Genomic DNA, 56,525 nt, shown 5'->3' with positions numbered 1-56,525 from the left:
GCCTCGGTGGGCTTCATTGCACTGTTCGGTATAGCGCTGGAGAACGGCATGGTGCTGGTCTCCTATCTGAACCAGCTGGTGCGTGAGGGAATGAGCGTGGATGAGGCCTCTATTCAGGGCGCCTGCCTGCGGGTACGGCCGGTGCTTATGACGGCACTGACCACCTCACTGGGACTGCTTCCGCTGTTGGTTGCGACTGGCACCGGCAGTGGGGTGCAGAGGCCATTGGCTACGGTAGTCGTGGGTGGCCTGTTTACATCCACAATTCTGACCCTGGTGGTGATACCGGCGCTTTACCGTTGGTTTGCGGCGAAGGCGGGCGATTGAGCCGCTCATCCTTTTGCAAAATAGGCCAATGTGGTGAGAACTGTTGGGCATTTAACCGCAATTAACAATGCTAGACTCGCCAAGCCTGTTAAGGATCGTCGGGTTTCCGCAAAAATGCAGTTGCGGAGCAAGACAATAATTCAGAAAAACGGACTATGAGGAAGATCCCATGAAGAAACTGATCTGCAGTGTTTTTATCCTGTTCTGCATGTTCTCTGTAACGGCTCAGGCGGAGAGTCGGGAAATCGCGGGCGTTGAGATTCCGGACACCATTACGGTTGACGGCAATGAGCTCAAGTTCAATGGCGGTGGCATCCGCTCCAAGTGGTTCATGAGCCTGTACGTGGGCAGCCTCTACCTGCCGGAAGAAACGGATAACCCCGATGAGGTTATCGGTGGTGAGCAGCCGATGGCGATCACACTGGATATCGTTTCCGGCATGATCACCAGTGAGCGCATGACCGACGCTACCATTGAAGGCTTCGAGAACGCCACGTCCGGCAACATGGAGCCGATCCAGGAAGACGTTGATGCCTTCATGAAGAACTTCGAGAAGGAAATCAAGGAAGGCGATCACTTCCGGATTGCATACCTTCCTGAAGAAGGCGTGGTTGTCTACAGGAACGGTGAGAAGACTGGCACCGTCAAGGGTGGCATGGACTTCAAACAGGCCCTGTTTGCGATCTGGCTTGGCGATTCCCCGGCCCAGGAAAGCGTGAAGCAGGCGATGCTCGGCAAGGAGTGATTGCCGGGAATCGTTGAGCCATCGGCGTTCCGGTCAATGAACGGAGCGCCTGGCTGATTTACTTTGCCCCGAAACGCGGCGCCCGGAGAAACCCGGCGCCGCGTTTTCGTTTCATTAAAGGGTGCAGGAACTGATTACGGGAGATCCTTCTCCTTGAACTCGCACAGGTCCTCGATGACGCAGCTGCCGCAACGCGGTTTCCTGGCCACGCAGGTATAGCGCCCGTGCAGGATCAGCCAGTGGTGGGCATCCTTCAGATAGGCCCTCGGCACCCGCTTCATCAGCTTGTCCTCAACCTCGCGCACGGTCTTGCCTGGCGCAATGCCAGTGCGGTTGGCGACCCGGAAGATATGGGTATCCACGGCCATGGTCGGCTGGTCAAAGGCGGTGTTGAGGACGACGTTGGCGGTCTTTCGGCCCACACCCGGCAGTGCTTCAAGGTCCTTGCGGTTGTCCGGGACCTGTGAGTTGTGCCGCTCCACCAGCCCTTGGCAGGCCTTGATGATGTTGCCGGCCTTGCTGTTGTAGAGGCCGATGGTCTTGATGTACTCCTTCAGACCCTCTTCGCCCAGTTCCAGAATGGCTTCCGGGGTGTTGGCGACCGGGAAGAGTTTGGCCGTGGCTTTGTTAACGCCGACGTCAGTAGCCTGGGCCGAGAGTATGACCGCGACCAGGAGCTCGAACGGGGTGTTGTAGTTCAGCTCCGTGGTCGGTTCCGGATTGGCTTCCTTGAGGCGCGCGAAGATTTCCGCGCGTTTGGCGTCGTTCATGAAAAATACCCTGTTACTCGAACGCGTTTGCTGCCGGGGTCCACGGTTTCCGGCTGTGTGGAACGGTGTTTCTCAACCTGGCTGTCGATCCGATTCTTGAGGGCGATCAGCAGACCGAGGCCGATGAAGGCGCCAGGGGGCAGGACGGCAATCAGCGCGTCCCGGTAGTTGGGGAAGACGGTGACTTCCCAGCTGGCGGCTGTTGATCCCAGTAGGAGGTCCATGCCGGCGAAGAGTGTTCCATGGCCAATCAGTTCCCGCATGGCTCCGAGCGCCAGCAGTACGCCGAGGAAACCCAGCCCTGTCATCAGGCCATCCAGGGCTGCGGGGAGGATGGGGTTTTTGCTGGCGAAGGCTTCGGCGCGGCCCAGGATGGCGCAGTTGGTGACGATCAGAGGGATGAAGATGCCAAGGATCTGGTACAGCTCGTAGGCGTAGGCCTTCATCAGCAGTTCGGTGCAGGTGACGAAGGAGGCGATGATCATCACGAAGGCGGGCAGGCGCACGGACTCGGTGACGAAATTGCGGATTAGTGAGACGGCGATGTTTGAGCCGGTGACGACCAGCAGGGTGGCCAGACCGAGGCCGAGGGCGTTGACGACTGTGCTGGTTACTGCCAACAGGGGGCACAGGCCCAGTAACTGGACCAGGGCTGGGTTGTTGGTCCAGAGGCCGTTTTGGATGATGTCTTTTGTCTGGGGCTCGGTCATGAATGCCTGCTTTCATTGTGCCGGGGGTGTGAGCGGGGAACCCTGTTCAGGACACGCTGTGAATACGTCCATGTACGCTCCCTTCGGCCATCCATGGCCTCAGAGGGTCCTGAACAGGGTTCCCCGCTCACACCCCTTCGAACATCAGGGGTTATTCAGCCTTGGGGGCTGTCTCATTCAGAAATTTATCCTGGTTATCCTCGAAGAAAACCAGCCCCCGGAATACAGCCCGAACAACCGCTCGACTGGTGATGGTAGCGCCGCTGAGGGCGTCGAAGCGACCGCCGTCGGGGGCTACATGCCACTCATCAGGAGGGGGATTGTCCAGTGAGTGGCCTTTGAAATCCAGTATCCAGTCGCTCTTGGAGGTTTCAATGGCGTCGCCCAGGCCCGGGGTCTCCGCGTGTTGGGTGACGCGCACACCGGTCAGTTTACCCTCCGGGGTGATGCCAAGGATCAGGTCAATATCTCCTGAATAACCGTCGGGAGCGGTTACGGGGAGGATGACGCCCGTAACCCGATCATCCTTTAGCGCAAGGAACGCTTCGTCGCCTGCCTCGGTTCCGAGCTCCTCATTATCCGGTAACTCAATGGTATTCGTGCCCAGGGTATTGGTGTAGTTGTCTTCCGGGATGACCTCCCGCAGTGCCTTGTATCGGGCTTCCGATTCCTGCTCTTCGATCCGCTCTTGGGTCAGGACCTGGGTAACACCGATGGCGCCGGCCGTGATGGCGGCAAAGAGGCCGAGGCCGATGGCGTTGTTGAGCATGGCGCGGGCGAGGGCGTTCATGAGGGGAGCCCCCGTTCCGGTTTGCGGTGGCCGTAAGTTCGCGGGCGGGTGTAGTAGTCGATGAAGGGGACGGCGAAGTTCATCAGTAGGACCGCGAAGGCTACGGCGTCGGGGTAGCTGCCCCAGGCGCGGATGATGTAGAGGAGGATGCCGATGCCGGCGCCGTACCAGAGTTTGCCCTTGTTGGAGGTGGCGGCGGAGACGGGGTCGGTGGCGATGAAGAAGGCGCAGAGCATGGTGGCGCCGGCGAACAGGTGCATCTGGACGGGGACGGATTGGTCCGGGTCGTAGCCGAAGAGCAGGGTCATGAGGGTCAGGGCGCCGAGGAAGCTGGCCGGGATGTGCCAGGTGATGATCTTCAGGCGGATCAGGAAAAGGCCGCCGGCGAGGAAGGCCAGGTTGACCCATTCCCAGCCCCGGGCGATGCCGTCGCCGAAGATGGGGTCGGCGGTGACGGTGCTGGCCAGTCGCGAGCCGATTTCGTGTTTGTAAACATCCAATGGGGTGGCGCCGGTGATGCCATCGATGGTCGCGGGTTCGGCGAGGCTGGCGATGATCGCCAGGGTATCCAGTAGTCCCGGGGCCTCATCCAGCAGCGCCAGTGGCTGGGCCCAGTTTGTTGTCATGGCTTCCGGGAAGCTGATCAGCACGAGCGCGTAGCCGACCATCGCGGGGTTGAAGAGGTTGGAGCCGAGTCCACCGTAGAGTTGCTTGGCCAGGAGAATGGCGCTGGCGGCGGCAATCAGGGATATCCACCAGGGCAGCAGCGGGGGCAGGGCCAGGCCCAGGAGCACGCCAGTCAGGGCGGCGCTGCCGTCGCTGAGAAAGAAGGTTACGGGGCGCTTGCGAAGGGCCAGGATCAGGGCTTCGGTTCCCATGGCCACCAGGGTGCACCACACCACGTTGATCAGGTTGCCCCAGCCGAAGAAGAGCGTCAGTGCCAGCAGGCCGGGGAGGGTGGCGGCGATGACCCATTGCATGATGCGTCCGGTGGTCAGCATGGGCTACTCCGTTGACGACTCATGGGCATTGGCGAGCGCCTGTTCCGCGCTGTCCAGCCGCTTCTGGTGCTTGTTCAGCGCCCGTTCCAGTTTGGTCACGGCCTCGGGTGCCGTCTCCCGGGCTTCTTCGAGCTTCGCCCGGGCCTCATCCACCTTTTCGCGGGCGTCATCACGGCGCCGGGTCAGGGTTTCCAGGTCGGGCCCACTGCTTGCCGCACTTTCGGGCGTGGCGCCGGAGGCCTTATGCTTGCGGGCTTCCATTCGCGCCTGGCGGCGTTCCTCCTTTTCCGCCTTCTCTTTCTCAAGTCGGGCCTGGCGCTGCTCGAACCGCAGCCGGGCGCGGTCGGCCTCTTCCTGTTCACGTCGCTGCTCCCGGATGGCCCCCTTGGCGTGCTGGTAGTACTGGACCAGCGGGATGCTGCTGGGGCAGACCCAGGAGCAGGCACCGCATTCGATGCAGTCGAAGAGGTTGAAGTCTTCCGCCTTGTCGTATTCCCCGGAGCGGGCGAACCAGTAGAGCTGCTGGGGGAGAAGCTCCATGGGGCAGGCCTGTTCGCACAGGCCGCAGCGGATACAGGGTTGCGGGATGGGCGAATCCGGGAACTCGTCGGCCGTTCCCGCGATCAGGCAGTTGGTGCCCTTGACCACGGGGGCGGTGATCGAGGGCAGGTCGAATCCCATCATGGGGCCGCCCATGATCAGTCGCTTCAGATTGTCCTCGTGCAGCCCCGCCTCGTTCAGGAGGTGGATGATCGGTGTCCCGATGCGGGCTTCCACATTGCCTGGGCGTTCCAGGGCCTTGCCGGTCAGGGTGGTGATGCGCGATATAACCGGCTCCCCGAAGCGCAGTGCCCGGTAGATGGATTCGGCGGTGGCGATGTTCTGGCAGAGCACGCCGATGTCGGCCGGGATGCCGTCGTGGGGGACTTCCTGGCCTGTCAGCAACTGGATCAGCTGCTTCTCGCCACCGGACGGGTAGCGGGTGCGGACCACCACAACCTCAATCCCGGTTCCGTTCGTCGCCTCCTGCAGCGCCTTGATGGCCTCGGGCTTGTTGTCCTCGATGCCAATCAGGCATTCCTCGGCGCCCAGCAGTGAGCTGATGATCCGGGCCCCGGCAATAATGGCCTCCGGGCGTTCACGCATCAGGCTCTGGTCGGCAGTGATGTAGGGTTCGCATTCGGCGCCGTTGAGGATCAGGGTGCGGATCCGGGCGCCATCGCCCGCCACCAGCTTGGCGTCCGTGGGAAAGCCCGCACCCCCGAGCCCGGCAATGCCGGCGGCGTGAATCCGGCTGAGCTGTTCTTCAACCGGCAGTTCCGCGTAATCCGGGCAGTCGGCCAGCTCCGTCCATTGGTCCCGCCCGTCCGGCTCGATCCGAACGCACCAGTCCTCCAGTCCGGAAGGGTGGGGCACCTGGCGGGCCTCGATGGCGGTGACGGTGCCCGAGGTGGGCGCGTGAACCGGCACACCGGCGCCCCGGTCCGAGTCCGCCAGCCGCTGCCCCTTGAGTACGGTGTCTCCCGGCTGGACGCAGGCCCGGGCGTGTTCGCCGATATGCTGGAGCAACGGGACGGCGAAGTGGTCCGGCAGTGACGGCTGTCGGATGGGGCTCTGCAGGGATTGCGTCTTGTTGTCGGGAAGCTCGATGCCACCGGGGAAATCGAAAGGTCGACCCATCTCAGGCGCCGGCCTCCGCCGTTGCTGGTTGCCGGTCGGTGGCGATGACCGGCTCCGGATGGGTGAACGGTCGATCGGCGGGGGCGTTCGGGTACCATTCCCGAATGTCCTTGCTCACGGTAACCATATCGATGCAGTCCACGGGGCAGGGATCGATGCAGAGGTCGCACCCCGTGCACTCGCTCTCGATCACGGTATGCATGAGCTGCGCGGCCCCCACAATGGCATCCACCGGGCAGGCCTGGATGCACTTGGTACAGCCGATGCACTCGTCCTCGCGGATAACGGCAACCCGTTTCTCCTGCTCAACGCCGTGCTCCGCGTCCAGGGGCTCCGGCTCCACATCCAGCAGATTGGCCAGGCTCTGGATGGTGGCCTCACCGCCGGGCGGACACTTGTTGATTTTATCACCCTCGACAATCGCCTCCGCGTAGGGCTTGCACCCGGGGTAGCCGCACTGCCCGCACTGGGTCTGGGGCAGAAGCGAATCCACCTGTTCCACCAACGGATTGCCCTGAACCCGGAAACGCACGGACGCATACCCGAGCACGGCCCCGAAGAGCCCCGCAAGGGTAAGCAATGTTCCGACGGCAATGGCCAGGTTCATCCACATGGTGTTGCAGTCTCTTGGTCTTGGCCGCTCAAAGTGTAACCAGCCCGGTGAACCCCATGAAAGCCAGCGACATCAGCCCGGCGGTGATCATGCCGATGGCCGCGCCCTGGAAGGGTTGTGGCACGTCCGCCGCCGCGATCCGCTCCCGCATGGCGGAAAACAGGATCAGCACCAGCGAGAAACCGGCCGCGGCGCCGAACCCATAGAGAATGGATTCGATGAAGCTGTTCTGGCGCTGGATATTGAGCAGCGCCACACCGAGCACGGCGCAGTTGGTGGTGATCAGCGGCAGAAAGATGCCCAGTACCCGGTGAAGCAGCGGGCTGGTGTGGCGGACGACGATTTCGGTGAATTGTACCACTACGGCGATGACGAGGATAAAACTGATGGTCCGAAGGAATTCCACCTCCAGCGGTACCAGCAGGTATTCATGGACGAGGTAGCTGACGACGGAGGCCAGAGTGAGAACGAAGGTGGTGGCCATGGACATGCCCATGGCCGTCTCCAGCTTGTTGGAGACACCCATGAAAGGACACAGCCCCAGGAACTGGACCAGCACGAAGTTGTTGACCAGCACGGTGCTGACCAGTATCAGCAGGTATTCGGTCATGGTTTCTTTGTCCTGAGAGTTCTGTGCCGGGCGGGTGGTTGGTGCGTCTTTCCGGGAACCGCTATGAATACATCCATGTACGCTACCCTCCGCCATCCATGGCTCCGGAGTTTCCCGGAAAGACGCACCAACCACCCGCCCCAGAGCTTTGCGGGAGATTCGGCTTCTCTCCGTTGAATTGTACTTATTTAGAGTGATATCCAGAAGTGCAGTGAGGCGGGCCAGCAAGAGAGGCATTCGGCTGGACAAGACGAGTTTGAATGGAGTACTCTGTACATACAAACGTCAATACAGGGATGTGTATGCGCTTTGAATGGGACGAAGCTAAAAATGCGGCCAACATCCGCAAGCACGGCATCGATTTTGTTGATGCGCAGGACATTTTCAATCATCCCATGCTGGCACTGCCTGATGACTGCCATGACTACGGCGAGGAACGGTGGGTGGCGATTGGCTGGATACGGGCCCTGATCGGCGTGGTGGTCTATACCGAGCGCCAGGGTGACGTCATCCGCATTATCTCGGCCCGAAAAGCGACTAAACGCGAGGTGCGCCGCTATGAGCAACGAGTCAAAAACTGACTGGAACCGGTTGGCGGAGACGGAAGACCGCGACATTGATACCAGTGATATACCGGAACTGGACGATAGCTTTTTCCGCGATGCCGAACTGAAAGTACCCGCCAAACGCGCGGTGACACTGCGCCTGGACGAAGACGTGCTGAGTTGGTTCAAGGCACAGGGGAAGGGTTATCAAACACGAATCAACCAGCTGCTGCGCCGCTATATGGAGAATCAGCAGTCCCGGCGCTAGGGTCGCGAGGGCCCCGCTGCGGGCCGCTTGATGTCTGGGGAGGAGAGGTGCCGGGCGGCCTTGTCGGGAAGCTCCGGAGCCATGGATGGCGGAGGGCAGCCTACACGGACGTACTTGTGGCGGTTCCCGACAAGGCCGCCCGGCACCTCTCCTCCCCCCCCCTAAATCAACCGACTACATAATCCGAAGGCCAGGCGTAGCACCAGAATCAGGAGCCAGGAGCCAGATGTCAGAACCACCGGGGCCGGCAGCCAAGACCATCCCCTCAGAAGTCCCGAATTTCATCTTTCGGGGCTTCAGGTTGGCCACCATCACCGTCAGCCGCCCAATCAGATCCTCCGGCGCATAAGCCGACTTGATGCCCGCAAACACCTGCCGCTGCTCCCCAATATCCAGGGTCAGCTTCAGCAGCTTGTCGGCCCCCTCCACATGCTCCGCATTCTCGATCCGCGCCACGCGCAGATCCACCTTGGCAAAGTCATCGAATTCAATCTGCGGGGCAATCGGGTCCACGTTGCTCTCCTGGGTCTTGGTTCCCGCCGGCTTCTGGTCCTCGGCCACGGCCTCCTTAGAGGCCTCGAGCATGGCGTCGATCTGTTTGCGGTCGATGCGCTTCATCAGCGGTTTGAACTTGTTGATGCCGTGATCGAGCAGGTGATCATCCAGCTTCTGCCAGTCCAGCGTTGTATTGAGGAAGGCCGCTGAATTCTCGGCAGTCTCCGGCAGAACCGGCGCCAGATAGGTCATCAGGATGCGGAACATGTTGAGCGCATTGGTGCTGATCGCCTGGACCTGGTCGCGGGTGCTCTCGTCCTTGATCAGGACCCAGGGCTTCTCCTCGTCCACGTACTGGTTGGCCTTGTCCGCCAGCTCCATGATGCGTTTCATGGCGCGGCCGAATTCGCGCTCCTCGTAGTAACCGGCAATCTCCTCGCCGGCCTCCACGAATTCGCGCAGGCGTTCGGGTTCGGTGATCTCGCCACCCAGCTTGCCGTCGAACTGCTTGGTGATGAAGCCGGCGCTGCGGCTGGCGATGTTGACTACCTTGCCCACGAGGTCCGAGTTCACCTTCTGGATGAAGTCGTCCAGGTTCAGGTCCATGTCGTCCACGCCCGAGGTGAGCTTGGCCGCGAAGTAGTAGCGCAGGTACTCCGGGTGCAGGTGCTTGAGATAGGTGTTGGCCATGATGAAGGTGCCGCGCGACTTGGACATCTTCTGGCCATTGACGGTGACAAAGCCGTGGCAGTTGATGGCCGTTGGCGTGCGGAAGCCTGCGGTCTTGAGCATGGCCGGCCAGAAGAGGGCGTGGAAGTTGATGATGTCCTTGCCGATGAAGTGGTAGACCTCGGCCTTGGAATCCGCCTTCCAGTAATGGTCGAAGTCCAGATCACTGCGCTGGCTGCACAGGTTTTTGAAGCTGGCGAGGTAGCCTACGGGAGCGTCAAGCCAGACGTAGAAATACTTGCCCGGCGCGTCCGGGATCTCAAAGCCAAAATAGGGCGCGTCGCGGCTGATGTCCCAGTCCTGGAGGCCGGCTTCCAGCCATTCGGCCAGCTTGTTGGCCATCTGCGGCTGCAGTGTGCCGCTGCGCGTCCACTCGTGAAGAAAGTCGGCCATGTCCGGAAGCGTGAAGAAATAATGCTCGGAATCACGCTCCTCGGGGGTCGCGCCAGAGTGGACGGACTGTGGCTCGATCAGCTCCATGGGCGTATAGGTGGCGCCACAGGCCTCGCAGTTGTCGCCGTACTGGTCGGGTGTCTTGCACTTCGGACAGGTGCCCTTGATGAAGCGGTCCGCCAGGAACATGCCCTTTTCCGGGTCATAGGCCTGGGTGATTGTGCGGGTGGCAATGTGGCCGCTGTCGCGCAGGCGCTCATAGATGTAGCTGGCGAACTCGCGGTTTTCCTCGGAATGGGTCGAGTAGTAGTTGTCGAAATTGATGAGGAAGCCGGCGAAATCTTCCTCGTGTTCCTTCTGGATGCGCTCGATCAGCTGTTCCGGAGTGATCCCTTCCCGTTCAGCGCGGAGCATGATGGCAGTGCCGTGGGCGTCGTCCGCGCACACGTAATGGCAGTTCTCGCCCCTGAGCTTCTGGTAACGGGCCCAGATGTCGGTCTGGATGTACTCCAGCAGGTGGCCCAGGTGAATGGGGCCGTTGGCGTAGGGAAGGGCGCTGGTTACCAGAATATCGCGGCGGTCACTCATGAGCCTGTGGTTGCTCCGTGGTTTGGATTGCTGAACCGGCGATGATACCGTTCAACAGCCTTTTTTTCATCCCGTCGCTGGCAGCGGCGGAGGCCTGCTCGGTATTATTGGTCCAGAGTGTCATAAAACGGATTCCGGAAGTGCTATGTCGAGTATTGATCGCGGTGCCGTCGAGGCGGCGATACGAAACGCCTATCAGGACCCTTACCTGAACCAGGACCTGCTGGCTCTGGATGCCATCCGCAATCTTGAGATTGACGGTGGGAAGGTCTCTTTTGAGATCAGCCTGGGTTATGCCTGGCAGGGGGTTGCGGGCGCGGCGCGCAGCATCCTGACCCATGCGATCGAGGACATCGAGGGTGTGGAGGACGTGTCGATCACCACGACCCAGAATATCCATGCCCATAAAACTCAGGGCGAGCTTCACCCGATGGGCGGCGTCAGCAATATCATCGCCGTGGCCTCCGGCAAGGGCGGTGTGGGCAAGTCCACCACCGCCGTCAATCTGGCGCTGGCGCTGGCAGGTGAGGGCGCGCGGGTCGGGATCCTCGATGCCGACATTTACGGGCCGAACGTCGGGCTGATGTTGGGAATCCCGGAGGGAACCCGCCCGGAGACGAAGGAGGAGAAGTACTTCGTGCCCCTGCGGGCCCATGGCATCCAGGCCATGTCCATGGCTTTCATGATCACGGACAAGACGCCGATGGTCTGGCGTGGTCCAATGGTCAGTGGGGCCGTGCAGCAGTTGCTGACGCAGAGCCTCTGGGATGACCTGGACTACCTGATCGTGGATATGCCGCCGGGGACCGGGGATATCCAGCTCACACTGGCCCAGAAGGTTCCGGTGACCGGCGCCGTTGTGGTAACCACCCCCCAGGACATTGCCCTGATGGACGGACAGAAGGGCATCGAGATGTTCGGTAAGGTGGATATTCCGGTGCTTGGCGTGGTGGAGAACATGAGCACCCATATCTGCAGCAACTGCGGCCATCATGAGGCGCTGTTCGGCAGCGGCGGCGGTGAGCGCCTGGCGCAGGATTACGGGGTCGAACTCCTTGGGCAGATGCCACTGCACCAGACTATCCGTGAGCAGACGGACTCCGGTTCGCCCACGGTGGTGGCCGAGCCGGATTCGGAAGTGGCACGGCTTTATGCGGATATGGCGCGCCGTCTGGGCGCTATCCTGTCGCGGCGGGAGCGGGACACCAGTGCGGCCATTGGCGCTATCAAGACATGATTAACAGATTCTTAATGGCACTCCCGGACATTTTGCGTTAAAAGGGGCCTGCCCGTGTGGCCGTCCAGCCGGGCAGGTATTCATTTTACGAGCTTTAAACCCGATGGCGGTTTCCATGAAAACCCTGAACACCCTCCGAACCCGCTATCGTGTGCTTCGTCGCCGGGGGCATAACTGGCTGGTAAGCCATCCCAGGCTCTGGCATTGGCTCTACGTCACCGGCTGTCTTCGTGGTGGTCCTGAAGCAACGGCCCGGGGGGTCGCGGTCGGACTGTTCATCGGTCTGACCCCGACAGTCGGATTCCAGACGGTTTTCATGATCGTGGGCTGCATACTCCTGCGCGGGAACTTTCCGGTCGCCTTTGCAGTGTCCTGGTTGAGCAATCCGATCACCATGGGGCCGCTTTATTGGGGTTTCCATCAGCTTGGAAAGTTCCTCTACGAGATTATTCCGTTCGCACGGGACCCGATTCCGTCCTGGATGCTGGATGGTCCTGCGAACACCATGGTGTTTACGGCTGTAGGCAGTCTGCTTGTGGCCACCACCTTTTCCGTGGGTGGCTATTTTCTCTCCCACTGGCTTCACCGCTTCATGCTGGCGCGCCGCAGGGCACGCAAGGCGGCGCGGGAAGACTCGGCGACCTGAGACGGGCTCTGGTTTCGGTTACGGCGCACACTGCGGTATCATTGCCAACTGTTTGTCATGAGCCCCGATGGAAGCACCTATGAGTATCAAGTCCGACCGCTGGATCCGCCAGATGGCGCTGGAACAAGGCATGATTGAACCCTTTGAGGCCGGTCAGGTCCGTGAGACCGAGGCCAAGGGGCGCGTCATTTCCTATGGAACCTCCAGTTACGGCTACGATGTGCGGTGCAGTTCGGAGTTCAAGATCTTCACCAATGTCCACTCGGCGACCGTGGATCCCAAGCACTTTGACGAGGACAGCTTCGTCAACGTCTCCGGTGAGTCCTGCATTATTCCGCCCAACTCCTTTGCCCTGGCACAGACCGTGGAGTATTTCCGCATTCCGCGCAGCGTTCTTACGATCTGCCTGGGCAAGTCCACCTATGCCCGCTGTGGCATCATCGTGAACGTGACGCCCCTGGAGCCCGAATGGGAAGGGCAGGTGACCCTGGAGTTCTCCAACACCACCAACCTGCCGGCCCGGATCTACGCCAATGAAGGCGTTGCGCAGATGCTGTTCTTTGAATCCGATGAGATCTGCGAAACCAGCTACAAGGATCGCAAGGGCAAGTACATGGGCCAGCGTGGCGTAACCCTTCCCAAGACCTGATTCAATCCATCTGGCCTGGCCGAGGTAACCATGAATCCCAGACAGCAGCAGAAACAGCTGGATAAGCTAGGAGGCTGGCGTCAGTTTGCCTTTCTGTTGGCGTTAGCCGAGCGCGCCTTTCCCAACTTTGCGCTTTTCTCGGATCTGACCGATCCCGCATCGGGCGACCGTTTCCGGGACGGACTCAACCTCGGCTGGAGCATGCTGTTGCGCAAGGATCACAATGTGGATGTGCTTCAGCTGCTGACCCGCCTGGAGCGCGGCTGCCCCAATCCCGATGATCATGACGTCTACGGCGTGCAACCGGCGCTGGACGCCTGGTGGCTCCTGGAGCAGGCGCTGCTGTGCCATGTGAATCCGGACAAGAAACGCGCCGCCGAGGGCGCTTCCGTCGCCCTGAATACGGTGACCACTTTTATCGAGGTCACGGAAGGCGAGGGGCTTGGCGACGAGGAGCTCGTGCAGCTTTTCGACAATCACGACCTGACCCGCGCGGAAAAGGGGTTCCAGGAAGCGTTGCTGGAAATGCTGCGCAAGGCCCGCGCCCCGGACCCGGGCGTCATCCACGAGATCCTGGGGATGGCCCACAATGAAGGGGTCAGTAACCTGGGGCTGGAAGTGCCCGAGCGCTGGGCCGGGTATCCGGACCTGACCGTCGAGGATATGCAATGAGGCTTTCCACCTTTGGCCAGAAGCTCGGGGCCGACGCAGGCATCAATTCCCTGATGGATGACCTGGGCGAGGCCATGGCCTCCGGGGATGACGTGATCATGATGGGTGGGGGCAACCCCGGCTACCTGCCCGAGGTGACAGACCGGCTCCAGACCATCGCGAAGCAGCTGGTGGATGATCCGGAACAGTTCCGGCGCCTGACCGGCGTCTACGATCCACCCCAGGGCGAGAAGCAGTTTATTGCCAGCCTGGTGGAACTGCTCAATAGTGAGTACGACTGGGGCCTGACCCCGGAAAACGTGGCGCTGACCAATGGCAGCCAGTCCGCCTTCTTCATGCTGTTCAACATGCTGGCCGGGGAACACCCGGATGGCAGCCACAAGCACATCCTGTTGCCGCTGGCGCCGGAGTACATCGGTTATGGCGATGCCGGGCTGAGCCCGGGCCTGTTCCGTGCCGTGCGCCCGGAGATTGATGAACTCGGGGATCACCTCTTCAAGTACCGGGTGGATTTCTCCGGACTTGATATCACCGAGGATACCGCGGCGATCTGCGTCTCGCGGCCAACAAACCCCACGGGGAACGTGCTGACCGACGGCGAGATGCAGGGGCTGGAAGAGCTGGCCCGGGAGCACGACATCCCGCTGATTGTGGATGGCGCCTACGGCACGCCCTTCCCGGACCTGATGTTCACCGAAGCCACGCCACGCTGGACGCCCCAGCATATCCTGTGTCTGAGCCTGTCCAAGCTGGGTATTCCGGCGGCGCGTACCGGCATCGTGATCGCGGATAAGCCCGTAATCCGCGCCCTGTCCGGAGTCAATGCCATCATCAACCTGGCGACGGGAAGTTTCGGGGCCATGCTGGCGGAGCCACTGGTGCGCAGTGGTGAGATCATCTCCATGAGCCGGGAGCGAGTCCAGCCGATCTATCAGCAGAAGATGGAGAAGGCGGTGGCCGCATTCCGCGAGGCCATGGGTGAAGACTGCCCATGGCGGGTGCACACCCCGGAAGGCGCCATGTTCCTGTGGTTGTGGTTCCCGGATCTGCCCATCAGCAGCCTGGAACTGTATCGGCGCCTCAAGGCCCGGGGCGTGCTCGTGGTATCCGGGCACTACTTCTTTCCGGGGTTGCCGGATGAGGAGTGGCGCCATCGCCATGAATGCCTGCGCGTAACCTACTCACAGGACGAGGCGGATGTGGCCCGTGGCCTCCAGGTTATTGCCGAGGAGGTGAAACGGGCCTGGCGGGATCAGGGCTGAATCTCACGGTCGTGTAGAGTGGCTTCCTTGAGATAGATCTCGAAATTCTCACCTTCCTCGTTATGCTGGTCCAGCCGGACCAGCAGGTAATCCCACTCGGGTGCAAACCACATAAGGGTGGTCCGTGGTGAGTCCTCGTCGCGGACCCGTTCTACAACAACCGTCTCGACGTCACCGAATTTGCGGGTTTCAAGGGTTTCCTCGCGCAGCACCTCAAACTGGTAATCCTTGAAGTCGCCTTCGTCGTCGAGGATCACGTACTCCATTTTCTGCATGCCGGCCTGCAGGTCAATCCAGAGCTGGAGCTGGGCGGCAAGCTGATCCTGTATTCCAGGCTCATCGCTGATGTCGATGTCCCGGTCCTTGTCCAGATACCGGACCAGCATGTCCTCCCAGTTGAAGTTGTAACGGGTGCTGCGGTTGCGGATGAAAAAGCCTTCGAGGCTGTAGCGGTAACGATCGGAGATGACCCGTTGATCCTCGTAGCGAAGGACACTGGATTCCCGGATGTCCGCGATAAATGAGTCCACATCGAAGCGGTACAGCCAGCGTCCATCCTCGCGTTTTTCCAGTGACCGGGTGGCCTCGCCGCTGATGGAAACACCGCGCTCAAGGGTTGCTCCGTACGTCGCTTCCATGGGTTGGAGCTCAACCTTCCTGGTTTCGGGCTCCGATTGCGTGTCCGCAGTTTCGTCGGCGAATGCGGGGATTGCAACAAACAGGGCCAGCCAGAGGGGGAGGTACCGTTGCATCAGTTCCATGAAGAGGTCCTTGTTGGTAGATACAGTTCCTCAACCCTATGAGAAGCGGCGCCGTGCCTCAAGCCCGCATGATGAAATAATCGTAATGGCTAGGACGGGGCGCCGCTGTCTATGTCCATGGGTTCGTTCAGCGGGGTGCCGTCGAGTTCTGCGCCCGAGGCCGTCAGTCTCAGTCGGCCCTGGCAGAACCAGCTGACGGCCTGGGGATAGATCCGGTGTTCCTGGCCAAGTACACGCTCGGCAAGCGTTTCAGCGGTGTCGGTCGGGAGCACGGGAACCCGTCCCTGGAGCACGGGTGGCCCCCCATCGAGTTCCTCGGTTACAAAATGCACCGTGGCTCCGTGCTCCTCATCACCCGCTTCCAGAACGCGGGTGTGGGTGTGCAGGCCCGGGTAGGCGGGCAGCAGTGACGGGTGGATGTTGAGCATCCGGCCCCGGTAGTGGCGTACAAAGCTGTCCGTGAGAATGCGCATGAAACCTGCCAGTACCACCAGGTCAGGGGCATAGGCGTCAATGGTTTCACGCAGGGCGGCGTCAAAGGCCGCGCGTTCGGGGTAATTACGGTGGTTTACAACGGCGGTTTCAATCCCGGCCCGGGCCGCCCTGTCGAGGCCGCCCACGCCCGGTTTGTTGCTGATCACCGCAAGGATTGAACCCCCCAGCTGGCCTTTTGAGGCCGCGTCGATCAGGGCCTGGAGATTGGTGCCTCCGCCTGAGACAAGGACAACGATCCCTGGCACGGTCCGCGCCATTACCCGTCCTCACTGCGATCAGGGACAAAACGCACACCGGCCGCCTCTTCGGACGCCTGGACATGGCCCAGAAGCCAGGCGTCTTCGCCCGCGTCATTCAGCGTCTCAAGGACCTGGTCCCGCTCCGTGTCCGGGATGCATATAACCATGCCCACGCCGCAGTTGAAGGTCCGGAACATCTCATCGGTGGCAATTCGTCCAGCCTTCTGAAGCCACTGGAAGATATCCGGCCATTGCCAGCTGTGGGTATCGATGACCGCCTCGGTGCCTTCCGGGAGGACGCGCGGAAGGTTCTCGGTCAGGCCGCCTCCGGTGATATGCGCCATGGCGCGGATATCGAACTGGTGCAACAGCTCCAGCAGTGGTTTCACGTAGATACGGGTAGGAGCCATCAGGGCATCGCCCAGGGTTTCCGTGCCCACGGACTGTTTGAGGTCCGCGCCGGTCTCGTCCAGTACCCGGCGGATCAGTGAATAGCCATTGGAGTGGGGGCCGGACGAACCGAGGCCGATAAGGGCGTTTCCAGCCTCTACCCGGCTGCCGTCAATGAAACGCCTGCGCTCGACAATGCCCACGCAGAAGCCGGCCAGATCGTAATCATCGCCCTGGTACATGCCGGGCATCTCGGCGGTCTCGCCGCCGATAAGCGCACAGCCCGCTTCCTCGCAACCAGCGCCGATACCGCGGACCACATCCGTGGCAATGTCCAGGTTCAGCTTGCCGGTGGCGTAGTAGTCCAGAAAGAACAGCGGCTCGGCGCCGGTTACGATAAGGTCATTGACGCACATGGCCACCAGGTCGATGCCGATGCGGTCGTGACGCTCAAGCTGCATGGCAAGCTTGAGCTTGGTGCCAACGCCGTCCGTTCCGGAGACGAGGACAGGCTCCTTGTAGCCTTCGGGCAGCGCAAAGGCGCCCCCGAAGCCGCCCAGTCCCCCGAGTACCTCCGGTCGATGGGTGCGGCGGACGCTCTCCTTGATACGGTCCACCAGCTCATTGCCGGCATCGATATCAACACCGGCATCCCGGTAACTCATTCCTCGGTTCTGGTCGGTCATCAGGTGCATCCTAGAAGCAGGGATTGAGCGGATTCTAGCAGGCCCTGCAACCCCCGCCAAATGGCCGGGTGTCGTGATTCCCGGGCTTGTTGTATCCTGTCTCGTCATTCGCAGCTTGCAGGAAGGGATGGGCACGGTGAAACAGGTAGCAGGAAAACAACGATCCCGGACGAAGGCCCAGGCGGCATTGCTTCTCGCTGGCGTTCTGGTGCTTTGTACGGCGGCTCCCGCCTGGGGCGTAGTTGTGAATAATCTCTACGATGCCGTTGTCGAGGTTCCGGATACCGGTGAAAAGGCTCGCCGGGAAGGTTTCGAGCAGGCACTGGCCCAGGTCCTTGTCCGTCTGACCGGCAGTCGCGGGGTACTTGAAACCCTTCGCGGTGACTCCGGGGGTGAGGGCGGGGAGAAGATTCTGGGCCGGGGTGCCGAGCTTGTTGACGCCTACAGCTATCGACGTGACGGCGACACTCTGGAGCTGCATGTAACCGTCAGCGCCCCCGCTCTGGGGCGCGCCCTCGCCGAGCCTGAGATTTCGGTCTGGGGGGCCAACCGCCCGGGGGTTCTTGTCTGGTTCGTGGTTGATGACCGGGGGCAGCGCGAGCTCGTGCACCGTGATGCCAGGTTTCCGCCTTTTCTTGAGAAACCCATGCAACCGCTGGACGCCGCACGAGTGACGGAAAAAGGGCCCTGGAAAGGCCCGTTGATGAAACAGGCCAACCTCCGTGGCGTCCCCCTGTATCTGCCCTTCAATGATGAACAGGATCGCGACATTCTCAATCTTTCCGAGATCTGGGGGCTGTTTCCGGAGCCGATCGAGGAGGCATCGCAGCGCTACGCCCCGGATCGCATTGCCATCGTGAGGGTCAGCCGGCGCGGTGACGGTTGGCGGGCACGCTGGGTCCTGCGTAAGCCATTCGGAAGTACCGTTGTCGATGGGGTGGTGCAGGGAGACTCAAGGACGGATGTTACCGAAGCACTCATGGATCGCTGGGCAAGCCACTTTGCCGGGGTATTCGCGGTTGACTACGGGGATGAGCGTGAAGCCCGGGATCTCGAGGTGATTGCCAGCAATGTGGACTCCCTCGGGGATTACGCATCAATCCGCAGGGCATTGATGAGCATGGAACCCATACGCTCGGTGGAGCCACAGGCCATGAAACGGGATCAGTTGCATCTCGCGGTGCGTTACAACGGGGATTTGCCATTGGTGCGCGATTACATCGCCCTGGACACGCGTTTCAGATTGATGGCGGGACCGGAGGATGGCTCGATTGGCCCGGATTTCGGGGTGTTGTCGCTGCAGGATGCCGAGTCTTCGGGCGCTGACAGTGGCCGGGTGCTCTACTACAGCTGGCAGTTGGAGGACTCCGGGGAAGAACTGGAATCGGTCGATGACGATGACCAGCTGAAGATCGTGCCCCTGTCGGAGCCGGGCTCGTCCGGCGATGGGGATACCGACATGCCGTCGATGTAGGAAGCGTCGGTCTTATGGTGGGACCCCATGACGGGCAGCTGTCATTGCGCATCAAGCTCCGGGATGAGGCCCGGTTCGCCAACTTCCACGAGGGGCGTAACGGAGCTGTTGTTACCCGGGTCCAGTCCTGGCTGGCGGAGCCAGGTCCAGAGCCCATGCTGGTCTGTGGTGACACGGGCGCGGGTAAAAGCCACCTGCTCAACGCGGCCTGTCTTTCGTTTGAGGAGCAGGGGCGGGACGCCCTGTACCTCAGCCTGAGTGAGGCAGCCGCGCTGGCGCCCGAGGCGCTTGAGGGTTTTGAACGGTTTGACCTTGTATGCCTGGATGAACTCGAGGCCCTGCCCGCAACCCCGGAGTGGCAGGAGGCCCTGCTGCATCTCTATAACCGCGTTCTGGATTCGGGAGGGCATCTTCTGATTGCCTCACGGACCCCGCCCGGTGCCCAGAGCTGGGCACTCGCGGATCTTGCCTCCAGGCTGCGCGCCCTGCCGGTGGTGCAGCTCTCGTTGCCCCGGGATGAAGACCGTCACGCGATGCTCACTGCACGGGCTTCAAGCCGGGGGCTGATCCTTCCCGATGAGGTGGCGGCTTATATCCTCAAGCGGGCGCCCCGGGATACCGGTGAACTGCTGGGCATCCTGGAGCAGCTTGACGATGCCTCCCTGCAGCACCAGCGTCGGCTGACAGTCCCGTTCGTAAAGCATATTCTGGGCTGGTAGACTTCAGCACAAATAAGGGACAACAACAAAGAATAGGGGGATAACCATGCGACGGGTGGTTTTCAATCAGAAAGGCGGTGTCGGCAAATCCAGCATTGTCTGCAATCTTGCGGCCATCAGCGCCAGTCGCGGGATTCGGACCCTGGTCGTGGATCTGGATCCACAGGGCAATTCCTCGCAGTACCTGCTGGGCCAGCCCGCTGACAGGCTCCGTGACACTGTCGCGGACCTGCTTGAGCAGACAATCTCGTTCCGGATTTCCAGCCGGCGACCCGAAGAGTTCGTTCATGCCACGGACTTTTCCAACCTGCACGTTCTGCCTTCAAGCCCGGAGCTCGACTTTCTCGAGCGTAAGCTTGAGGCCAAGCACAAGATCTATAAGCTGCGGGAATACCTGAAGAAACTGAGTGATCTCTATGACGCCATCTACATCGACACGGCGCCAGCCCTCAACTTCTATACCCGTTCCGCGCTGATCGCGTCGCAACGCTGCCTGATTCCGTTCGACTGTGATGATTTTTCACGCCAGGCGCTCTACAACATCATGGGTGAGATCCAGGAGCTCCAGGAAGACCACAACCCGGATCTGGTCGTGGAGGGCGTTATTGCCAACCAGTTCCAGTCGCAGGCCAGCCTGCCGCGCCGCCTGGTTCAGGAGCTGATCGACGAGGGGCTTCCGGTGCTTCCCGTGCGGCTATCTTCCTCCGTTAAGATGAAAGAGTCCCACCAGGCCGGTAAGCCGCTGATTCACATGGCACCAAAACACAACCTGACGCGTCAGTTCCAGGATCTGTACGCGCTGCTGCACGGGGAAACGGTTGAGGTCGAGCCGTTGGAGCCGGCCAGGGCATGACGGATCCGCAGCATGCCCGACAGATGCTTGATGAGGCCCTGGCGGAGGTGGAAGCCCAGCTCCGCCATCACGGCCTGCTGGAATCCGAGCCTCCGGCGCCGGAAGCGCTGGCCAGCCGCCAGCCTTTCTGTATCGATACGCTCAGGTTCCCGCAGTGGGTGCAGTTTGTCTTCCTTCCCCAGTTGAGCGAACGCCTCAATGCGGACGACCCCATGCCGGACTACTGCGAAGTGGCGCCCATGGCCGAGGAATATTTCCGCACGGAACAGATGGCGGCCGACGCCTTCATTGAAGCCCTGCGTGAACTGGATCGCCTGGTGACGGCCAGCCACTAGCCAGCGGGCTGGCCAGGACTCCAGCGGTGGCGTATTCGGTATACCGGGCCCTGGGGTGTGGTCTGGCTTTCATAGAGACAGACCTCCCCGATCGGAAGTTCCGCCTGCCAGAGGGTGGGGGTGATTCCGGGCCCACCGTTCTTCCTGAAGCGACCCAGGGTTATGTGGGGCCGCCATGCCCTGGGTTCCTGGTTTCCGATGAGATCCTGAAGGCCCTGGCGGAGGCTCTCCTGCAGCATCTCCGCGCTTGGCGACGCGTCGCCTTCAAGGACCAGGTGCCTGGGCCGCTGCTCTGAGGGGAAACCCGCGAGCTGGTGAAAATAGACCCACCCCGGCGTCGCCTCGTCGACAATCTCAGTAACCCGCGGGATAACGGTGTTGTCGAGCTGCTCTTCGGTCAGGTTGCCCAGGAACACCAGCGTCAGGTGCAGGTTGTCCCTCGCGGTCACCCCCAGTGACGGCAGGTCTTTCCGCGCGACTTCCGCACTCTCCATCAGAGCCGCGGCCAGCGCCTCAGGGACCGGGGTGGCCAGGAAGCTGCGGATCTTTTTTTTGCCGGAACGGATGTTGTCAGATGTCACTTCAGGGCTCCGTGGTTGTCAGCAGCTCATATTGAATGCCGGCATGGAAGCTGTGACCGTCGCGCCTCTGTCTGAACAGTTCCGCAAGTTCACTGCTCGGGACCGGCGAACACAGCCGGTGCCCCTGGACCAGCTCACAGTTGATTGAGCGGAGAAACTGCAGCTGTTCGTCGTTTTCCACGCCGCTGGCGATCACGGTCAGGCCCATTTCCCTTGCCAGGGTTACAAGAGTGCGCACAATGGCGCAGCTGTTACGGCCCTCGGGGATGTCTTTGACCAGGCTGCGATCAATCTTGACCTGCTTGAAGGGCAGATCCCGCAGGAACCGCACGGAAGACAGCCCGCGGCCAAACCGATCCAGCACCAGTACCACGCCCAGATTGTTCAGCTCTGTCAGCACGTTCATGGCACCTTCCAGGCGTTCCGCAAGTATGGCTTCATCCACTTCGATGCGCAGCAGGCCGGGATCGATGCCTGTGTCGTCAATGATGCGGGCAAGCTGTTCGATGAGCATGGGGTGGTGGTACTGGCGTGCCGAGAGGTTGATGCTTACCGGGGTGGGACGTTCATGCATGGCCTGTACGGCCCGGGCCTGAAGGCAGGCGTTATAGTAGACCCATTCGCCGATTTCCAGCAGCTGACCCGTCTGTTCGGCCACGTCAAGAAAGTCCGCTGGCGTTTTCAGTCCATCCCTTGCATGGTGCCAGCGCAGAAGTGCCTCGAGTTCCTGGATCTGCCCGTGCTCAATATCAACGACGGGTTGATAGTACAGATCCAGTAACCCATCCCTGACCGCATCGCCCAGCTCCTGCTCGACCCGGAGTTGTTTCTGGATTTCACGGTTCATGCTCTGGTTAAAGAACTGGATGTTGTTGCGGCCTGCCTTCTTGGCCCTGTACATGGCCATATCCGCATTCTTCAGAAGCGTTTCGTAATTGAGGCCATCCTGGGGAGCCAGTGTGATCCCGAGGCTGGAGGTAATCACCAGTTCGCCCTGCTGAACGGAGACAGGATGGGTGAGTGAGGCGAGGATGTTGCGCGCCACTTTCTCGCAGCCGTCGGCTCCCTTGACCTGGTTGAGCAGTACCGCGAACTCATCACCGCCGAGGCGGGCAATAGTATCCTCGCCCCGGATAGCGTCGCGCAGGCGCTGGACCATCTCCTGGAGCAGTTCATCGCCGGCGTCGTGGCCCAGGGTGTCATTGATGCGCTTGAAATGGTCAATGTCGAGGGTAATGAGCGCGCAGGAATGGCCGTAACGCTGGCAGCGGGCCATGGCCTGGTTGCACCGGTCCTCGAACAGGCGGCGGTTGGCGGTGCCTGTCAGGGTGTCGTAATGGGCCAGGAAATGGAGCCTGTCCTGGGTCTCCCGGATCTCCGATATATCCTGTCCGATCAGAATCAGCTCGCTCTGTTCGAGATCATCCTCACCCTCCAGACGGTTGATGTTCCAGAGTACGGTATGGGGTTCGCCACTGAAATCGGCCACGCCAATTTCAATGCTCTCCCGCCACAGGGTGCTGCTTCGGATCTTGTTGATGGTCCAGGCGAAGTCATCCTGGTGGCCGGCGGGGATGAAGCTCTGGATGAAATTCCGGCCGACCGCATCATCCCGGCTGTAACCGAACAGCTCTTCGGCGGCGCCATTCCACTGGCTGACCTTGAAATCCCGGTCCAGGAGGATGATGGGGTTGCTGGTCGTTTCCAGCAGGGCACGGTAGTGTCGGGCTGAGCGCCGAAAGGAGCGTTCCGCCTGTTCGCGGACGTAGATTTCGTCCGTCAGTTCCTGGTTCCGGACCTTGAGCTCTCGGGTCCTTTCGCCCACAGCCTGCTCGAGATCCGCTTCAAGGCGCGAGCGATAGCCCAGCAGGAGACGGACATAAAGGGAGACGGCCAGCATGATCAGAAGCAGCACATGCAGGATCAGGCTGTGCTCACTGGCAATGGAGCTGGTGCTTTGCTGGATGGTGGCAAGACCGAAGAGGGTGCACAGGATCAGGGCCAGGGCGAACCAGAGGGCGGGAAAGCAGGTGGCGGCCCAGATCATGAGCGGCAGCATGAGCGCGAGCGCGCTTTCCTGATGCTGGCTCGTGAGGGCCGCAGTGGCCGCAAACCCCAGTGTCCAGAGGACCACGTGTCCGGTTGTTGTCCCCCTGTACCCGGGGGTGTTCGAAGCTCCTTCCATTTGGAACCCTTGCCTTTACCGTGGCTTTATTCCCGGACTATATCCTGTCCGCCTCCGGGTATTTCTGAACAATATGTAATAAAATGTTACGGCATGTAATCCGTAGTAACCCGCATGGACAGATCCACCGCAGTGACGTCCTTGGTCAGCACGCCAAGGGAAATGAAGTCGACGCCGGTTTCCGCGATTACCGCCAGATTCTCCTCCGTGACACCGCCTGAGGCCTCGAAGTGGACTCTGCCTGCATAGCGGGAAACCATATCCCGTGTGGCTTCCAGGGGAAACTCATCGAGCATGATGATGTCAGCGCCGGCCTCAATGGCCTCCGCCACCTCCGCGGCGGTTTCCGTCTCCACCTCAATCGGTACCCGGCTCGATTGCTTGCGGGCCTGTTCCACCGCGGCCGTGATGGAACCGCAGGCCATGATGTGGTTTTCCTTGATCAGGATGCCGTCATAGAGGCCGATGCGATGGTTGTGGCATCCGCCCTGGGTGACCGCGTATTTCTGGGCAATGCGCAGACCGGGAAGCGTCTTGCGCGTGTCGAGCAGACGGGCCTGTGTGTGGGCAACCCTGTCGGCGTACTGTCGGCATCGTGTTGCGACGCCGGATAACGTCTGCAGCCAGTTCAGAACCGTCCGCTCGGCGGTCATCAGGCTCCGGGCGGGGCCTTCGAGGCGCAGTATCACCGGATCGGACTCACTGGTGACCCACTGGCCTTCATCAATGTGCCAGTCCGCACGCAGGAGCGGATCAATCTGGCGCAGCGTTTCCTCGACCCAGGGACGCCCGGCGACGACGGCGTCATGGCGGGCGATGACCGTTGCCGAAGCCGCTCTGTCGCTGGGAATCAACGCAGCGGTAAGGTCGCCGGTGCCCTCATCCTCCGCGATGCTCGCGGCAACGTCCCGGCTGACGGCCTGACGCAGAACAGCAGGTGGAATCATGCTCATGTCTGGTCACTTTTCTCTGATTGGACGGCCCGGGAGTCTATCACAGCCGGGCGGTGACAAAAGGTGACAATCCCTGACACCCCTTGACGTCCTCCGGTTCTATGATTGAAACGTTGCAAACCATTCATCTCCGGCTCCGGGACAAAACCAGGGGTGATGCGGCAATGGGCCATTATAACGCTGGCGCCGAGGGAGGTGCTGATATGGAAACCCTGCTTCAGCTGCTTCACAACAGTGGCTCCGGGGATGGTATGGCGTCCGGCGGTTCGGGCGGTGGTGACGCCGATGTAATCAATCTGGTTTCCATGCTGTTTGACTTCATCCTGGAGGACCGCAACCTTCCCGAGACCATGAAGGCATTGATCGCGCGACTCCAGGCTCCAATGGTCAGGATTGCCCTGGTTGATCCTGAACTCTTTGAGCGTGACAGTCATCCGGCGCGCAGGCTCTTGAATGAGCTCGCGGGTGCGGCCATGATCTGGAGCGGCGATGCGTCCGCCTGCAAGGACCCGCTGTATAAGCAGATGGATGCGACAGTGAGCCGGGTCCAGAATGAGTTCTCCGATGACGTGGCGGTCCTGGAGTCGGTTCTTGATGAGTTCACCGCCTTCATGCGGAAAGACCAGCGCCGCCGTGAGCTGGTCGAGCGGCGTCTGCGTGAGGCCGAGGAAGGCCGCGCCCGGGATGAAGTGGCGCGCCGGGCCGTTAGTGCCGTGATCGAGCGCACTGTTGCGGATCACGACATTCCCGGGGGGATACAGGACTTTCTGAACAGTGGCTGGTACCGGGTCCTGAAGAGCTATCACCTGCGTGAGGGGGAGGGAGGGCCTGGCTGGCAGCACCAGTGCGACCTGACAGAGCGCCTTGTATGGACGCTCGATCCGCAGCCCTGGGTGCGCTCGACAAGGCCCACCCTGCTGCGGGAGATTCCCCGGGTCGTTTCAGGCCTGCGCGAGGGCCTGAGCGCTATTGACTGGGATCCCGTTGATATCGACAAGTGGCTGCATGAGCTCGAACTGAAGCATGTGGATGTACTGCAGCAGCTGAAAGCGGCCCCGGATGGCGGTGCCGACGATACCGGCATGGCAGAGGCATCCTCCGGGGCTGTTGAGAACACCGATGACGCTTTCAGTGTTGCCCCCGACCTCAATGTGGGGGCCTGGGTGGAGTGGCGTCCGCACGAAGGCAAGGCAGTGCGCTGCAAGCTGGCGGCGGTGATCCGCGCCACGGGCAAGTACATATTCGTGAACCGCAATGGTGCCCGTGTGGTTGAATACATGCAGGCTGAAGTGGCGCGGGCGCTTGGGGATGGGACTCTGGAACCCCTGGACGATTGCATGATTTTCGATCGCGCGCTCGAGTCGGTGATTGGCAGTCTTCGCGAGAGCAAGGCCGGATAACTCCGCGCTGCGGGCCTTGCAATTTCCGGCAGCTGTGCTTCACTGCGTGCTGTATGGGTCAGGTGGGAGCGGAACGCATTGAGCGAGGAAAAGAGCAGCGCCTTTGCCGTGAATGACGATGGATGGCTCAGGGGCGCACGTCCAGAGCCCACCGACAATGCGGACCCGCGGCCAGAGGCTGAGCCCATAACCCTGCTGGTTCTGCATAACATCAGCCTGCCGCCCGGCGAATTTGGTGGCCAGGCGATTGAGGCCTTTTTCTGCAACCGTCTGGATTGTTCCTCCCACCCCTGGTTCGAGCGTCTCCGCGAGCTGCGTGTTTCCGCTCATCTTCTGATTCGCCGGGACGGCGAGCCGGTGCAGTTCGTGCCCTTCCAGGACCGTGCGTGGCACGCTGGCCGCTCAATCTTTGAGGGCAAGCCCGAGTGCAATGACTATTCCATTGGAATTGAACTCGAGGGTACCGATGATGATCCGTACACCCCGGAGCAGTATCAGAGCCTGATCGAGATCACGCGTTCCCTGATGACCGCCTATCCTTTGATTACCCCGGACCGTATCGTCGGTCATGAGCATGTGGCACCGGAGCGCAAGACGGATCCGGGCCCGGCCTTTGACTGGGCCTACTTTCTGGATCACCTCACCGTCATGCAGCCAACGAATGATGAAGAGACCTCCTGATGCGGCTGCTGGTGATCCTGCTTGCCTGGATCCTGCGCCGCCAGCTTGATGCGCGCGGCCGGATGGACCCGGAGCAATGGCAGCGCCAGATACTGCAGCATGCCCCCAGCGACAACGGCGATGGGCGCCCCGGCCCGCTTCGCTGGGTGATTCCGGTGTACATCATTGCGGTACTGTTGATGGGTGTTGTTGCCTGGGGGTTGAGCGGTATAGCGGGCGGGCTTCTTGCCAGCCTGGTGGCCCTGGTGCTGATGGTAACTGCAACGGGGATGCCGGGATGGCGGGAACCCCTGCAGGATTACGGGGATGCCTGGAGCGACGGCGATATGCAGCGCGCCTGGCATGAGGTCAGCCATCTGCTTCCGGCTGATCAGCGTGGCGAGGCCCTTCCCCCGGATGTGCTGCATATGGAGGTCGCGACCTCACTGATCCATACCACCTTCGAGCGGTATTTCCTGACGATTTTCTGGTACGCGTTGCTTGGCCCCGCTGGACTGGTGCTGATTCTGGGTGCGCTGGCGGTACGCAATCACTATCCCTCGGCCCCGGTGAGAGAGTGTTTCCGGGTGTGGGTTGAGTGGTTGTCATGGGCGCCGGCCTGGCTGTTGTCGTTCAGCTTCGGGATTGCCGGCGACCTGTCCGGCTGGCTGCACGAGCATAAACCGGAAAGTCGCCCTTCGGGCGAGTCCGCGCGGCACTGGCTGGTTCGATCGGCCAGTGGTGCCCTCTCCAGCTATGCGCTGGATCCGCACCGGTTTGAGAAGTACCACCCGGAGGCCTGGCCCGATTTCGGCACTCGCAGTCTCCTCGCCGTCAGGAACCTGCTGAACCGCAGTATGTTTGTCTGGCTGGCGTTGCTGGCGGTTCTGGCCATCATGGGCCTGTTGCCCTGACAAAGGGTGTTACGTCACCCACTGCACCAGCCGATTGAACGCTTCAGGGTTTGGGCTGGCTCATGCTCTGATCCCACAGCACTTCCTGCGCGCCATTCCGGCGCGCCAATACCCTCGATGCGACGAACAGAAAGTCTGACAGCCGGTTCAGGTAGTGGCGTGCGTCCGGGTTGATGGATTCCTCGTGGCCCATGGCAACGGTAACGCGCTCGGCCCGCCGGCTGACGGCGCGTGCCATGTGGCACTGGGCGGCGGCCATGGATCCGCCGGGGAGGATGAAGTTCTTCAGCGGTGGGAGATCTTCGTTCCATTCATCGAGTGTGTTTTCGAGCCATTCGATATGGGTGTTGTTGACGACCTTGCTGCCGGGGATGGCGAATTCGCCGCCGATGTCGAAGAGGTGGTGCTGGACCTGCTGGAGTACGGGGCGCAGGGGGTCGTCGGTGGTGAGGGTTTCGATCAGGATGCCGGTCTGGGCATTGAGTTCGTCCATGGTGCCCATGGCTTCGATGCGCAGGCTGTTTTTGGCGATTCGGCCGCCGTCGGCGAGGCCGGTGGTGCCGTCGTCGCCGGTGCGGGTGTAGATTTTGGAGAGGCGGTTTCCCATCGCTGGTTCCTCATGATTGTGGAAGGGAAGCTGTTTGGTGCCGGGTGAAGGGGCGGGCGCAGCTAATCGGGACACGCCGTGAATACGTCCCTGTAGGCTCCCTTCGGCCATCCATGGCCTCAGAGGGTCCCGCTTAGCTGCGCCTGCCCCTTCACCTTCCTGCATCGTGCCCGTCGCTGACTGAGCTGATGGACTAACCATACGCTGGGTCAGAGGGCGCGGATTTTCTCCAGTTGGTCGTCCAGGCGCTCGCGGTGGTTGCGGGCGTCCTGGAGTTTGTGGCGTTCTTTTTCGACCACCTCTTCCGGGGCTTTCTGGATGAAGCCGTCGTTGCTGAGTTTGCCGTCGAGTCGGGTGATTTCCTTGTCGAGTTTTTCCACTTCCTTCGAGAGGCGTGCGATCTCTTCATCTTTGTCGATGAGGTTGGCCATGGGGACCAGGACTTCCATGTCGCCGACCAGTTGGGTGGCGGACAGGGGAGCTTCCTGGCCGTCTAGCCACTCGATGCTTTCCGCTTTTGCCAGGGAGGCCAGGAAGGTGCGGTTGGCTTCGAGGCGTTTGCGGTCGCGTTCCTGGCCGTTGCGGCAGAGTACGGGCAGGGCCTTGGCCGGGGAGATGTTCATTTCGCCGCGGATGTTGCGCACGGCTTCGACGACGCCCTTGACCCATTCCGCGTCCGACTCGGCTTCTGCGTCTTTCAGGTCCGGGTTGGGTTCCGGATAGGGCTGGAGCATGACGGTTTCGCCGGAGACGCCGGCCAGGGGGGCGACGCGTTGCCAGATTTCTTCGGTGATGAAGGGCATGAGCGGGTGGGCCAGGCGCAGGACGGTTTCGAGTACCTGGACCAGGGTGCGTCTTGTGCCGCGTTTGCGCTCGGGAGTTTCGTTGTCGTCGTAGAGGACCGGCTTGGACAGTTCCAGGTACCAGTCGCAGTATTCGTTCCAAAGGAACTCGTAGACCGTGTGGGCGATGCGGTCGAAGCGGTACTGGTCGAAGTGGCTGTTGGTTTCCTCGATGCAGGTCTGGAGCCGGCTCAGGATCCAGCGGTCGGCCAGGGAGAGTTCGATGGGCTCGCTGCCCACGCCGCAGTCCTCGCCCTCGGTGTTCATCAGCACGTAACGGGCGGCGTTCCAGAGCTTGTTGCAGAAATTGCGGTAGCCCTCAAGGCGTTTCATGTCCCAGTTGATGTCGCGGCCGGTGGACGCCAGTGCCGCCAGGGTGAAGCGCAGGGCGTCGGTGCCGTGGGGCTGGATGCCTTCCGGGAACTCCTTGCGGGTGTTCTTCGCGATCTTCTCGGCCAGCTGGGGCTGCATGAGGTTGGCGGTGCGCTTGGCGACCAGGTCCTCGCAGCTGATGCCGTCGATCATGTCCATGGGATCCAGGACGTTGCCCTTGGACTTGGACATCTTGTCGCCGTGCTCGTCCCGGATCAGGCCGGTGACGTAGACGTCCTTGAAGGGCACCTGGGGCGTGCCGTCCTCATCCTTCATGAACTGGAGCGTCATCATGATCATGCGCGCGACCCAGAAGAAGATGATGTCGAAACCGGTGACCAGCACACTCGTCGGGTGGAAGGTGCGCAGGCGCTCGGTGTCTTCCGGCCAGCCGAGGGTGCCGAAGGTCCAGAGGGCGGAGCTGAACCAGGTGTCGAGGACGTCCTCGTCCTGTTCCAGTGACAGGTCCGCGGACAGGCTGTATTTATCGCGCACTTCGGCTTCGTTGCGGCCCACGTAGACATTGCCCTCGGCGTCGTACCAGGCGGGAATCCGGTGGCCCCACCAGAGCTGGCGGGAGATGCACCACTCCTGGATCTCGCGCATCCAGGCGAAGTACATGTTGGCGTACTGCTCGGGCACGAACCGGATGTCGCCGTTTTCCACGGCCTTGATCGCCGGTTCCGCCAGTGGCTTGGTGGCGACGAACCACTGGTCAGTGAGCAGGGGTTCGATGATCAGGCCGGAGCGGTCGCCGCGCGGTACCTTGAGGGTGTGCTTCTCGGTCTGGTGCAGCAGGCCTTCGGCTTCGAGGTCTGCAAGGATGCGCTCGCGGGCATCGAAGCGGTTCAGGCCCGCGTAGGCGGCGGGCATGCTGCCATCAACCTCATGGTTGGGCGTGCCGTCCGCGTTGAAGACTTCGGCGGTTTCCCGGATGGCGGCATCGGGGGTCAGGATGTTGATCAGCGTCAGTTTCTGGCGCTGGCCCACGGCGTAGTCGTTAAAGTCGTGGGCGGGGGTGATCTTGACGCAGCCGCTGCCCATGGTCGGGTCGGCGTGCTCGTCGGCAACCACGGGGATTTCCCGGTTCACCAGGGGCAGGCGTACGCTGCTGCCGATCAGGTGCTGGTACCGTTCATCCTCGGGGTTCACGGCCACGGCGGTGTCGCCGAGCATGGTTTCCGGGCGGGTGGTGGCCACTACCAGGTAGTCCTTGCCTTCGGTGGTGGTCTGGCCGTTCATCAGCGGGTAGCGGAAGTGCCAGAAGTGGCCGTTTTCTTCCACGTTCTCCACTTCCAGGTCGGAGATGGCGGTGTGCAGCTTCGGGTCCCAGTTGACCAGGCGCTTGCCGCGGTAGATGAGGCCTTCATCATGGAGCTGCACGAAGACTTCCTGAACCGCTTTGTAGAAGCCGTCGTCCATGGTGAAGCGTTCGTGGTCCCAGTCCACGGAGGTGCCCAGGCGCCGCATCTGGCTGGTAATGGTGCCGCCGGATTGTTCCTTCCATTCCCAGACTTTGTCCAGGAAGCCTTCCCGGCCCAGGTCGTGGCGGGTCTTGCCTTCGTCGTTGGCCAGGTTGCGTTCGACCACCATCTGGGTGGCGATGCCGGCGTGGTCGCTGCCTACCTGCCAGAGGGTGTTGTCGCCTTTCATGCGGCGGTGGCGGATGAGGGCGTCCATCAGGGTGTGCTGGAATGCGTGGCCCATGTGCAGGCTGCCGGTGACGTTGGGCGGCGGGATCATGATGCAGAAGGGGTCGCCTTCGCCTTTGGGGGCGAAGTAGCCGCGCTCTTCCCAGGTCTGGTACCACTGGTTTTCGATTTTTTCCGGCTGGTAGGTCTTGTCCATGCTTGTTGTGCCTGGCATCTGGTTTTGGGTTCGGGTTTTCGAGACTTGATTTGGGGGTTGATTATACATGGTGCTGGGGGTGCGGCGAAGTTTGTGGTTTGATCCGGTTTTCTTGAACTGATGGGTTCGTGCCGGGGGATCAGGTGGGCATCGTTTCCGGGAACCGCCAACAAGTACGTCCCTGTAGGCTGCCCTCCGCCATCCATGGCTCCGGAGCTTCCCGGAAACGATGCCCACCTGATCCCCTTCAGGGTTTTGGGGTTACCCAGATCGCTGGTCGTGAACCTGGGGGGTTACTCCGAGATCTTTCAGCTGTCGGTATTGGTTTCTTGCCTGTTGGAGGCTGTCGTCATCGTTGCTCGCGATGAGTGCCAGGCGTTTGAATTGTTCGGCTGCTGTCGGCAGCCGGGTTGAGAGGACGATTAGGGTGTCCCAGTCCTGGGGGGATGGGTCGCAGGTTAGGGCAGCCACCTTGGTCGACGGGGTCTGGTCGTTGGTGGTGATGATTTCGTGGGGCAGGAATGCGTCTGGGCGGAAGGTCCAGAGGGTGTGGTCGAGTTGTTCGGCGTCCTCTTCGTTGTTGCACAGCAGGCCGACGCGGTCGCCTTCCTGCCAGGCTTTTTCGGCCAGGCGGGCGGCGTGGTGGTATCGGGCTTCGGGGCCCGAGCGTTTGAGGATGTGGAACCAGTAGCGGCTGGGGTCGGTCATGTCAGGCGGTTCCGGTGCGTTTGAGGAGGTAGTCGAGCAGCAGGGGCACGGGGCGGCCGGTGGCGCCTTTTTCGGTGCCGCTGAGCCAGGCGGTTCCGGCGATGTCGAGGTGGGCCCAGGAGTAGTCCTCGGCGAAACGGCTGAGGAAGCAGCCGGCGGTTATGGTGCCGGCGGCGCGGCCGCCGACGTTCTGCATGTCGGCGAAGTTGGAGTCGAGCAGTTTCTGGTATTCCTTCCACAGGGGCAGCTGCCAGGCGCGGTCGCCGCTGCGCTGGCTGCTTTCCAGCAGTGATTCCACCAGGGCGTCGTCGTTGCCCATGACGGCGCTGGCCTGGTCGCCCAGGGCGATGATGCAGGCGCCGGTGAGGGTGGCCATGTCGATGACGTTGGCGGGGCTGTAGCGCGCCACGTAGGTGAGGGCGTCGCACAGGGCCATGCGGCCTTCGGCGTCGGTGTTGATGACTTCGATGGTCTGGCCGGACATGGAGGTGACGATGTCTCCGGGTCTTGTGGCGTTGTGGCCGGGCATGTTCTCGGCGGCGGCGATGACGCCGATGATGTTCGCCTTTGGTCTGAGTCGCGCCACGCTGGTCATGGCGCCGAATACGCCGGAGGCGCCACTCATGTCGTACTTCATCTCGTCCATCTGGGCGGCCGGCTTAAGGCTGATGCCGCCGGTGTCGAAGGTGATGCCCTTGCCGACCAGGACCTCGGGCGGCGCGTTCGGGTCGTCCGCGCCCTGGTAGTGCATCAGGATGAGTCGGGCGGGCTGCTCGCTGCCCCGGGAGACCGCCAGCAATGCTCCCATCCCGAGGTCTTCCATGGCGGGCTCGTCCAGGACCTCGGTGCGTATATGCGGCGCTTCCCGGGACAGTTTCTTCGCCTGTTCCGCGAGCCAGACGGGCGTGCAGATGTTGGGTGGTGTATTGCCCAGTGTTTTCGCGGCGTTCATGCCATCGCCAATGGCGGCGCCGGTTTCAAGCGCCCGGTTGTGGCTCTCTTCCATGCTGCTGGCTGCGACAGTCACGGTGGCGAGGGCTTTTTCCGCGCCCTTGTCACTCTTGAAATCGACAAACCGGTAAAAGGCGTCCTCAAAGGAACGAGCGGTCACCTCGATCCGCCAGGGCTCGTCCGTTCCCGGAACAGGGAGGTCCTTGAGGCCGACGAGGGCGGTTTGCGCACTGGATGTTGCAAGCCGTGTGGCGGCTGCAACCAGGCAGCGGGCAAACACAACCGGCGTCAGGTCCCCGGGCTTGCCGGTACCCAGCAGCAGGAGACGCTTCCACGGACCCTGGTTACGCAGCGGGTACAGCTCGGTTGTTGCTGTGCTGCCTTTGATGTCACCGTTGTCACGCAATTCCGAGATAAGGCCCCCGGTTGCCCTGTCCGCTTCGCGTGTCGACTCGGGGAGTGCGCCGGATTCGGGAACGGCCACCACCAGGCAGTCGCTGGGTGTGTCGGCAAGGGCGCTGTCTGTAAGCGTGTAGTTCATCGGTGCTCCGTTATGCGTCTTCCGCTGTCATTGGGGGAACAGGTTAACTAGAATAGCCTGTCCTGTCAGGCGAAGGAAAAATCAGGGAATTCTGTGTTCATAATATTCCGTTACCTCGGTCGCCAGGTCCTGACCACCATGCTTGCCGTGGCGCTGGTGCTGCTGCTGGTGTTCATGAGCGGGCGCTTCCTGCAGTATCTCGCCGCTGCCGCCCGGGGTGAATTCGCCGCGGGTGTGCTCTTTATCATCATGGGGTACCGGTTGCCCGAGTTCCTGGAGCTGATCCTGCCCCTGAGCTTTTTCCTGGCGATACTCCTGACCTACGGGCGCATGTACCAGGAAAGTGAAATGACAGTCCTCACCGCCTGCGGGGTGAGTGAACGCCAGGTGCTATTCCTCACGCTCGGGCCAGGGCTGCTGGTCACCGCGGTCGTGGCATCCATGAGTCTCTGGCTGACGCCGGCCGGCGTGCAGCAGGTTGATCGCATCTTTACCGAGCAGGCCAGCAAGACCGGTTTTGAGATGCTGGCGCCCGGGCGCTTCCAGAGCATCGGTTCCGATGAGCGGGTGGTCTATACGGAGGCGCTGTCACGGAACAAGCAGGAGCTGGAGAATGTCTTCATTGCCCATGGAAGTGAGGGCAGCGGGCGCATGAGCCTGATGATGGCGGACCGCGGCACCCAGGTCATCGACGAACAGGCGGAGGGGCGTTTCCTGGTGCTGCACCAGGGCGCCCGGTTTGAGGGGCGTCCGGGGCAGGCGGATTTTGATGTCACCACCTTTGAAAGCTATGGCACCCGCATTGAAACGCCTCCGGATGCGCGCCCCCGGCAGTCCAAGGAGGCGGTCGGAACGGGGCAGTTGCTGGATTCTGAAAAAGCCGAACAACGGGCCATGCTGCACTGGCGCGTGGCCCTGCCCGTACTGGTCCCCGTCATCACACTGCTTGCGGTTCCCCTGAGCCGGGTCAATCCCAGGCAGGGGCGGTTCTTCCACCTGCTGCCGGCAATGGTTATCTATATCAGTTACCTGGGGCTCCTGATTGTTGGGCGGGATGCAATCGCCAGCGCATCGATTCCGGGCTGGCTCGGTCTCTGGTGGGTGCATGGCGGCTATCTGCTGCTGGCGGTTGTGTTGCTGTTCTGGCCGGACTGGCGACTGCGGCAGAGGGGGCGGCACGATGCGGCTGATTGACCGGTATGTGATGCGGGCGGTGTCGGCCTCGATTCTGCTGATACTGCTGGTGATCCTCGCGCTTGATTTCGTGTTCGCCTACATCGCCGAACTCGAGGATGCCGCGAACGACTATCAGGCCCTGGAAGCCCTGATGTTCATGCTCTACACACTGCCACGGCGCCTCTACGACTTTCTTCCATTGGCCGCCTTTATGGGCGTGCTGATTGGGCTGGGGCAGTTGGCCAACAATTCCGAGCTGGTGGTGATTCGCGCGGCCGGGGTTTCGCTGGCGCGGGTTACCTGGTCCGCCATGAAGCCGGCGCTGGTTGTGGTGGTTATCAGTCTTGCCATCGGGGATTTCGTGGCGCCGGTTACCGAGCGCATTGCCCAGAGCGAGAAAGCGGTAGCCCGCTATGGCGGTGATTCCGCGGCGGCGAGTCAGGGCTTCTGGCACCGCGAAGGCGACGTGTTCATGCATTTCAACACGGTGCGCTCCAACGGCGAACTGCACGGGGTCTCGCTCTTCCGGTTCGAGGACAACTGGCTTCAGGAGGCTTTGTTCGCTGCGCGTGGCGAGTATCGGGAGGATCACTGGGTGCTCCACGACGTCACCCTGTCGGAACTGTCCCGGCACCAGATCTCAACAGAACAGATGGATCGCTTCGAGTGGGAAAATCAACTCTCTCCGGATGTGCTCAGTGTGCTGATTGTTGAGCCGGACCGGCTGGCGATTCACGGGCTCTACACCTACGCCAGCTACATGGAGAGCCAGGGCCTCAATGCCAGCGATTACTGGCTGGCGTTCTGGAAGAAGGTGCTCCAGCCGCTGGGGACTGCGGCGATGGTGCTGATGGCGATCTCCTTTGTCTTCGGGCCCCTCCGCGAGGCCACCATGGGCGGGCGGATATTCACCGGGCTTATTGCCGGGCTCGGGTTCAAGTACACCCAGGATCTGCTGGGCCCCATGAGCCTGGTCTACGGCTTCAATCCGGCGCTCGCGACCCTGGTGCCGATCGTTATTGCCGGAACCATTGGCGCGGTGCTGCTCAGGCGCGCGGGCTGACGAGAACAGTGACACTGTCGGAGGCGAGGTCGGTCCACGACCTGCGTCCCGTATCGAACCACTGCCACAGGTAGCCGAGCCCCAGGGCCAGCCAGCTCAGGATCCCAACCAACACCCGCATGAAGGCCTGCAGCCAGGTGATGGGCGAGCCGTCCTCGTTCTGGATGCGGATCTTCCATGCCTGCATACCCAGTGTCTGGCCCCGGCGGCGCCAGAAGAAGCCGAAAAACCCCCAGAGGCTCGCCACCAGCAGCACGGTAAGCACCGGGTCGTAGCTGATCGCCGTGTTCGCCTCAAGCATTTCTGCGTAGCGGTCGGCGCCCAGCAGCTCGAGATGGATCAGGAGCTTGTGAAGGCCCGTATACAGACCCGTTACCACCAGCAACAGGGCAATGCACAGCAGGCCGTCGTAGAGCATGGCGGCAAGCCGGCGCAGCAGGGGGGCGGGGCGGAGTTCGCTGCTCTTTTCAAACCGAGTCGACATCGATGGGTTCCGGTCCTGTTCGTGACTTTGGCCGGCGGTATTGTACGCGCTCCACCGACAGGGGGCGACTGCCACCGGAATCAGTGCCCCAGGCGTGATCTGGTCCCGGTCAGGCGCGTTCCCCGGCTTTCCCGAGCTGTGTTAGAGTACGGGTCCAATTTCAGGCGTTTGAACAGGTCATTGTGCTATGAAAACAGCAGAAGTACGCAGTGCGTTTCTGGAGTATTTCAGACAACAGGGTCATACGATTGTGCCGAGCAGCTCCCTGGTGCCGGCCGATGACCCGACGCTGCTGTTTACCAATGCGGGCATGAACCAGTTCAAGGACGCCTTCCTCGGGCGCGAGGACCGGGGTTATACCCGGGCGGTTTCCGCCCAGCGCTGTGTGCGGGCCGGCGGCAAGCACAATGACCTGGAGAATGTTGGCTATACGGCCCGCCACCACACCTTCTTTGAGATGCTGGGCAACTTCAGCTTCGGCGATTACTTCAAGAAGGAAGCGATCCACTATGCCTGGGAATTCCTGACCAGCCAGGACTGGCTGGGGCTGGACAAGGAGCGGCTCTGGGTCACCGTCTATGAAACGGATGAGGAAGCCTACCGCATCTGGAATCAGAAGATTGGGGTCCCGGAAGCGCGCATTGTGTGCATCGGGGACGAGGATGACGTGCCCTATAAATCCGACAATTTCTGGGCCATGGGTGATACCGGGCCCTGCGGTCCCTGCACTGAGGTGTTCTACGACCATGGCCCCGAGGTTGAGGGTGGACCGCCCGGCAGCCCGGAGGAAGACGGCGACCGTTATATCGAGATCTGGAACGTGGTCTTCATGCAGTTCAACCGCACCGCCGACGGGCAGATGCACAACCTGCCAAGTCCGTCCGTGGATACGGGCATGGGGCTTGAGCGCATCACCGCAGTTCTACAGGGCGTCCACAGCAACTATGAAATCGACCTTTTCCAGGATCTCCTGGCGGCGGTTTCTGACGTTCTCGGTGGGGTGGATACCTCCCAGGCATCCGTGCGTGTCATTGCCGACCATATCCGTTCCTGCGCCTTTTTGATTTCCGATGGCGTGATGCCTTCCAATGAGGGCCGGGGTTTCGTGCTCCGCCGCATCATTCGCCGGGCCGCGCGGCACGGCAACAAGCTCGGCGCCACGGGGGCTTTCTTCCACAAGCTTGTGGCACCCCTTGAATCGCTGATGGGTGAAGCCTACCCGGAACTCCAGAAGGCCCGTCCCCAGATCGAGAAGATCCTGCTCCAGGAGGAGCAGCAGTTCGCGCGGACGCTGGAGAAAGGGCTCCGCCTCCTGGAGGACGACATCAGCAGGCTGGAGAACAACGAAATACCCGGGGAGACCGTCTTCACGCTTTATGACACCTACGGATTCCCCGTGGACCTGACTAATGACATTGCCCGCGAGCGCGGTCTGACCCTGGATCTTGAAGGCTACGAGAAGGCCATGGAGGCCCAGCGGGAACGGGCGCGAGCGGCCAGCAAGTTCGGGGTTGATTACAATGCGGGCCTGTCACTGTCAGGCCATACAGAGTTCGTGGGATACAATAACTTCCACGGTAAGGGCGAAGTCCGGGCCGTTCTGGTCGACGGCGAGCAGAAGCAGGCCACGGTCGGGGATCACGCTGTGGTGATCCTGGATCAGACGCCGTTCTATGCCGAGGCTGGCGGCCAGGTGGGTGACACCGGTGTGTTGAGCTGGGCCGGCGGGCGGTTCGAGGTTGAGGATACCCGCAAGGAGGATGGCCACCACCTGCATATCGGCCGCGTGGTTGCAGGCGAGGTTGAGCCCGGCATGAGCGTGGACGCGGAAGTGAACGGCGAACGCCGGGAAAAGACCGCCCTCAATCACTCCGCGACCCATCTGCTGCATGCCGCATTGCGTGAAGTGCTGGGGGAGCATGTGGCGCAGAAAGGGTCACTGGTCAACGCGGAGCGCCTCAGGTTCGACTTTTCCCACTTTGAGGCGGTTACCCCAGAGGAAATGGCGCGTATCGAGGACAGGGTCAACGAGCAGGTCCGTGCCAATACCGGCGTGGAAACCCGCGTGACGGATATGGAAACCGCCAAGTCCATGGGGGCCATGGCGCTCTTCGGGGAAAAGTACGGTGATACCGTCAGGGTGCTGTCCATGGGAACCGATGGCTTTTCCATCGAACTCTGTGGCGGAACCCATGTTCACCGTACCGGCGACATTGGTCTTTGTCGGATTGTCGCAGAAACCGGGATCTCCTCCGGCGTGCGGCGGATTGAAGCACTTACAGGGGACGCGGCCCTGGCGCACGACCGCAGTGTTGAAAACCAGCTCAACCGTATCTGTGGCCTGGTCAAGGGCTCGCACGAGAACGTCGTTGAGCGGGTGGAAGGCCTGAGTGAACGCAACCGCTCCATGGAGAAAGAGATCGAGCGGCTCAAAGCCAAGCTCGCAAGTTCCGCGGGCAGCGATCTGGCCTCGAGCGCCGTCGATGTGAATGGCATCAAGGTTGTGGCAGCGGACATGCAGGGCGCCGACCGCAAGGCACTGATGGAGACAGCAGACCAGCTCAGGAACAAACTCGGTACTGCCGTGATCCTCCTGGGCGCCGTTGAAGACGGTAAGGTCACCCTGGTGGCCGGTGTGACAAAGGATCTCACCGGCACACTGAAAGCGGGCGACCTGATGAAGTCCGTCGCCCCCAAGGTTGACGGCAAGGGGGGCGGTCGCCCGGATATGGCCCAGGGAGGCGGCAGTGATCCGGATGGCCTTCCGGACGCCATTGCAGCGGTTGAAGGCTGGGTTCGGGACAACTCGGGCGCCTAAGGGCTATCCCTCCCTGTACACAGTAGTCATGATGGTTATAATTCGCGGCGGCCGTGAGCGGCGACTCAAACAGAGCCTGACCCTCAGAGAGGAACGAGCATAGAATGGCGTTGTACGTAAAAAAGTTCGGCGGAACATCCGTCGGGTCGGTGGATCGCATTGAAGCGGTTGCCGATAGCCTGAAGGCCGCCCGCGATGCCGGAGACGATGTTGTCGTGGTCGTATCGGCCATGAGCGGTGAGACCAACCGGCTGATTGAGCTTGCCCAGGCGGTGACGGATGAGCCCGCTCCCCGGGAAATGGACGTTCTTGTGTCCACGGGTGAGCAGGTCACCATTGCGCTGCTGGCGATGGCGCTTCTCAAGCGCGGTATCGATGCACGCTCGTACACCGGCAGCCAGGTTCGGATCACCACGGACAGCGCCCATACAAAGGCCCGCATCCAGAATATCGATCAGCACAACATGCGTGAGGATCTGGACGCTGGCCGCGTGGTGGTGGTTGCCGGTTTTCAGGGCATGGATGAACAGGGGCATATCACCACGCTGGGTCGGGGCGGCTCGGATACCACGGCCGTGGCCCTGGCGGCAGCGCTGAAGGCGGATGAGTGCCATATCTACACCGATGTGGACGGTGTCTATACAACAGACCCACGGATCGTGGACAGCGCGCGCCGGCTGAGCACCATTACCTTCGAGGAAATGCTGGAAATGGCCAGCCTCGGCTCCAAGGTGCTGCAGATCCGGGCTGTGGAATTTGCGGGTAAATACAACGTACCGGTGCGGGTGCTGTCCAGCTTCAAGCAGGGGCCCGGCACCCTCATTACGTTTGATGATGAGGACGATATGGAAAAGCCAGTAGTCTCCGGCATCGCATTCAACCGCGATGAAGCAAAACTGACCGTCGTGGGTGTAACAGATATACCGGGCTGCGCGTCCCGTATACTGAAGCCTGTCAGTGACGCTGGCATCGAAGTGGATATGATCCTCCAGAATGTGGGCTCGGATAACCGTACCGATTTCACCTTCACGGTCCACCGTAACGATTACCGTCAATCACTGGAGCTTCTGCAGGCGCTGGGCAGCGAACTGGACGTGCGGGCTGTCCAGGGTGATGAGCACATTGCCAAGGTATCCATTGTGGGCGTCGGAATGCGCTCCCACGCGGGTGTCGCCTCCAGGATGTTTGACGCATTGTCCGCGGAAGGCATCAATATCCAGATGATTTCCACGTCCGAGATCAAGATCTCGGTGGTGATTAACGAGAAATATCTTGAACTGGCTGTTCGCACTCTGCACAGTGCCTTCGAGCTGGATCAGGTAGAAGCGCGGGAAGAATAACAATAGGACAGGGAATGACTGGCGAAAATGCGTGTAAGCTCCAATAATGAGGAAGCTGAAGCGATAACGATAAGATAATCGCTCCAGAGCCGGCAATACAGTCGGTGTATGGAAGCGTATAACCGTGAAGCGGTTTTTTGGGACAAGGAGCTTGGGAAATGCTGATTCTGACACGGCGTGTTGGCGAGACACTGATGGTCGGCGATGAGGTAACCGTTACGGTCCTCGGCGTTAAGGGAAATCAGGTGCGTATTGGGGTTAACGCCCCCAAGGAAGTCGCGGTTCATCGCGAGGAGATCTACCAGCGCATCCAGCAGGAAAAGGACGAAGGGGAAACCGAGGAAGACTGAGTGCTTTATCTCGGTCCCCTGCGGCGTATATCGGGAATTTTCTTGGGCACATCCCTATGAAATCTCATCAGATATGCTAGTATACGCCGCGTTCTCAAGGAGAGGTGGGTGAGTGGCTGAAACCAGCTCCCTGCTAAGGAGCCGTACGCATTGCGCGTACCGAGGGTTCGAATCCCTCCCTCTCCGCCATTACTTGCGGCTGTAGCTCAGCTGGATAGAGCACGTGGCTACGAACCACGGGGTCGGGGGTTCGAATCCTCCCAGCCGCACCATATTCAGACTGATACCAGGAAGGTGTCAGCATCTGCTCAGTTGAAGTGAGCAGAAGTGTTCAGCTGGGAGGTGAGAACCCCCGGGGGTTCGACCGAAACCGAACGCAGTTCGGTTGAGGAACAGCGCCGCAGGGCGGCGCTGGCCCCGGAGGGGCGAGGCCGTCAGGCCGAGTAATCCTCCCAGCCGCACCATTTATTAATGACCAGAACCTGCCTTAATTGAGCGGCTGTAGCTCAGCTGGATAGAGCACGTGGCTACGAACCACGGGGTCGGGGGTTCGAATCCTCCCAGCCGCACCATCCTGATCGATCCAATCGGTCCATCCCCTGATAAAGCACAGTTGTCCCAACCCAATGAAATAGAAGCAAAAATTTCATTCCAAGACTGGGTGAGGCCGTATTTTTTGTTGCTCGCAGGATTGAGAAACTGTAAATTATGGCAGATTTTCCAAAGGCCGTGACCGGCAATCCACCACACCAGATATTCCCTTAAGGTGAGAGTTCCATGACTGAACTGATGGGAAACGCCCTTGATCTGATGATGGTTGGAATGGGATTCGTGTTCTCATTCCTGATCATCCTTGTGTTCGTGACCATGCTCATGTCGCTGATCGCGACGCGGATCGCCCCGGCGGAAGCCAAGCCGGCGCGCACCGGCGGCGACAACAGGACCGGTGGCGGATCATCGCCCATGGATGACCCAAAACTGATGGCAGTGATCTCCGCGGCCGTTTCAAAATATCGTGACCGCCACCGACAGTGACCGATAAGAGGCCCATCGCAGGGCCCGGCTCCTCATTTGAAAACAGAAGGTCTCAATGATGACAGATACCAAACAGCCTCTGGGAATAACGGATCTCGTCCTGCGCGACGCCCATCAGTCCCTGTTTGCAACCCGCATGCGCCTCGACGATATGCTTCCGATTGCCGACAAACTGGACCAGGTCGGGTTCTGGTCTGTTGAATCCTGGGGCGGCGCCACCTTCGATTCCTGCATCCGCTATCTGGGCGAAGACCCCTGGGAGCGGATTCGTGAACTCAAGAAGGCGATGCCGAATACCCGCCAGCAGATGCTGCTGCGCGGCCAGAACCTGCTGGGTTACCGGCATTACGCGGACGACGTTGTGAAGCGTTTTGTCGAGCGTGCGGCCGACAACGGCGTTGACGTCTTCCGCATTTTTGATGCGATGAACGACCCCCGCAACCTGGAAACTGCCATCAAGGCCGCCCGGGAGACGGGCAAGCACGCTCAGGGCACGATTTCCTACACCGTGAGCCCCGTGCACACGATCGAAATGTGGGTGGACCTGGCGAAGAAGGTCGAGTCCATGGGAGCCGATTCACTGGCGATCAAGGACATGGCCGGGCTGATGAAGCCCTATGTCTGTTACGACCTGATCACCCGCCTCAAGAAAGAACTCAGCATCCCCATCCAGTTCCATTCCCACGCCACCACCGGCATGTCCACCGCCAGCATCGTCAAGGCCGCCGAAGCGGGCGTTGATCGTGTGGATACGGCCATCTCCTCCATGAGCATGACCTACGGGCACTCACCGACGGAATCGGTAGTGGCCATCATGGAAGGCACTGGCCGTGACACCGGCCTGGATATCGAGAAACTGGAAGAGATCGCCAAGTACTTCCGTGAAGTGCGCAAGAAGTACGCGCAGTTCGAGGGCTCTCTGCGCGGTGTCGACTCGCGCATTCTGGTGGCGCAGGTGCCCGGGGGCATGCTCACCAACATGGAAGGCCAGCTCAAGGAGCAGGGCGCCACTGACAAGATGGACGAGCTGCTGACGGAGATCCCCAAGGTGCGCAAGGACCTGGGTTATATCCCGCTGGTGACGCCGACGTCCCAGATCGTGGGCACCCAGGCGGTGCTCAACGTGCTGACCGGCGAGCGCTACAAGTCCATTTCCAAGGAGACGTCCGCGCTGCTCAAGGGTGAATACGGCGCGGCGCCGGCCGACTGCGACAAGGAACTGCAGAAACGCGTCCTGGATGGGGCCGATCCCATTACCTGCCGTCCGGCTGATCTGATTGAGCCGGAAATGGAAAGACTGACCAGCGAGCTGAAAGAAGAGGCCAGCAACAAGGGCTTCAAACTGGCCGACCAGGAAGTGGATGACGTCCTGACCTACGCGCTCTTCCCGCAGATCGGTCTCAAGTTCCTCGAGAATCGCGGTAATCCGGATGCCTTCGAGCCGGCACCCACCCTCGAGTCTGCCCAGGCGGCGGCCGCTCCGGCCAAGCAGTCGGGCGAGCCGGAAACCTACACCATTACGGTGGAGGGCCAGTCCTATGTGGTTCAGGTGGCCGAAGGTGGCGACATCACCAACGTCCAGCCGGCACAGGGTGGCCAGGGTGGTGGCCAGCAGCAGGGATCCCAGCCGGCGGCTGCGCCCGCTGGCGGTGGTGAGCCGGTCTCCGCGCCGCTTGCCGGGAACATCTTCAAGGTCCATGTGGGGCCCGGTGACCAGGTCAACGAGGGTGATGTGCTGATCATTCTCGAGGCCATGAAGATGGAAACCGAGGTGAAGGCGGACCGTAGCGGTACCGTTGGTAATGTGAGCGTCAAGGTCGGCGACAGTGTCGTCGTCGGTGATGAACTGCTGACTCTGGGATAAAAAGGCTGTACCAATGGACAACCTGATGACGTTATGGACCGGAAGCGGTCTTTATAACCTTTCACCGGGCGCAGCGGTAATGATGCTGGTCGGCCTGGTACTGCTTTATCTTGCGATCAACAAGAAGTTTGAACCGCTGCTGCTGGTGCCGATTGGTTTCGGCACCATTATGGCGAACCTCCCGGAGGCTGGCCTTGCGGCCAGTGCCGTGGAGAACGCCATCTACAGCGAGACGCCAAGGGTTCTCGCGGCGCTGGCAACCGTGATGGATGTCAGCTTTGAGGCCTCCCAGAAGGTGACGCCGGAAGTCGTTCAGACCTTCATTGAAGCCTATAAGAACCTGGATGCCGAGGCGACGCTTGCAGCCAAGCAGATCGCTGCGGACCAGGGCTATTCGCCCGGAATTATCCAGTCCTTTTATGTGGTTGCCATCGAAAGCGGGGTGGCGCCTCTGCTGATCTTCATGGGCGTCGGCGCCATGACCGATTTTGGGCCGTTGCTGGCCAATCCCAAGACCATGCTGCTGGGGGCAGCGGCTCAGTTCGGTATCTTCAGCACCGTTCTCGGGGCTGCACTGCTGGATATGTCCGGCCTGATGAGCTTCAACATCGCCGAAGCGGCTGCGATCGGTATCATCGGTGGCGCGGATGGGCCGACCTCGATCTATGTCTCCAGCGTTCTGGCGCCGCACCTGCTTGGCCCGATCGCCGTGGCGGCGTACTCCTACATGGCGCTGGTGCCGTTGATCCAGCCTCCGATCATGAAGGCGTTCACTACTGCGGAAGAGCGCAAGATCAAGATGACCCAGCTTCGCGAAGTGGGCAAGCTGGAGAAGATCGTCTTTCCGGTCTCAATCCTGCTGCTGGCCGGCATGTTCCTGCCGGATGCCACGCCGCTTCTGGGGATGTTCTGCTTTGGTAACCTGATGAAGGAATGCGGGGTGGTCGACCGCCTGAGTGATACTGTTCAGAACTCACTGATCAACGCGGTCACCATTATCCTGGGCCTGTCCGTCGGCTCGAAGATGGCCGCGGAGCAGTTCCTGAACGCCCAGACCCTGGGTATTCTGGCCCTGGGCATGGCGGCTTTCGCCGTGGGCACGGCCACGGGCGTGCTTATGGCCAGGCTCATGAATGCGATGACCAAGGAAAAGATCAATCCGCTGATCGGTTCCGCCGGTGTCTCCGCCGTGCCCATGGCGGCCCGGGTGTCCAACAAGGTCGGCCTTGAGGCCAATAATCAGAACTTCCTGCTCATGCACGCCATGGGCCCCAACGTGGCCGGCGTTATCGGCTCCGCTGTGGCGGCTGGTGTCATGATCAAGTTCGTGGGCGGCTAAGGCTCACTCGCTCGTGGTGGCTGGCTCCGGAAGAGGCCAGCCACCCAGCGCCTTCCAACGATTGACGATGAAGCAGAACAGGTCCGCGGTCTTCTCCGCATCATAGGCGGCCGAGTGCGCTTCCTTGTTATCAAACGACAGTCCTGCCAGCCGACAGGATTCCGCCAGCACCGTATGACCCAGCGCCAGTCCCGCCAGGGCGGCCGTGTCGAAGGTGGAGAAAGGGTGGAAGGGGTTGCGTCGGATCTCGTTGCGCTCCGCGGCTTCCTTGAGGAATCCCAGATCGAAAGTCGCGTTGTGGCCCACCAGGATGGCGCGCTTGCACTGGTTCCGGCGAATGGCCCTGCGGATCGGCTGGAACAGCTCCCGCAGTGCCTCGCCCTCGGGACGGGCATCCCGCAGCGGGCTCCAGGGATCAATGCCCGTGAACTCCAGGGCGGCCTTTTCCAGGTTCGCCCCCTCGAAGGGCTGGATGTTGTACTGGAGGGTTTCGCCGCGCTCCAGCCAGCCATCGTCGTCCATTTCGACGAGAACGGCGGCGATTTCCAGTAACGCGTCCGTTTTATCGTTGAACCCGCCAGTCTCCACGTCGATTACCACGGGCAGGTAGCCACGGAAGCGTTGCTGCATCAGGGTGGGCGTTTCGGATGTCTTGCTCACTCAGTCCTCGTTTCAGCCGTCGGCCAGTTGCCAGTTCAGAGTTGCGCCCGCATTCAGGGGGACGATGGGCTCCGCGTCCTCATGCAGGACCTCGGGAATGGTCCAGGGGGCGCGGCGCAGGGTGATGCGGTCGTTGTTGCGCGGCAATCCGTAGAAATCAGGCCCGAAGTGCGACGCGAAGTCTTCCAGCCGCTCCAGGGCGCCCGCCTCCTCAAAGAACTGGGCGTAGAGCTCAATGGCCGCAAATGCCGAGTAGCACCCCGCACAACCACAGGCGGACTCCTTGCGGTAACGGTCATGGGGCGCCGAGTCCGTGCCCAGGAAAAAGCGCGAATCGCCGCTGATGGCGACCTCCCGCAGCGCTTCCTGATGATCCCGTCGCTTGAGGATGGGCAGGCAGTAGAAGTGCGGGCGGATACCGCCCACCAGCAGGTGGTTGCGATTGAACAGCAGGTGCTGGGGGGTAATGGTTGCCCCGAGGTTGCGCTCGCGTGAGCGCACGAAGGCGGCCGCATCCGCCGTGGTGATGTGCTCCATCACGACCCGGAGCTCGGGGAGGCGGCTCAGCAGCGGCTCAAGGACGTTATCAATGAAGGCTTTTTCCCGGTCAAAGATGTCGATCTCTGCCTGGGTAACCTCGCCATGGACCAGAAGCAGTATGCCTTCCTCGGCCATGGTTTCCAGAGTCGCCTGGAGTTTGCGGATATCCATGACCCCGGAATCAGAGTTCGTGGTGGCGCCGGCCGGATAGAGCTTGCACGCGATGATGCCCTGGGCGGCGGCCTCCCGGATCATCTCCGGTGTGGTGTTGTCCGTCAGGTAGAGCGTCATCAGCGGCGTGAACGCGCTCTCCGGAGGGCAGGCGCCCAGGATGCGTTCCCGGTAGGCCAGTGCCTCCGCCGTGGTGGTCACCGGGGGCGTCAGGTTGGGCATAACGATGGCGCGCCCGAAGCGTCTGGCCGAGGCCGGGGTCACCTGTTGCATGAGGGCACCGTCACGAAGATGCAGGTGCCAGTCGTCGGGGCGAGTCAGGGTAATGGAGTCAGTCATGGGCGAAAGTGTACCAGAATCGCGCCTGGAGTTTATCGGAAACCGGCCGGGAATTGACGATTGACCCATTGGCTCTGACACCCACCCTTGCCGTACAATAGCGCCTGTTTTTCAGGATCAAGTCGCAGACAGACAGGCGGAGCAACGATGTCAGACATCAACAAGGTCGTACTGGCCTATTCGGGCGGGCTCGATACCTCGGTAATCGTCAAATGGCTTCAGGAAACCTACAACTGTGAGGTCGTCACCTTCACGGCCGACATAGGGCAGGGCGAGGAAGTCGAACCGGCACGGGAGAAAGCCAAATCCCTTGGCGTGAAGGAAATCTACATTGAGGACCTGCGCGAGGAATTCACCCGCGACTACGTCTTCCCGATGTTCCGGGCCAACGCCGTCTACGAGGGCGAGTACCTGCTGGGCACCTCCATTGCCCGCCCGCTGATCGCCAAGCGACTGGTTGAGATCGCCGACGAGACCGGCGCCGATGCCATTTCCCATGGCGCAACAGGCAAGGGCAACGACCAGGTCCGCTTTGAACTGGGCGCCTACGCCCTCAAGCCCGGCATCAAGGTGATCGCCCCCTGGCGCGAATGGGATCTCAACTCCCGCCAGAAGCTGCTCGACTACTGCGACCAGCATGGCATCAAGGTGGAAAAGCAGAAGGGCAAGTCTCCCTATTCCATGGACGCCAACCTGCTGCACATCTCCTATGAAGGCGAAGTGCTGGAGGATCCCTGGGCCCAGGCCGAGGACGACATGTGGCGCTGGAGTGTCTCCCCCGAGGAAGCGCCGGAAGAGCCCACCATCATCGACCTGACGTATCAGTGCGGCGACATCGTGGCCATCAATGGTGAAGCCATGAAGGCCCATGAAGTCCTGTCCTACCTGAACAAGGTCGCGGGCGAGAACGGCATCGGGCGCATCGACATTGTCGAGAACCGCTATGTGGGCATGAAGTCCCGGGGCTGCTATGAAACCCCCGGCGGCACCATCATGCTCAAGGCCCACCGCGCCATTGAGTCCATCACCCTGGACCGGGAAGTGGCCCACCTCAAGGACAGCATCATGCCGCGCTACGCCGAGGTGGTGTATAACGGATACTGGTGGTCACCGGAGCGCCGTGCCATGCAGGCACTGATTGATGAGACCCAGGGGCCCGTGAACGGTGACGTTCGCCTCAAGCTCTACAAGGGCAACGTGACGGTACTTGGCCGCCGCTCCGAGGACTCACTGTTCGATGAGAAAATCGCGACCTTTGAGGAAGACGAGGGCGCCTACGACCAGAAGGACGCAGAGGGCTTCATCAAGCTCAACGCCCTGCGCCTGCGTATTGCGGCCTCCAAGGGGCGCAAACTCTGAGGCTGTGAATGCCGGCCAGGCTCCCCGCCTGGCCGGATGCACAAGGACCGGGTTGGCAGAACTGCCAGCCCGTTTTGTTTTGTCGGACAATGAGTTTACCCTGCCGGCCGGTTACACTCTGCCCCTGTTCGTTACATACGGTAATTGCAGCCTTACGACCCATCACGTGAGCGTGGTTGCAATGTTGTTAAGGTATTAACAGTACCTAACTCTTTGACCTTTCCCCCTCATTAAGGACTCGCCGTGCTTCAAGACCGAATGCGCCACCTTGCTCTGGTGACTCTGCTCATTGCTCCGGGAATGGCGCTCGCCGATGGTGACTGGGACCAGTGGTCAGCCTCGGCCATGGTTGAGTATGTAAAGGCCGACGATGATCGCTTTGATATTGACGATGGTGCCGGTATGCGCTTCGCCGCGGGGCATCCGATCACCGAGTCCCTGGTCGCCGAGGTGGCGGTATTCGGGAATTCGCTGGATCGTGATGAGCGCAGTGGCAAGGACTGGCAGTACAACCTGGGGGTGGATGCCCTCTACCGCCTCCGTGAAGGGACTGTCACCCCCTATGTGATTGGTGGCGTGGGCGGCATGTACAATGACTATGCCGTTGGCACGGATACGGCACCGTATGCCAATGCCGGCCTCGGCGTTGAAATCCCCGTCTGGAAAAACCGCCTCTCCCTGCGTGCTGAAGCCCGTTACGCCGTTGACTGGGCGGACGACTTAGGGGGCAACGCCCCCTATGGCGATAATCGCTTCTTTGTCGGCGTCTCCATCCCGCTTTTCGGCGAGCCCGAACCGCCTGAACCAGTCATGCACACCAAAGTCGTCGAGCGTGAGCGGGTCGTGAAGGAAATCCCCGATATGCAGCCGCTGGACGGGGTTACCTTCGAATTCGACTCCGCCACGCTGACCCCCAATGCTCGCGTGGTGCTGATGCGCGTCGCCAGGGACCTGGAATATCACTCGGATGTCACCGTCCAGATCCGGGGCCACACCGATAGTATCGGCACCGCTGAATACAACCGGAAACTCTCCCAGGATCGCGCGGATTCCGTTAAGGACTTCCTGGTGTCGCAGGGAATCGCGGAGGAACGGATCACCACAAAAGGCTTTGGATTCAGTAAACCCGTGGCAACCAATGACACGGAAGAAGGGCGCCGCCTCAACCGGCGCATTGAAATGAAGCGGACCGATAAGGGTCAGGACAATGAGTAAACAAACACACTGGATAATCCCGACCCTTCTGGCCCTTCTTGTGCTCGCGGGCTGCCGGGCGGATGAATTTGATGAAGAGGCCCTTACGGAGGTATTCGGAGACACCATCGTTACCATTGAAAACGAAGACCACGGGGATGGGGAGATGGTGCTCTATGCCGCCGGAGATGAGGAACTGAGCGAGGTAAACCGCGTCTCAATGGATCATGCGGACAAGCTGTTTTCCGATGTGACCATCCCCAATCCCGCCGTGGTTGAGGCGCAATGGAAGGACGCCCCCAATCATGGTTCTATCGTCACTGGCATGGCGGAAGGGGATACCCTCGCCATGTGGCACCTGCCCCATGTCGGCTATCTGCTCGGCGAAAGGGATGGCTGGGCTCAGCTCAACGCGACACGGACCGATGCCCTGAACAAGGCCGTTGGTGATTCGCTCGCACCGGGTGTAGACAACCTCCATGCAGCGACCGGTTACCTCGATGAAGACCCGGAGTCGCGCAGCCTCGGTGTCAACGATCCTGACCTGATTACCCTCTACCGCATGGCGCTTGAAAGCCTTGTGATGAGTGACAGCACCCAGGCTGAGGACGAACTCGAAGCTTTTCTCAATGATGCCGGATCCGGTGTTCTGGACGGCCGGGGTCGCAATGGTTACCTGCTGGACCTGGTCCAGTACAATCCCCTGAAGTTCAACCCCTTATATAAAATGGAGCTGAGCGGATTCGCCCGTGAATTTGGCAATGATGAGCTGATTAGAACCATCACCGATGATGGGGACACCGAGGGGGTCGAGCCGAGGCGCTTTGTGTCCAGCGACGGACGTTGCGACGACCAGTTTGTGTCCAACTACTTTCGGGCCAACGCACAGGCCGACATTAAGCTGGACGCCGTCGAAGTGAACGGCCAGTACGGCGATTTTCTGGAGCAGGGAGTGACATACACCTTTGCCATTGATGAAGACGGCACCGTGACCGTTAAGGACAGTAATGGCGATACCGTTACGGACGGCAATGACGATCCGCTGACGGTTGCCCGGCCGGAGCTTTTCACCTGCAGCCAGCAGGCCTTTGACGGCAGCCAGGACCAGAGCCTGGTGCGCTATGTTTCGGACTCGCTCTCAAGTGCCGCACCGGAGCAGAGGGAAGAGCTCGTCATGGTTGGCAGCGGCGATCAGGCCCTTGCTGGCGAGGGCGAGGGTGGCGGCGTCTACATTGCGACAGAGTCCGGGGATCAGCTGGCTGTATTCGGGGATGTGGATCCCTATCGCGGCTATGAGCCTCCCAAAGAGGACAGTGTTTCCTCAGCCTGCGGATTGGATGGCTATTACTATTTCGCCCGGGAAGCAGAAAATGTCACAGCGACGACTGAGACTCCTGACCTCGGGGCCTCGATCGACAACGAAGAGCTGTTCGTCGACGGCGAGGCGGGAACGGCGGCCTCCATCACCATAGATCTCAGCCTCTTGGGGTCCGGCACTGCCGATCTGACGGCCACGGCCGATGAGGCACCAATGGGGGACCTGGAGAATGTGCTGGTCCTGGTTTCGAGAGCTGATGACGAGTCTCTGAGTGTCAGCGCGCTGGACGGTGTCACCATCACGACCTACAAGGATGGTGAGGTGCAGACTGTCTATGAGGAGGGCACGTTTCTGGACGCGGACCTCGCGGGCACGTTGAGTAACGATAACCTTGAGGTTATCAAGTTCAGCACCACCAAGGCTTTCGATACGCTCGAGTTCAGCGTTGATGGTAATCTGGAGCTGGACACTGGAATCGAGGTACACGAAGCCTGTTACGGCGCAGGCACAACAAACTGATACATGGTGGGCCGGGGTCATCCGGTCCATCCTGTCGTTCCGGCTGGGAGCCACCGCTGCAATGGCCTCCTTTTAGTTACAGTACGCAATAATGCGAATTGGGAACTTGCTCCCAAAAGCATGCCTGCCATAGTGTTGCGCTGCCTGGATCAGCCGGATTCAGAAAAGCGCCACCGTATTAAGGGCTTATCGCCCCAAGCAGTATTACATCATGCAGTAAAGACCTGGGAGAAACCGTTGTCGGATTCGTTGTTCCGTCTGGTCTGCCTGGTTCTGCTGGCTGTCCCCCTCCTGTCCGGGGCAGAACCGCGGGAACAGAGACTTGTTGTTGGGTACGTCGACTTCCCGCCTTTCACCTATACGGATGATCGCGGAAAAGCTGTGGGGTACCTGAATGAGATAACCCGTGAGGTCGCCTCACATTCCGGGCAAAAGCTGGAATTCGTTGAGCTGCCGCCGGCAAGGCTCGAAAGGGGACTTCGCACTGGCAAGGTGGATGTGTTTCAGGGCATCCGCACCTTCGCGGATCAGTCCGATAGGATGGTCGCCGGCGACAGCCTGCTGCTCCCCATCACTCTGGCCGTCTACCAGCGGCCGGGGGACGAGCCATTCAGTGCATTCGAGGACTTTGTCGACAAACGTGTCGGCGTGCTTCGAGGCTACGCCTATGGCGGTCTCATTGAAAAACTGCGAGCCAACCCCGCCATCAGCCTGATGACCGTAAACTCCCGGGATTCCGCCTACCGCGTGCTGATCGGCGAGCGGGTGGACTTCCTCCTGGATTACGTTCACCCCGCCAGCGAGGCTCTGGCAGAATTGGGGAGCCCGACCCTCCAGCATAAACCTCTCAGGACCCTGGATACCTACTGGACGGTGTCCGACGTCGATGGCGATGCGAGGCAGATTCTTGAACGCCTTGAGGCAAGCTACGCAGAGCTGAAGGAGGAGGGCGAGGTGGTGACCTCCTTCAGCAGCCAGTAAGTTCTATTTCAGACGCTCAGGCAGGTGCTTTCTGAGGTTCTTCGCGTCCATGTGTGAGAAGTCCTTGCCGATTTCCTCGACCACCAGGGACTTCAGTTCCGGCTTGAAATGCTTGCGAAGCTCGCCCAGGAACCTGGGTGGCGCCGCGATATAGAGCTTTTCCAGCTCCCCCTTGTTTCGTGCCTTTTCCAGCTTGTCGGTAAGTTCCCTGGCAAACTTCTGGGCTTCAACCTCCTTGGGATCCGTGGGGTCTTCCATGGCACTGCGACCACTGTAGTTGGAATCCGCCGCTCGCCCGGGTTTGTCCGTCGTCAGGTCGCTGTCATGCAGTCGCGCCTCCGGGTTCACATCGGAGCTCAGTTCAATAAGCTCACCCGTGGGCGAGTCCACCCGGAACAGTCGCGCCTTGCTGGCATCAGCCACCAGAATGCGGACCTTGGGCATGGTGAAGTGCGGATTGTTCATGAAGCCTCTCCTTTGCGAAGTGACTGAAATGGCGGGGAAATCAGAGTGACCCCAACTTCGACAATAGATGATCTGCGGGGGTGGGGCAAGAGGCAGGTGAGCAGACATAAAAAAGCCCCGGCGGACCGGGGCTTGGGTAGCAACATTAGATCAGTTCTGGATTACAGATCCATCCCGGTCACCGCCAGTTACTTCTTTTGGAGTTGCAGTTGATTCGATCAGGTCAACTGTTTGGAAAACCAGCTCCCCGAAGAAGCTACTAGCATTCCCCTGGGTGACCAGTGGTTCACCTCCTTGGGCGATTTCACGGGTCTTCAGAACATCACCCTCTTCAGCTGTTTCCGCGCGTGGGAACACCGGAGTAGCGTGGAGACCTTTAGTATATCGAGTGATCGCCGGCGTGGCGGTTGTAGCGGTCCCAGTATTGGTGGCGCCTAGCAGTGTTTGAAAAGGTTCTGAACCGCTAAGAGGCGCTGCCGGTGAATCCACATTCAGCCCGTTCGGGAAAGTGATCTCCAGCGGAGCAGTATCGTAGATTTCAACGTTACTGCTGTACCTGGTATCCGCACCATTAGGAGTTGTCCTATCGCCGTTAACCTGAGAAAGCAGGATGTTGGTTGATTTCAAGTCTGATGCGAAGTTGATCGGATCAACCGTATCCAAAGTGTTCTGGTTAACGTTCAGGAAGGTTTCCAGGTCTGCATCACCCTGGCTAAGGCCGGCCGCCTGCTGAAGCCCGCCAAGAATAGTGGGGGCAAAACTTGGCGAGTTCTCCAGCAGCCGAGTGATGCCAGCAACCGGCGTGATCAGGTGGGTGCCGCTGACATCAAGGGAGTCCAGATTCGTCCACGAGGACTGGATGCTTGCATCGGTTCGCTGAACAGCGCGTGCAACAGAACCAGCAAAAGCGCCGCCATTCAAGGTGCCAAGTGAGTGGCCCACAAAATAGACGTTGCTTTCATCAATATTAAGCTGGGATAGCGAAGCCCGAAGATTCATCATGTCTAACGAGCCCTGCCGCAGATTATCGCGGTTGTTCAGGAAATTGGTCAGGTTTATGAACAGTGACCCGGAGGAGCCAAAAGCTGCAGATTCATCGAAATTCATCTCAGCCGGGGCATTAGCTTCGTTAGCGCTATACCCGAAATGACGTTCGGTTACACCGTCGCCATTGATCCCGGCTTGTTCGTAGACCGGATCAATCCCTGCAATGGTGCTGCCTGCACGAGTATTTGTGTCGATAAAGGCGTTCACCGTACCGGAATCGAGATTGCCATTAGTATTATCTACTACCGTTTGAGTATCGCCTTCGACAATCGCTGTTCGGTTCTCTTCAGTGTTGAAGCTGGGGTCTGCACTCGCAAGCAGCGTTCCAGCCAGTTCAAGACGCTCTTCGGTAGAAACCGGCGCAATCCCGTGTAGCGGCTGGTCAATGGCCATGACCACAAGATCACCACCACCTGTTGCCGTTTCATAAGCATTGATCAGCTGACTTCCGAAAGCGAGCGCGGCGCTACGATCAGTTGTGATCCCATGTTGAAAGATGACCACCGGATAGTCTGTGCCGCTGCTCTCAAGGGTGCTTGCGTCGACGTTAGCGTTGGTCATTGTCAGCAGTGGGACTTCGATATCCTTCTGCTTTTCCGGGAATGGGAAGTTGTAGTTCAGTACTGAGCTCTTCTCAGAGTCTGCCTGTGGAATATCGAAGCCTGTGGCGCTTGCAATTGCGCTAGCAAGGGACTCGTCAGGTGTCCACGCGCTGGTGCGAATAGGTGAGCCATCTGAAGAACTGGGCGCTTTCAGGTAATAGGGCAGCGTAATAGAGCCGTGGTGAATCAAGATGTCGGTTGGGTCGACGAAGTTATCAAGCAATACCGATTGCTCTACAGCGTCAACGTTAGCTGCTTTGCTATCCACATCAACTGTTACCGCAGACGGTTCAGGAAACTCGATGTTATTGGAGTTGAGGTTTGATTTGACCAGCGTGCCGACGCAAGTGAATTTGCTTTCGAAGGTAACAGTGCCAGACCCAAGGTTGGTCTGGAAACCGTCAGTGGCGTCGTCCTGATCGGTATTACAGGGAGTCAGACCATCGTTATCAAAGTTCTTGCTGGGCGTAAAATCGGTAACAGCCGTGTTTACCGCATCGCGCACAGAGGAGAAATCGCTTGCGCCACTTTCTACCGCTGCAGAGGCGGCGCTTGTGGTTACCGACCGTTCAACCTGATCCCCAATCCACAGAGCGGGCCGGGCGAGGTAACTGAGGATGTCTTCATCAGCGCTGGTCGTAAAACTGTAACTCACCGCGATATCGTCAGCGCTGATCGGATCCATCTCCAAAGCATCACGGGTACCGTTGTTCACGGCAAAATAGCTTGAAGCTGTCGCTTCCCAGAAATTGTTGATCAGGCCTCGAACTGTATCAAGTGCCCCTCCGAGTGGATCCCCGTCGTCTTCCGTCAGCTTGGAGTAGGTGGGCGAAGCGGAAATGGGGTCGCCATTGACGTCCTTCACCTCGTTCGTGACGACTACCACATAGCGTTTTAGCGGATCCAGTGGCTGATTTGGGCGTATCCGGAGGGCGGAGGTGCCGTCCAGCTCCACTACGTCATGGTCAAAGCGTGGATTGGTCGCGATTTTGCCCAGATAAGTGCCAGCGTTGCCTGGGGTGGCGTCGGTACCGATCAGATCAGCCACGGCTTGCTTTTGAGCTGCGGTCAGGGTCGCCCCTCCAGCCAGCTGGGCCGTCAGCGCCACTGGCAACGTAGGCGGTTCCTGCGCGCTCAGTGCCCGTACCGGTTCTTCGCTGGGGTACTCCGTCTCGAGAAGGAAGACGTTCTGGTTCGGGTTCGGAATCGGATTACCTTCCGGGTCGAGGATGAACGACTGGGAATTGACCGTGCTCGCATCAATCTTGCCGTTAAACCGGAGAACCGCTGGCGCGACTGTTGAGGCGCCACTCAGGTTGTTCAGGGCATTCAGCACCGGGTTGTCTTCCTCGCCGGGCGGGATGCTGACGTCGAATGAGCCGTCGCCCGCTTCCGAGTCAAAAATAAGATCGTTCGGGACAGGAAGCTCGCTGGTTACCGGATTGAAGACCGGGTATGTCTTACCCTCGAACTGCGAGTCCTGGATCTTGGCCCGGGAACCCGCATTGGTATTGTCATTCGCATCTTCAAAGCAGCCCGTCAGAGCCACGGACGATGCCACGGCAAGGCTCAATAATGTTTTTTTGTACATAGGTAGGACCTTCCTTCCTTTTTCTTGTCGTATCTCGAGTCGGCGCTGGCGCTCCGATCAACCCAACTGATGAGACCGGTTGGTCCGGCCGAGTTTACGGTGCTTAATTGAAAAGGTAGTCCGTCGCCGATGCTTTGTCGAGGATGACGAACCGTTAATTTGGAGGCTTTACTGTCCGGGTTCAGGGCGTGATTATGGGGCGAGGACAAAACCATTAAGCGATCAATGGAGTGGGTATTATGAGCGAGCTGAAGAATGAGGCCTGTGAAGCCTGCAGCAAGGATTCACCCCTGGCCACGGAGGAGGAAAAGCGCAGCCTCGGCGCCGATGTGCCGGAGTGGCGCATGGTGACCCGCAATGGGGAAGAGCAGCTGGAGCGCACCTTCAAATTCAGGAATTTTGCCCAGGCGCTGGCGTTCACCAACCAGGTGGGCGAGTTGGCCGAGCAGGAGGACCATCACCCGATGCTGGTCACCGAGTACGGCAAGGTGACGGTGGTCTGGTGGACGCACAAGATCGGCGGTCTGCACCGCAACGATTTCGTGATGGCGGCGCGCACGGACGAGCTGTACGCGCAGCAGTAACCCGCCACCCGGGTGCGGGTTGTTCAGGGGTCAACCGCACCCGCACGATCCCTCTTTTCTGTGATATTATGGCGGGCTTTAGCGCGCCCGGCCCGGGCTGCGCTTGATCGCCGGACCACAACAGCCATAACCGCCAGTACACAGAAAGGATTACTTCCCGATGGGAGAGCTAGCCAGAGAAATCCTGCCGGTCAACATTGAAGAAGAGCTGAAGCAGTCCTACCTCGATTACGCCATGAGCGTCATCGTGGGCCGGGCCCTCCCGGACGTTCGGGACGGGCTCAAGCCGGTGCACCGCCGGGTGCTCTTCGCAATGGATGAGCTGGGCAACGACTACAACAAGCCCTACAAGAAGTCCGCCCGTGTGGTGGGTGATGTCATCGGTAAATACCACCCGCACGGTGACGCCGCCGTTTACGACACCATTGTGCGCATGGCGCAG

The 56,525-nt window shown here is 60.6% G+C and carries 54 protein-coding genes, 3 tRNA genes and 1 other RNA gene (2 of these 58 running past the window's edge); 34 read left to right on the top strand and 24 right to left on the bottom strand.

The features are described from left to right. Both DES49_RS04425 and DES49_RS04420 read left to right on the top strand, forming a co-directional pair. Positions 1–327 carry the 3' portion of an efflux RND transporter permease subunit gene (locus DES49_RS04425; RefSeq protein ID WP_243864890.1) on the top strand. The gene continues 2,841 nt to the left of window position 1, outside the view, so 327 of the gene's 3,168 nt are visible here — the last part of the coding sequence; its start codon lies beyond the left edge, outside the window; its stop codon occupies positions 325–327. A 169-nt stretch (positions 328–496) separates the two neighbouring features. After that, positions 497–1,072 (top strand): chalcone isomerase family protein, encoded by a 576-nt coding sequence (locus DES49_RS04420; protein WP_133735183.1) that lies wholly within the window; start codon positions 497–499, stop codon positions 1,070–1,072. Between the two features lie 134 nt (positions 1,073–1,206). Here the strand turns inward: DES49_RS04420 and nth are convergent, their stop codons facing one another. From nth to rsxA, 7 genes are all read right to left on the bottom strand, one after another. Continuing rightward, positions 1,207–1,842 (bottom strand): endonuclease III, encoded by a 636-nt coding sequence (gene nth, locus DES49_RS04415; RefSeq protein ID WP_133735182.1) that lies wholly within the window; start codon positions 1,840–1,842, stop codon positions 1,207–1,209. Next, a complete protein-coding gene (locus DES49_RS04410; protein WP_133735181.1) occupies positions 1,839–2,552 on the bottom strand; it encodes an electron transport complex subunit E in 714 nt (237 codons plus the stop codon). Before DES49_RS04410 ends, nth begins: the two co-directional genes overlap by 4 nt. Positions 2,553–2,703: 151 nt before the next feature. After that, positions 2,704–3,342, bottom strand: a complete 639-nt coding sequence (gene rsxG / locus DES49_RS04405) for an electron transport complex subunit RsxG (protein ID WP_133735180.1) — start codon at positions 3,340–3,342, stop codon at positions 2,704–2,706. Beyond that, entirely contained in the window at positions 3,339–4,343 is a 1,005-nt protein-coding gene (rsxD, locus tag DES49_RS04400) for an electron transport complex subunit RsxD (RefSeq protein WP_243864888.1), read from the bottom strand. The genes rsxG and rsxD overlap by 4 nt, the downstream gene beginning before the upstream one ends. A 3-nt stretch (positions 4,344–4,346) precedes the next feature. Beyond that, entirely contained in the window at positions 4,347–6,023 is a 1,677-nt protein-coding gene (gene rsxC, locus DES49_RS04395; protein WP_133735179.1) for an electron transport complex subunit RsxC, read from the bottom strand. A 1-nt stretch (position 6,024) separates the two neighbouring features. Next, the gene (rsxB, locus tag DES49_RS04390) at positions 6,025–6,636 is read right to left on the bottom strand and encodes an electron transport complex subunit RsxB (protein WP_133735178.1); all 612 of its coding nucleotides are present in this window, start codon (positions 6,634–6,636) and stop codon (positions 6,025–6,027) included. A gap of 28 nt (positions 6,637–6,664) precedes the next feature. Further along, positions 6,665–7,246 carry an electron transport complex subunit RsxA gene (gene rsxA, locus DES49_RS04385; RefSeq protein ID WP_133735177.1) on the bottom strand — a complete coding sequence of 194 codons (582 nt, stop codon included), beginning with the start codon at positions 7,244–7,246 and terminating at the stop codon, positions 6,665–6,667. Between the two features lie 302 nt (positions 7,247–7,548). On the opposite strand from rsxA, the gene DES49_RS04380 reads away from it, so the two are divergent. Beyond that, on the top strand, positions 7,549–7,827 hold the full coding sequence (locus DES49_RS04380) for a BrnT family toxin (protein WP_133735176.1): 279 nt from the start codon (positions 7,549–7,551) through the stop codon (positions 7,825–7,827). Beyond that, positions 7,805–8,059 carry a BrnA antitoxin family protein gene (locus DES49_RS04375; protein ID WP_133735175.1) on the top strand — a complete coding sequence of 85 codons (255 nt, stop codon included), beginning with the start codon at positions 7,805–7,807 and terminating at the stop codon, positions 8,057–8,059. Before DES49_RS04380 ends, DES49_RS04375 begins: the two co-directional genes overlap by 23 nt. Positions 8,060–8,233: 174 nt before the next feature. On the opposite strand, the gene metG is transcribed toward DES49_RS04375, so the two are convergent. Then, positions 8,234–10,264 (bottom strand): methionine--tRNA ligase, encoded by a 2,031-nt coding sequence (gene metG / locus DES49_RS04370; RefSeq protein WP_133735174.1) that lies wholly within the window; start codon positions 10,262–10,264, stop codon positions 8,234–8,236. Further along, positions 10,257–10,388, bottom strand: coding sequence for a hypothetical protein (locus DES49_RS15700; RefSeq protein WP_279591375.1), 132 nt, complete (start codon positions 10,386–10,388; stop codon positions 10,257–10,259). The genes metG and DES49_RS15700 overlap by 8 nt, the downstream gene beginning before the upstream one ends. Before the next feature lie 21 nt (positions 10,389–10,409). Here DES49_RS15700 and apbC point away from each other — a divergent pair, with 21 nt between their 5' ends. From apbC to DES49_RS04345, 5 genes are all read left to right on the top strand, one after another. Continuing rightward, complete coding sequence (gene apbC / locus DES49_RS04365; protein ID WP_133735173.1) at positions 10,410–11,501, top strand: iron-sulfur cluster carrier protein ApbC; 1,092 nt, start codon at positions 10,410–10,412, stop codon at positions 11,499–11,501. Between the two features lie 115 nt (positions 11,502–11,616). Continuing rightward, positions 11,617–12,147 (top strand): DUF2062 domain-containing protein, encoded by a 531-nt coding sequence (locus tag DES49_RS04360; protein ID WP_133735172.1) that lies wholly within the window; start codon positions 11,617–11,619, stop codon positions 12,145–12,147. Between the two features lie 79 nt (positions 12,148–12,226). Continuing rightward, positions 12,227–12,796 carry a dCTP deaminase gene (dcd, locus tag DES49_RS04355; RefSeq protein WP_133735171.1) on the top strand — a complete coding sequence of 190 codons (570 nt, stop codon included), beginning with the start codon at positions 12,227–12,229 and terminating at the stop codon, positions 12,794–12,796. A gap of 30 nt (positions 12,797–12,826) precedes the next feature. Beyond that, on the top strand, positions 12,827–13,468 hold the full coding sequence (locus DES49_RS04350; RefSeq protein ID WP_133735170.1) for a DUF416 family protein: 642 nt from the start codon (positions 12,827–12,829) through the stop codon (positions 13,466–13,468). Next, positions 13,465–14,730, top strand: coding sequence for a valine--pyruvate transaminase (locus DES49_RS04345; RefSeq protein WP_133735169.1), 1,266 nt, complete (start codon positions 13,465–13,467; stop codon positions 14,728–14,730). Before DES49_RS04350 ends, DES49_RS04345 begins: the two co-directional genes overlap by 4 nt. On the opposite strand, the gene DES49_RS04340 is transcribed toward DES49_RS04345, so the two are convergent. The 3 genes from DES49_RS04340 to purM all read right to left on the bottom strand — a co-directional run bounded on the left by DES49_RS04340 (position 14,721) and on the right by purM (position 17,301). Further along, positions 14,721–15,491 carry a DUF3108 domain-containing protein gene (locus tag DES49_RS04340; RefSeq protein ID WP_133735168.1) on the bottom strand — a complete coding sequence of 257 codons (771 nt, stop codon included), beginning with the start codon at positions 15,489–15,491 and terminating at the stop codon, positions 14,721–14,723. The two genes, DES49_RS04345 and DES49_RS04340, sit on opposite strands and share 10 nt — an antisense overlap. An 89-nt stretch (positions 15,492–15,580) precedes the next feature. After that, a complete protein-coding gene (gene purN, locus DES49_RS04335; protein WP_133735167.1) occupies positions 15,581–16,243 on the bottom strand; it encodes a phosphoribosylglycinamide formyltransferase in 663 nt (220 codons plus the stop codon). Continuing rightward, positions 16,243–17,301: a phosphoribosylformylglycinamidine cyclo-ligase gene (gene purM, locus DES49_RS04330; protein WP_133735166.1), complete on the bottom strand. Its 1,059-nt coding sequence runs from the start codon at positions 17,299–17,301 to the stop codon at positions 16,243–16,245. The genes purN and purM overlap by 1 nt, the downstream gene beginning before the upstream one ends. Positions 17,302–17,437: 136 nt before the next feature. Between purM and DES49_RS04325 the strand changes: the two genes are divergently transcribed. The 4 genes from DES49_RS04325 to DES49_RS04310 are packed head-to-tail and all read left to right on the top strand — an operon-like array spanning position 17,438 to position 20,682. After that, positions 17,438–18,775 (top strand): DUF2066 domain-containing protein, encoded by a 1,338-nt coding sequence (locus tag DES49_RS04325; RefSeq protein ID WP_166645984.1) that lies wholly within the window; start codon positions 17,438–17,440, stop codon positions 18,773–18,775. Positions 18,776–18,789: 14 nt separating this feature from the next. Continuing rightward, entirely contained in the window at positions 18,790–19,494 is a 705-nt protein-coding gene (gene hda / locus DES49_RS04320; RefSeq protein WP_133735164.1) for a DnaA regulatory inactivator Hda, read from the top strand. 46 nt (positions 19,495–19,540) lie between these two features. Beyond that, a complete protein-coding gene (locus DES49_RS04315; protein WP_133735163.1) occupies positions 19,541–20,347 on the top strand; it encodes a ParA family protein in 807 nt (268 codons plus the stop codon). Further along, positions 20,344–20,682 carry a YqcC family protein gene (locus tag DES49_RS04310; RefSeq protein ID WP_243864885.1) on the top strand — a complete coding sequence of 113 codons (339 nt, stop codon included), beginning with the start codon at positions 20,344–20,346 and terminating at the stop codon, positions 20,680–20,682. Before DES49_RS04315 ends, DES49_RS04310 begins: the two co-directional genes overlap by 4 nt. Here DES49_RS04310 and thpR read toward each other — a convergent pair. The 3 genes from thpR to nadC all read right to left on the bottom strand — a co-directional run bounded on the left by thpR (position 20,679) and on the right by nadC (position 24,395). After that, on the bottom strand, positions 20,679–21,263 hold the full coding sequence (gene thpR / locus DES49_RS04305) for an RNA 2',3'-cyclic phosphodiesterase (protein WP_133735162.1): 585 nt from the start codon (positions 21,261–21,263) through the stop codon (positions 20,679–20,681). The two genes, DES49_RS04310 and thpR, sit on opposite strands and share 4 nt — an antisense overlap. A 1-nt stretch (position 21,264) precedes the next feature. Next, entirely contained in the window at positions 21,265–23,448 is a 2,184-nt protein-coding gene (locus DES49_RS04300; RefSeq protein ID WP_133735161.1) for a putative bifunctional diguanylate cyclase/phosphodiesterase, read from the bottom strand. A gap of 86 nt (positions 23,449–23,534) precedes the next feature. Beyond that, positions 23,535–24,395 (bottom strand): carboxylating nicotinate-nucleotide diphosphorylase, encoded by an 861-nt coding sequence (gene nadC / locus DES49_RS04295; protein WP_133735674.1) that lies wholly within the window; start codon positions 24,393–24,395, stop codon positions 23,535–23,537. A 107-nt stretch (positions 24,396–24,502) separates the two neighbouring features. On the opposite strand from nadC, the gene DES49_RS04290 reads away from it, so the two are divergent. The 3 genes from DES49_RS04290 (at position 24,503) to DES49_RS04280 (ending at position 27,375) form a co-directional block, all read left to right on the top strand. Next, the gene (locus DES49_RS04290) at positions 24,503–25,801 is read left to right on the top strand and encodes a DUF1631 family protein (RefSeq protein ID WP_133735160.1); all 1,299 of its coding nucleotides are present in this window, start codon (positions 24,503–24,505) and stop codon (positions 25,799–25,801) included. Between the two features lie 78 nt (positions 25,802–25,879). Then, positions 25,880–26,482, top strand: coding sequence for a 1,6-anhydro-N-acetylmuramyl-L-alanine amidase AmpD (gene ampD / locus DES49_RS04285; protein ID WP_133735159.1), 603 nt, complete (start codon positions 25,880–25,882; stop codon positions 26,480–26,482). After that, a complete protein-coding gene (locus DES49_RS04280) occupies positions 26,482–27,375 on the top strand; it encodes a histidine kinase (RefSeq protein WP_133735158.1) in 894 nt (297 codons plus the stop codon). Before ampD ends, DES49_RS04280 begins: the two co-directional genes overlap by 1 nt. A gap of 43 nt (positions 27,376–27,418) precedes the next feature. Here DES49_RS04280 and DES49_RS04275 read toward each other — a convergent pair whose 3' ends face one another. The 4 genes from DES49_RS04275 to DES49_RS04260 all read right to left on the bottom strand — a co-directional run bounded on the left by DES49_RS04275 (position 27,419) and on the right by DES49_RS04260 (position 33,244). Beyond that, positions 27,419–27,982, bottom strand: a complete 564-nt coding sequence (locus tag DES49_RS04275) for a cob(I)yrinic acid a,c-diamide adenosyltransferase (RefSeq protein WP_133735157.1) — start codon at positions 27,980–27,982, stop codon at positions 27,419–27,421. 209 nt (positions 27,983–28,191) lie between these two features. Next, complete coding sequence (locus DES49_RS04270; protein ID WP_133735156.1) at positions 28,192–31,044, bottom strand: valine--tRNA ligase; 2,853 nt, start codon at positions 31,042–31,044, stop codon at positions 28,192–28,194. 261 nt (positions 31,045–31,305) lie between these two features. Beyond that, positions 31,306–31,752, bottom strand: coding sequence for a DNA polymerase III subunit chi (locus DES49_RS04265; RefSeq protein ID WP_133735155.1), 447 nt, complete (start codon positions 31,750–31,752; stop codon positions 31,306–31,308). Position 31,753: 1 nt separating this feature from the next. Continuing rightward, positions 31,754–33,244, bottom strand: coding sequence for a leucyl aminopeptidase (locus DES49_RS04260; RefSeq protein WP_133735154.1), 1,491 nt, complete (start codon positions 33,242–33,244; stop codon positions 31,754–31,756). A gap of 93 nt (positions 33,245–33,337) precedes the next feature. Between DES49_RS04260 and lptF the strand changes: the two genes are divergently transcribed. Beyond that, entirely contained in the window at positions 33,338–34,438 is a 1,101-nt protein-coding gene (lptF, locus tag DES49_RS04255) for an LPS export ABC transporter permease LptF (RefSeq protein ID WP_166645982.1), read from the top strand. Continuing rightward, positions 34,425–35,483 carry an LPS export ABC transporter permease LptG gene (gene lptG / locus DES49_RS04250; protein WP_133735153.1) on the top strand — a complete coding sequence of 353 codons (1,059 nt, stop codon included), beginning with the start codon at positions 34,425–34,427 and terminating at the stop codon, positions 35,481–35,483. The genes lptF and lptG overlap by 14 nt, the downstream gene beginning before the upstream one ends. Here lptG and DES49_RS04245 read toward each other — a convergent pair. Further along, on the bottom strand, positions 35,467–35,967 hold the full coding sequence (locus DES49_RS04245; protein WP_133735152.1) for an RDD family protein: 501 nt from the start codon (positions 35,965–35,967) through the stop codon (positions 35,467–35,469). The two genes, lptG and DES49_RS04245, sit on opposite strands and share 17 nt — an antisense overlap. Positions 35,968–36,154: 187 nt before the next feature. Between DES49_RS04245 and alaS the strand changes: the two genes are divergently transcribed. The 10 genes from alaS (at position 36,155) to DES49_RS04195 (ending at position 44,713) form a co-directional block, all read left to right on the top strand. Next, the gene (alaS, locus tag DES49_RS04240; protein ID WP_133735151.1) at positions 36,155–38,785 is read left to right on the top strand and encodes an alanine--tRNA ligase; all 2,631 of its coding nucleotides are present in this window, start codon (positions 36,155–36,157) and stop codon (positions 38,783–38,785) included. 104 nt (positions 38,786–38,889) lie between these two features. Then, positions 38,890–40,125: an aspartate kinase gene (locus DES49_RS04235; protein ID WP_133735150.1), complete on the top strand. Its 1,236-nt coding sequence runs from the start codon at positions 38,890–38,892 to the stop codon at positions 40,123–40,125. 158 nt (positions 40,126–40,283) lie between these two features. Next, positions 40,284–40,475, top strand: coding sequence for a carbon storage regulator CsrA (gene csrA, locus DES49_RS04230; RefSeq protein WP_133735149.1), 192 nt, complete (start codon positions 40,284–40,286; stop codon positions 40,473–40,475). Positions 40,476–40,573: 98 nt separating this feature from the next. Continuing rightward, a tRNA-Ser gene (locus DES49_RS04225) sits at positions 40,574–40,664 on the top strand. Positions 40,665–40,670: 6 nt separating this feature from the next. Further along, positions 40,671–40,747, top strand: a tRNA-Arg gene (locus DES49_RS04220). A 50-nt stretch (positions 40,748–40,797) separates the two neighbouring features. After that, positions 40,798–40,939, top strand: a non-coding RNA gene (locus DES49_RS04215) — RtT sRNA. A 31-nt stretch (positions 40,940–40,970) separates the two neighbouring features. Further along, positions 40,971–41,047 (top strand) — tRNA-Arg (locus DES49_RS04210). 205 nt (positions 41,048–41,252) lie between these two features. Further along, positions 41,253–41,510, top strand: coding sequence for an OadG family protein (locus DES49_RS04205; protein ID WP_133735148.1), 258 nt, complete (start codon positions 41,253–41,255; stop codon positions 41,508–41,510). A 58-nt stretch (positions 41,511–41,568) separates the two neighbouring features. Next, positions 41,569–43,374 carry a sodium-extruding oxaloacetate decarboxylase subunit alpha gene (gene oadA, locus DES49_RS04200; protein ID WP_133735672.1) on the top strand — a complete coding sequence of 602 codons (1,806 nt, stop codon included), beginning with the start codon at positions 41,569–41,571 and terminating at the stop codon, positions 43,372–43,374. A gap of 25 nt (positions 43,375–43,399) precedes the next feature. Continuing rightward, complete coding sequence (locus DES49_RS04195) at positions 43,400–44,713, top strand: sodium ion-translocating decarboxylase subunit beta (protein ID WP_133735147.1); 1,314 nt, start codon at positions 43,400–43,402, stop codon at positions 44,711–44,713. A 3-nt stretch (positions 44,714–44,716) separates the two neighbouring features. Here DES49_RS04195 and rnt read toward each other — a convergent pair whose 3' ends face one another. Continuing rightward, complete coding sequence (rnt, locus tag DES49_RS04190; protein ID WP_133735671.1) at positions 44,717–45,343, bottom strand: ribonuclease T; 627 nt, start codon at positions 45,341–45,343, stop codon at positions 44,717–44,719. Between the two features lie 42 nt (positions 45,344–45,385). After that, positions 45,386–46,423, bottom strand: coding sequence for a dihydroorotase (gene pyrC, locus DES49_RS04185; RefSeq protein ID WP_133735146.1), 1,038 nt, complete (start codon positions 46,421–46,423; stop codon positions 45,386–45,388). A 147-nt stretch (positions 46,424–46,570) separates the two neighbouring features. Between pyrC and DES49_RS04180 the strand changes: the two genes are divergently transcribed. The 4 genes from DES49_RS04180 (at position 46,571) to DES49_RS04165 (ending at position 51,794) form a co-directional block, all read left to right on the top strand. Then, positions 46,571–47,782, top strand: a complete 1,212-nt coding sequence (locus DES49_RS04180; protein ID WP_133735145.1) for an argininosuccinate synthase — start codon at positions 46,571–46,573, stop codon at positions 47,780–47,782. A gap of 243 nt (positions 47,783–48,025) precedes the next feature. Further along, the gene (locus DES49_RS04175; protein WP_133735144.1) at positions 48,026–48,997 is read left to right on the top strand and encodes an OmpA family protein; all 972 of its coding nucleotides are present in this window, start codon (positions 48,026–48,028) and stop codon (positions 48,995–48,997) included. Then, the gene (locus tag DES49_RS04170) at positions 48,990–50,813 is read left to right on the top strand and encodes a hypothetical protein (protein ID WP_133735143.1); all 1,824 of its coding nucleotides are present in this window, start codon (positions 48,990–48,992) and stop codon (positions 50,811–50,813) included. Before DES49_RS04175 ends, DES49_RS04170 begins: the two co-directional genes overlap by 8 nt. Before the next feature lie 237 nt (positions 50,814–51,050). Continuing rightward, the gene (locus tag DES49_RS04165) at positions 51,051–51,794 is read left to right on the top strand and encodes a substrate-binding periplasmic protein (RefSeq protein WP_166645981.1); all 744 of its coding nucleotides are present in this window, start codon (positions 51,051–51,053) and stop codon (positions 51,792–51,794) included. Between the two features lie 3 nt (positions 51,795–51,797). Here the strand turns inward: DES49_RS04165 and DES49_RS04160 are convergent, their stop codons facing one another. Both DES49_RS04160 and DES49_RS04155 read right to left on the bottom strand, forming a co-directional pair. Continuing rightward, positions 51,798–52,259: a host attachment protein gene (locus tag DES49_RS04160; RefSeq protein ID WP_166645980.1), complete on the bottom strand. Its 462-nt coding sequence runs from the start codon at positions 52,257–52,259 to the stop codon at positions 51,798–51,800. Positions 52,260–52,409: 150 nt separating this feature from the next. After that, positions 52,410–55,499 (bottom strand): hypothetical protein, encoded by a 3,090-nt coding sequence (locus DES49_RS04155; protein WP_133735140.1) that lies wholly within the window; start codon positions 55,497–55,499, stop codon positions 52,410–52,412. 239 nt (positions 55,500–55,738) lie between these two features. Between DES49_RS04155 and DES49_RS04150 the strand changes: the two genes are divergently transcribed. Together DES49_RS04150 and gyrA are read left to right on the top strand one after the other, a co-directional pair. Next, positions 55,739–56,083, top strand: a complete 345-nt coding sequence (locus DES49_RS04150) for a 4a-hydroxytetrahydrobiopterin dehydratase (protein WP_133735139.1) — start codon at positions 55,739–55,741, stop codon at positions 56,081–56,083. Between the two features lie 160 nt (positions 56,084–56,243). Further along, positions 56,244–56,525: the 5' end (the start) of a DNA gyrase subunit A gene (gene gyrA, locus DES49_RS04145; RefSeq protein WP_133735138.1), read on the top strand. The gene runs 2,286 nt beyond the window's last position; the window shows 282 of its 2,568 coding nt (coding positions 1–282); it begins with the start codon at positions 56,244–56,246; its stop codon lies off the right edge, out of view.

Source organism: Halospina denitrificans (genome assembly GCF_004364635.1).
Classification (GTDB): domain Bacteria; phylum Pseudomonadota; class Gammaproteobacteria; order Pseudomonadales; family Oleiphilaceae; genus Halospina; species Halospina denitrificans.
This window is presented reverse-complemented; position numbering and strand designations above follow the sequence as displayed.

Bases quoted from the DNA above. Each gene is read 5' to 3' on its own strand.
- DES49_RS04420 (WP_133735183.1), top strand. From the start codon at position 497: ATGAAGAAACTGATCTGCAGTGTTTTTATCCTGTTCTGCATGTTCTCT.
- nth (WP_133735182.1), bottom strand. From the start codon at position 1,842: ATGAACGACGCCAAACGCGCGGAAATCTTCGCGCGCCTCAAGGAAGCC.
- DES49_RS04410 (WP_133735181.1), bottom strand. From the start codon at position 2,552: ATGACCGAGCCCCAGACAAAAGACATCATCCAAAACGGCCTCTGGACC.
- rsxG (WP_133735180.1), bottom strand. From the start codon at position 3,342: ATGAACGCCCTCGCCCGCGCCATGCTCAACAACGCCATCGGCCTCGGC.
- rsxD (WP_243864888.1), bottom strand. From the start codon at position 4,343: ATGCTGACCACCGGACGCATCATGCAATGGGTCATCGCCGCCACCCTC.
- rsxC (WP_133735179.1), bottom strand. From the start codon at position 6,023: ATGGGTCGACCTTTCGATTTCCCCGGTGGCATCGAGCTTCCCGACAAC.
- rsxB (WP_133735178.1), bottom strand. From the start codon at position 6,636: ATGTGGATGAACCTGGCCATTGCCGTCGGAACATTGCTTACCCTTGCG.
- rsxA (WP_133735177.1), bottom strand. From the start codon at position 7,246: ATGACCGAATACCTGCTGATACTGGTCAGCACCGTGCTGGTCAACAAC.
- DES49_RS04380 (WP_133735176.1), top strand. From the start codon at position 7,549: ATGCGCTTTGAATGGGACGAAGCTAAAAATGCGGCCAACATCCGCAAG.
- DES49_RS04375 (WP_133735175.1), top strand. From the start codon at position 7,805: ATGAGCAACGAGTCAAAAACTGACTGGAACCGGTTGGCGGAGACGGAA.
- metG (WP_133735174.1), bottom strand. From the start codon at position 10,264: ATGAGTGACCGCCGCGATATTCTGGTAACCAGCGCCCTTCCCTACGCC.
- DES49_RS15700 (WP_279591375.1), bottom strand. From the start codon at position 10,388: ATGACACTCTGGACCAATAATACCGAGCAGGCCTCCGCCGCTGCCAGC.
- apbC (WP_133735173.1), top strand. From the start codon at position 10,410: ATGTCGAGTATTGATCGCGGTGCCGTCGAGGCGGCGATACGAAACGCC.
- DES49_RS04360 (WP_133735172.1), top strand. From the start codon at position 11,617: ATGAAAACCCTGAACACCCTCCGAACCCGCTATCGTGTGCTTCGTCGC.
- dcd (WP_133735171.1), top strand. From the start codon at position 12,227: ATGAGTATCAAGTCCGACCGCTGGATCCGCCAGATGGCGCTGGAACAA.
- DES49_RS04350 (WP_133735170.1), top strand. From the start codon at position 12,827: ATGAATCCCAGACAGCAGCAGAAACAGCTGGATAAGCTAGGAGGCTGG.
- DES49_RS04345 (WP_133735169.1), top strand. From the start codon at position 13,465: ATGAGGCTTTCCACCTTTGGCCAGAAGCTCGGGGCCGACGCAGGCATC.
- DES49_RS04340 (WP_133735168.1), bottom strand. From the start codon at position 15,491: ATGGAACTGATGCAACGGTACCTCCCCCTCTGGCTGGCCCTGTTTGTT.
- purN (WP_133735167.1), bottom strand. From the start codon at position 16,243: ATGGCGCGGACCGTGCCAGGGATCGTTGTCCTTGTCTCAGGCGGAGGC.
- purM (WP_133735166.1), bottom strand. From the start codon at position 17,301: ATGACCGACCAGAACCGAGGAATGAGTTACCGGGATGCCGGTGTTGAT.
- hda (WP_133735164.1), top strand. From the start codon at position 18,790: ATGGTGGGACCCCATGACGGGCAGCTGTCATTGCGCATCAAGCTCCGG.
- DES49_RS04315 (WP_133735163.1), top strand. From the start codon at position 19,541: ATGCGACGGGTGGTTTTCAATCAGAAAGGCGGTGTCGGCAAATCCAGC.
- DES49_RS04310 (WP_243864885.1), top strand. From the start codon at position 20,344: ATGACGGATCCGCAGCATGCCCGACAGATGCTTGATGAGGCCCTGGCG.
- DES49_RS04300 (WP_133735161.1), bottom strand. From the start codon at position 23,448: ATGGAAGGAGCTTCGAACACCCCCGGGTACAGGGGGACAACAACCGGA.
- nadC (WP_133735674.1), bottom strand. From the start codon at position 24,395: ATGATTCCACCTGCTGTTCTGCGTCAGGCCGTCAGCCGGGACGTTGCC.
- DES49_RS04290 (WP_133735160.1), top strand. From the start codon at position 24,503: ATGATTGAAACGTTGCAAACCATTCATCTCCGGCTCCGGGACAAAACC.
- DES49_RS04280 (WP_133735158.1), top strand. From the start codon at position 26,482: ATGCGGCTGCTGGTGATCCTGCTTGCCTGGATCCTGCGCCGCCAGCTT.
- DES49_RS04275 (WP_133735157.1), bottom strand. From the start codon at position 27,982: ATGGGAAACCGCCTCTCCAAAATCTACACCCGCACCGGCGACGACGGC.
- DES49_RS04270 (WP_133735156.1), bottom strand. From the start codon at position 31,044: ATGGACAAGACCTACCAGCCGGAAAAAATCGAAAACCAGTGGTACCAG.
- DES49_RS04265 (WP_133735155.1), bottom strand. From the start codon at position 31,752: ATGACCGACCCCAGCCGCTACTGGTTCCACATCCTCAAACGCTCGGGC.
- DES49_RS04260 (WP_133735154.1), bottom strand. From the start codon at position 33,244: ATGAACTACACGCTTACAGACAGCGCCCTTGCCGACACACCCAGCGAC.
- lptG (WP_133735153.1), top strand. From the start codon at position 34,425: ATGCGGCTGATTGACCGGTATGTGATGCGGGCGGTGTCGGCCTCGATT.
- DES49_RS04245 (WP_133735152.1), bottom strand. From the start codon at position 35,967: ATGTCGACTCGGTTTGAAAAGAGCAGCGAACTCCGCCCCGCCCCCCTG.
- alaS (WP_133735151.1), top strand. From the start codon at position 36,155: ATGAAAACAGCAGAAGTACGCAGTGCGTTTCTGGAGTATTTCAGACAA.
- DES49_RS04235 (WP_133735150.1), top strand. From the start codon at position 38,890: ATGGCGTTGTACGTAAAAAAGTTCGGCGGAACATCCGTCGGGTCGGTG.
- csrA (WP_133735149.1), top strand. From the start codon at position 40,284: ATGCTGATTCTGACACGGCGTGTTGGCGAGACACTGATGGTCGGCGAT.
- DES49_RS04205 (WP_133735148.1), top strand. From the start codon at position 41,253: ATGACTGAACTGATGGGAAACGCCCTTGATCTGATGATGGTTGGAATG.
- oadA (WP_133735672.1), top strand. From the start codon at position 41,569: ATGACAGATACCAAACAGCCTCTGGGAATAACGGATCTCGTCCTGCGC.
- DES49_RS04195 (WP_133735147.1), top strand. From the start codon at position 43,400: ATGACGTTATGGACCGGAAGCGGTCTTTATAACCTTTCACCGGGCGCA.
- rnt (WP_133735671.1), bottom strand. From the start codon at position 45,343: ATGCAGCAACGCTTCCGTGGCTACCTGCCCGTGGTAATCGACGTGGAG.
- pyrC (WP_133735146.1), bottom strand. From the start codon at position 46,423: ATGACTGACTCCATTACCCTGACTCGCCCCGACGACTGGCACCTGCAT.
- DES49_RS04180 (WP_133735145.1), top strand. From the start codon at position 46,571: ATGTCAGACATCAACAAGGTCGTACTGGCCTATTCGGGCGGGCTCGAT.
- DES49_RS04170 (WP_133735143.1), top strand. From the start codon at position 48,990: ATGAGTAAACAAACACACTGGATAATCCCGACCCTTCTGGCCCTTCTT.
- DES49_RS04160 (WP_166645980.1), bottom strand. From the start codon at position 52,259: ATGAACAATCCGCACTTCACCATGCCCAAGGTCCGCATTCTGGTGGCT.
- DES49_RS04155 (WP_133735140.1), bottom strand. From the start codon at position 55,499: ATGTACAAAAAAACATTATTGAGCCTTGCCGTGGCATCGTCCGTGGCT.
- DES49_RS04150 (WP_133735139.1), top strand. From the start codon at position 55,739: ATGAGCGAGCTGAAGAATGAGGCCTGTGAAGCCTGCAGCAAGGATTCA.